The following is a 57,671-nucleotide window of genomic DNA, read 5'->3' as shown; positions in this document are numbered from 1 at the left end:
GCCTCCTGCTGGCCCTGCTCCTCGCGGGCAGCGTGGTAGCCGCCGTTCTCGCGCAGGTCACCCTCTTCACGAGCGGCCGCGATCTTCGCGGCCACCTCGGTTCGACCCGCACCGGTCAGATGATCCAGGTCGGCCGCCAGCTTGTCGTAAGCGTCCTGAGTCAGCCAGATCGTCTCGGTAGAGGTGTTCTCAGACATCCGACAAGCCTACCAACAGCGCCGTCGGCCCGGCCAAACCCTTCCCGGTCCCCGGCATGGTTCCGGACCGGGATTTGCTATCGTTGGGTTCGGAACCGGCGAACGGTTCGCGGACGAGGGAGCAGTACCCGCACCACGACAAGACTGACTCAGAAGGAGTCCTTGTCATGGCCTGGATCGTCCTGATCGTATCGGGCATGTTGGAGGCCGTCTGGGCAGCCGCCCTGTCGGCGTCGCACGGTTTCCGACGGCTGCGCCCCACCCTGTTGTTCTTCATCGCCCTTGCGCTCAGCATGCTCGGACTGGCCTGGTCGATGACCTCGCTGCCGACCGGCACCTGCTACGCCGTCTGGGTCGGGATCGGCGCCACCCTGACCGTGCTCTGGGGCATCGTCACCGGCCAGGAACGGTTCGCCCTGGCCCGCGCCCTGCTGTTGGTGCTGCTGGTCGGCTCGGTGATCGGCCTGAAGGTGGTGAGCTGAGATGGCCTGGCTCATCCTGATCGTCAGCGCCGTCTTCGAGGCGGTCTGGGCGACGGCCCTCGGGCTGTCCGACGGACTCAGCCGCCCGCTGCCGGCGATCGTCTTCTTCGTCGGGCTGGCCGTCAGCATGGTCGGCCTGGGCCGGGCGACCCGACAGATCCCGATCGGTACGGCGTACGCGGTCTGGGTCGGGATCGGCGCAGCACTGACCGTCGGCTACGCGATGGCGACCGGCGCCGAGGCGACCTCGATCCCGAAGATCATCTTCATCTCCGGGATCATCGTCGCGGTGGTCGGCCTGAAGCTGGTGCCGGGCAGACCACGCGGGTCATCCGACGCTCCCGCGGTCGAGCCCGAGGATCATCGGACGGCCGATTGATCAGGAGTCTGCGTTGCGTTGTCGCCGTTCGATCCGACCGGCGAACTGTCGAACGATGTCGGCTCGACCTGACACCGTGACCGTGACGTCGTAGCGGCCGTCGGCATGACCGACCGGGATGCCGATGCCGCCGGCATCTGCTGTCAGTTTCATCGTCCGTACCCGCCCGGTCAGTTCGTCGACGATCCGTGCCACCGCCGGACGCTCGGCGCGGCCGGTCACCGTGAGCAGGCTGCCGTGTCGGGTGGTGGCGCCGATGGTGATCCCGTCGGCGCCGCCGGCGTAGCGGCGGAAGAAGCCGTTCGGACCGTGCAGCGACAGCTCGCCGCCGGCCGGCACCGGGATCGTCGCCCGCAACTCGTCGCCGGCACCGATGGTGTACGAATACGGCAGCTCGGCTCCGACGACCCGGACCTGCAGATGGACCCCGAGCCGACCGGAGTTGCGCACCAGCAGCAGCACCCCGGTGTCGGTGTGCTCGGCCTCGACGTCGAAGGCATAGCCGAGCGGTCGGGACCGTCGGCCGCCCGGCTCCTGGCGCGGCAACTCCGGTTCGGCCGGCGGCACCGGCACGTAGTCCGGATGCCGTTGATCATCGGTCGGGCGATAGTCCTCGGTGTCCGGCAGCCGCGGGGCACGGTGCGGCTTGGCGAAGTCCAGTGCGCCGGTCAGATCGCCGCAGACCGACCTCCGCCAGGGCGTGATGTTCGGTTCGTCGACGCCGAACCGTTGCTCGAGGAATCTGATGATCGAGGTGTGATCGAGCACTTCGGAACACACCCAGCCACCGGTGCTCCACGGCGACACCACGAACATCGGCACCCGCTGACCCAGCCCGTACGGGCCGGTCGCGCCGAGCGGTCCGGCATAGATCTCGTGCTCGGTCGACACCGTGGACGCTCCGGGCAGCTGATCGGAGTTGGGATAGGGCGGCACCACATGATCGAAGAACCCGTCGTTCTCGTCGTAGGTGATCAACAGCACGGTCCTGCTCCACACCTCCGGGTCGGCGGTGAGCGCGTCGAGCACCTGCGCGGTGTACCAGGCGCCGTAGTTGACCGGCCAGTTCGGATGCTCGGTGAACGCCTCGGGTGAGCAGATCCAGGACACCTGCGGCAGGTTGCCGGTGCTGACGTCGCGGCGCAGCTCGTCGAACAGCCCGTCGCCGGCCTTGGCGTCGGTGCCGGTCCGGGCCTTGTCGTACAGCGGATCGCCGGGTCGGGCGTTGCGATAGCTGTTGAAGTAGAGCAGCGAGTTGTCGCCGTAGTTGCCGCGATAGGCGTCCTCGATCCAGCCCCAGCCGCCGTCGGCGTCCAGCCCGTCGCCGACGTCCTGGTAGATCTTCCAACTCACGCCGGCCTGTTGCAGACGTTCGGGATAGGTGGTCCAGGAGTAGCCGGCCTCGTCGTTGCCGAGCACCGGGCCGCCGCCCGTGCCGTCGTTGCCGGTCCAACCGGTCCACATGTAGTAGCGGTTCGGATCGGTGGAACCCATGAACGAGCAGTGATAGCCGTCGCAGACGGTGAAGGCATCAGCCAGGGCGAAGTGGAAGGGCATGTCGCGCCGTTCCAGATGAGCCATCGTGGTGGTGCCCTTGGCGTCGATCCAGCCGTCGTAGTTGCCTCGGGCAAAGGCGGCGTGCGCGTCCGGCCAGCCGTGCGGCAGGTCCTGGATGAACGCCATTCCAAGATCATCGTGATCCGGTCTGAACGGCAGGGTTTCCTTGCCGGCTTGGGATTGGTGCCAGACCGACTTACCCGACGGCAGTCGTGCCGGGTGCGGGTCGCCGAAGCCGCGGACGCCGCGCAGCGTGCCGAACAGGTGGTCGAAGGATCGATTCTCCTGCATCAGCACGACGACGTGCTCGACATCGGCGATCGTCCCGGACCGGCGGTCCGCTGGGATCGATTCTGCGCGGGCAATGCTGGCGCCGAGTCGTTCGGTCAAGGCCGCTCCGACGGCTGTGGCTCCGCTGAGTTGCAGGAATCGGCGACGATCGATCGATGGTGTCACGGGCGCTCCTGATCATGGACATCCACGGGGCCATGATCATCATCGATGGAGTCGATCATGGTCGAGCGCCACTGCTGTCCGCCGTGGGCTCCGTGCGGCACCCTTGACCCGGCAGGCGACGACAGCCCGACCCGCAGGTTGCTGTCGTACGAACAGTTGGTGCAATGCGCGGGGGACCGGTCGACCCAGTTCGGGGAATGGGCGGTCGATCACCCCTGGACCGTGCAACCGCTCATCGATACCGAGGTCGCCCGTCGGATGGTGCGCAGTGAGTCGTGCACGTCAGTCAGCCGATCCGTGCCGGGGCCGACCGTGATCGTCTTCTCTCCGACGGTCTCGAAGTTGGTGGCCTGGGCGATCACCCGGCAGGTCGCGGCGACCGACGGGTCGGGACGTTCGACAGTGAGGGTGAAGGTGACCGAGCTGTCGGAGGCGACCTTCCAGACGTGGATCGCTCCACTGACCGTCGGTCGCGAGTGCACCGCGGCTGCCCAGATCAACCATCCCAGTCCGATCGCGGCGACCACGGCAACGGCGACGATCACCAACGGTCGACGGCGACGCCGCTGCGGATAGCGGCCCGCCGGTCGCTGCTGGGACTGCTGCTGGTCGATCACCCCACCATTGTCCGACCGCGGCAAGCCCGAGGCCAATCGGGTGCCGACCCCAACCCTGCTGCTTCCCCGGATGGGGCGATCGGTCCCGAGATGGGAAGATGGGCGCTGTGACATCTCCGGCATTGCGACTCGACGAGTCGGGCGAGCGGCTTCGGCTGTTGCACGTCCACGCGCACCCCGACGACGAATCCAGCAAAGGCGCGGCGACCACGGCCAAATACGTGGCCGAGGGCGTCGACGTGTGGGTGGCGACCTGTACCGGAGGCGAGCGGGGCGACATCCTCAATCCGGCGATGGACCGGCCGGACGTGCTGGCCAACATCGCCGAGATCCGCAAGCAGGAGATGGATGCGGCCCGCGAGATCCTCGGCATCCATCAGGTCTGGCTCGGCTTCGTCGACTCCGGGCTACCCGAGGGGGATCCGCTGCCGCCGCTGCCCGAAGGCAGCTTCGGCACGGTCGACCTGGACGTCGCGGTGCGGGCGCTGGTGAAGGTGATCCGTGAGTTCCGGCCGCATGTGCTGACCACCTATGACGAGAACGGCGGCTATCCGCACCCCGACCACATCCGCTGTCATCAGATCAGCGTCGCGGCCTTCGAGGCGGCCGGCAAGGACGGCGCCTTCCCCGACGCCGGACCGATCTGGCAGCCGCAGAAGCTGTACTACAACATGTCGTCCCGGGCACGCTACGAGGCGCTGGACGCGGCGATGATCGCGCGCGGCCAGGAACCCCCGTACGCCGAACGGCTGAAGAACTGGAAGCGGGACAGCACCGACCGGGTCACCACCCGGGTCAATTGTGCCGACTACTTCGCCGTACGGGATCGGGCGCTGATTGCGCACGCGACCCAGATCGACCCGGAGGGGCACTGGTTCGCCGTGCCGCTGGAGGTGCACCAGCAGGCCTGGCCGACCGAGGACTACGAGCTGGTCACCTCACACGTCGAGACCAGCCTGCCCGAGGACGACCTGTTCGCCGGAATCCCGACCAAGCCCGGCCCCGGAGTAGGCTCGGACGCGTGATTTTCCTTGAGGTCGACCCGAATGTGGTGAAGCCGGGCTGGACTCCGCTGATCATCACGATCCTGCTCGCCGCCGCCATCGCACTGCTGATGCTCAGCATGCGTCGGCAGATGCGCAAGGTGCGGGTGCCGCATCGCGACGAGGTCGGCGGTGCTGAGGCGGTCGGACCAACCCCGGCCGCCGACCGGCCTTCCGAGGAGCCTCGAACCACTGAGGACCCCGGTGCCGCCGCGGACGCACCGGATCAACCCGACGGCAAGCCGGCCGATCGACCGACCGCGGACCACGCGCCACGACCTGGCTCCTGAGTCGGTTCAGCGTGCTTGGGGTGCCTGAACGCCGGGTGCCTGACCGACGACGTCCGGACCGTCGAGTGCCGGGGCAGCCTGCTCCAGGGTCGACCGTAGCCATTCCTCCACTCCGGCCACGTGCACCGTTGCCCGGATGGCAGCCAACTCGGGATCACGCCGGCGCAGCGCGTCCAGGATCTCCTGGTGCTCGGCCAACGTCCGAGTCAGCGCGCCGTACTGGGTGATGCCGCGCCAGACCCGCGCTCGATGGGTCGGACCGGCGACGCTCTCGATCATCGACGCCAGCATCGCGTTGCCCGAGCCGAGGGCGATCCGGCGATGGAACTCGGTGTCGGCGGCGACCAGCGCCTCGACGGGGGAGGAATCATCGGCCCGAGCCAGCACTTCGCTGAGCTGAGCAAAGTCGTCCTCGCTCATCCGGGCGGCCGCCTTGGCGGTGGCCGCGGGTTCGAGGATCCTCCGCACCTCGAGCAGGTCCAGCACCGAATCGTCGTGATGGAATTCGACGATGAAGTTCAGCGCCTCCAGTAGCGAGTCGGCGGCCAGACTGGCGACATAGGTGCCGTCGCCCTGCCGGACATCCAGGATCCGCATCAAGGACAGCGCTCGGACCGCCTCCCGCAGCGAATTACGACTCAGGCCGAGGGTGTGCGCGAGGTCGGCCTCGCGTGGCAGCCGGTCGCCCGGACGCAATTCCCCCGAGGTGATCATGCCCTTCAGGCGCTCGATCGCCTCATCGGTCACCGCCATCGCCGTGCCTCCTCTTCCTGAACCGACCAGCCGGGGGAGATCGCCCGGCCGGCACTTCGTGGACACCTGCTTGGCAGGCACCCCGACTCCTGGCAAGGTTAACCAGACATCGGGTGTTTGGTGCGGACGGTGGTCGGCCGTCCGTCTGCCGATCACGCGATCCGCGGCTCCCGGTGGTCGGATCGACTGTCGGGTCCAACCAGGATCGTCGCAGGATGTGGTCCGGGTACGCCACCCGAATTGCTCGGATCTATGGTTGTCGCGACCCCAGCAGACGAAGGCCCCAGCAGGTGAAGGAAGGACGAGATGCGACTAGCACGGCACGGCCGCCCCGGCGAGGAGACTCCGCTGATCGGTGACGCAGAGGGCAACTGGTGGGACCTCAGCGCGCAGACCGGAACGATCGACGCCGGATTCCTGTCCGGTGGCGTGCAGGCGGCAGTCGACGCGGCCAAGGCCGGGGAACTGCCGGCCGTCGACTCGGTCGACCGCTTCGGTCCGCCGTTGACCGGCATCGGCAAGATCATCTGCATCGGACTGAACTACCGCGATCACGCTGCCGAGACCGGCGCGGCGATCCCCGAAGAGCCGATCCTCTTCCTGAAGACCCCGGACACCGTGGTGGGTGCCACCGACACCGTGCTGATCCCGCGCACCTCGGTCAAGACCGACTGGGAGGTCGAGCTGGCGGTCGTGATCGGCAAGGAGGCCCGCTACCTGGAGTCACCGGAGCAGGCTGCCGACGCGATCTTCGGGTACGCGATCAGCAACGACGTCTCCGAACGTGCGTTCCAGATCGAGCGCGGAGGCCAATGGGACAAGGGAAAGAACTGCGAGACGTTCAATCCGCTCGGCCCCTGGATCCTCACTGCCGACGAGGTCGCCGACCCGCAGCAGCTGGGTCTGCGGCTCTGGGTGAACGGCGAACAACGCCAGAACGGGACCACCGCCGACATGATCTTCGGCGTCCAGCACGTCGTCTGGTACCTCTCCCAGTTCATGGTGTTACGGCCGGGCGACGTGATCAACACCGGTACGCCGGCCGGCGTCGCGATGGGCATCGAGGGGCAGCCGTTCCTGCGCGACGGCGACGTCGTCGAGCTGGAGATCGACGGCCTGGGTAAGCAGCGGCAGACGTTCCAGCAGGCGTGAGAGGACAACTCATGGGTGAGTTCGACGGGCGGAAGGCGCTGGTCACCGGCGGCGCCTCCGGAATCGGTGCCGCGATCGCGGCACGGTTGGCCGCAGGCGGCGCGACGGTCGCCGTCCTGGATCGGGAACTGGGGGAACTGCCGGCCGGGCAGATCGGCGTCCGCGCCGACGTCACCGATGATGCGGCGGTCCGGCAGGCGGTGTCCGAGGCGGTGGAAAAGCTCGGAGGTCTGGACATCCTGGTCAACAATGCCGGGATCGGCGCCCAGGGCGACGTGACCGCCAACGACGATCAGGAATGGCACCGGGTGTTGGACGTCAATGTGGTCGGGATGGTCCGGGTCACCCGCGCCGCGTTGCCCGCGTTGCGCAAGTCCGACGCGGGAGCGATCGTCAACACCGGCTCGATCGCCGCGACCGCCGGGCTGCCGCAGCGAGCGTTGTACTCGGCGAGCAAGGGCGCGGTGCTGTCCCTGACCCAGGCGATGGCTGCCGATCTGACCGAGGCGGGCATCCGGGTCAACGCGGTGAACCCCGGCACCGCCGACACCCCGTGGGTCGGTCGGCTGCTGGACAGCGCCCCCGATCCGGTGGCCGAGCGGGCCGCCCTCGAAGCGCGCCAGCCGCACGGGCGGTTGGTGTCGGCCGACGAGGTCGCCGGCGCCGTCTGCTACCTGGCCTCGCCGACCTCGGGCTCGACGACCGGGACCTCGATCGCCGTTGACGGCGGGATGCAAGGCCTTCGGCTGCGGAAATGACGATGCAGCGACGCAAGATCGGCCGTACCGGGCTGGAGGTGACCGAGCTCGGCTTCGGCGCCGCCCCGATCGGCAACCTCTATCGGGCGATCACCGACGAGCAGTCCGAGGCCACCGTCGACGCCGCCTGGGAGGGCGGGATCCGCTATTTCGACACCGCCCCGCACTATGGTCTCGGGCTCGCCGAGCAGCGCCTCGGCGCCGCCCTGCAGAAGCGGCCCCGGGATGGGTACGTGTTGTCCACCAAGGTCGGGCGGCTGCTGGTCAGCTCGGGGGAGTCCGATCATGATCAGGAGGGTTTCGACCTCGAATCGGACCTGACCCGGGTCCGCGACTACAGCGCTGCCGGGGTCCGCCGCAGTTTGGACGAGAGCCGACAACGGCTCGGTCTGGACCGGATCGACATCGCCCTGGTGCATGACCCCGATGATCATCTGCGGCAGGCCGCAACGGAGTCGATCCCGGCGCTCTGCGAACTCCGGGACGCGGGTGAGATCGGGGCGGTCGGCGTCGGCATGAACTACGTCCAGCCGCTGCTCGAGCTGGCCACCCACGACTACCCGGCCGGCGTCGGGATCGACGTGATCCTGGTTGCCGGCCGCTGGACGCTGCTGGACCGGACCGCCCGACCGCTGCTCGACGCCTGTGCCGATCGGGGGATCAGCGTGATCGCGGCGGCACCGTTCAACAGTGGTCTGCTGGCCGGCGCGGAGCCGCCGGCGGACGGGCGGTTCAACTACGAGCCGGCCACCCCTGAGGTGATGGCCAAGGCTCGGGAGTTCGCCGCGGTGGCACGTGCTGCCGGCACCGAGCTGCCCCACGCGGCGATGCGGTTCCCGCTCCGGCACCCGGCTGTGGCCGCAGCCCTGGCTGGGATGCAGACACCGGCCGAAGTTGCGGCGAACGTGGCTTGTGCGGACGACCTGCCCGAATCGGCGTGGCAGCGGATCGAGGCCGTCGAGCCCGCCCTGGGCTGATCCCGGCGTCGACGCCCGCCGGCCGGCTCTCCCGCAGTGTCAGAACCAGCTGCACCGAGCGACCGACTGACCGGTATCGGCGATATCGCACCGCGTGTTGCCGAATCGCCCCTGGGGCTCGACCTGAAGCGGCGAGGTCCCGCCTGGCGCTGCCAGTCGTAGCGGCGATCGAGCGGCGACGACTTGCCGCGTGTTGCCGAATCGCCCCTGGGGGCGGATTGGTGGCGGCGATATCGCACCGCGTGTTGCCGAATCATCCCGGGGACGGATTGGTGGCGGCGATATCGCGCCCCGTGTTGCCGAATCGCCCTAGGGGTTCGGCCGGCCGCGGATCGGCGCGCGGCGAACCTCGGTCCTTCGGTCCGGCACGGGTGATCTACTGCCGGCCCGTTGCGGAGGATCGGGCGGTGACGGGCCGAACATCGACGGGGTCCAGGAGCTCGGACAGTCGATCGGTCGGCGAATCCGTACTCTCGCGCAAGAAATACGGATCCACAAGGATTCAGAGTCTGGGCGGAGGGGCGGACAGTAGAGACGTGACCGCAAACCTGAACTCTTCCGTCATCGACAAACAACGACCGCTCGGCACCGGCTTCGGCGCCGCCGACACCGCGGACGACGTGCTGGCAGGCATCGACCTGACCGGGAAGAACGTGATCATCACCGGTGGCCATAACGGGATCGGCCGGGAGACCACTCGAGCGCTCGCCGCAGCGGGCGCCACCGTGACGGTCGCCGCTCGCGACCCCGAATCAGCCGCGACCAAGCTGTCCGGTATCGACCGGGTCGAGATCCGCCGGCTGGACCTGATCGACCCCGACTCGGTGGACGCGTTCGTCGCCGGGTACCTCGACTCCGGGCGACGGCTGGACGTGCTGATCAACAACGCCGGGCTGATGGGTGGACCCCTGGTCCGGGACGGACGCGGCTACGAAGCCCAGTTTGCGACCAACCATCTCGGGCATTTCCAGCTGACCCTCGGACTGCTGCCCGCACTACGCGCTGCCGGTACTGCGCGGGTCGTCAACCTCACCTCCGGTGGCCATCGGATGTCCGACATCCGCTGGGACGACCCGCACTTCGCCAACGGCTACGACGAGATGGGCCTGCTCGGCTACGGCCAGTCGAAGACCGCCAACGTCCTCTTCGCCGTCGAACTGGACCGCCGGTGGGCCGCTGACGGGATCCGCGGCTACGCGGTCCATCCCGGAATCATCATCACCACGAGCCTCGGCCCGGCGCGCGCCGCCGGCGAATCGGCTGCCGGCTGGCTCGACACCGAGTTGCTGCGCGCCCAGGGATTGATCGACGACGCCGGTCAGCCGATCAACGATCCGGACCACGAGAAGAAGTCGGTACAACAAGGTGCCAGCACGAGCGTCTTCGCCGCGACCAGTCCGCTGCTGGCCGATGTCGGCGGTGTCTACCTGAAGGACAACGACATCTCCCCGCTGGACATCGACCCGCAGCCGATCGACTTCGCGTCCGAGCAGACTCCGAGTGCCACGGTGGTGCCGCACGCCATCGACCCGGAGTCGGCACGGCGTCTGTGGGACCTCAGCCTGCAACTCATCGGGCGGTAGCCGGCCCGGCCCGTCTGCGTGGCACCCGGAGCCGGGCCTTACGGAACCGGTGGGAAGTCCTTGTCCGGCAGCGGATCGCCGGCCTTGAGATGCAGCGGATCGGTGCAGACGTGACCGCGGCCGTCGACGGTCACGTCGCGGTCGACGTAGATGTTGACGTGGGCGAACCGGAAGTCGTCGGTGTCGTTGGAGTTGGCGGTATGCGGCGTGTAGCCGTTGTGGAAGGTGACGTCGCCGGCACGCAGCGGGACCGTGACCCGGGGCAGGTAGGCGAGGTCGGGAGCGGCCTCGAAGAGGTCCCGGGCGTCGGCGATGTCGATCGGCCGGATGTCACGACGATCCTGCTGGCCCGGCAGGAAGGTCATGCAGCCCCGCTCGACCGGGACATCGACCAGGGCGATCCAGGCCGACAGTGAATGCCGGGCGTCGGCGTGCGGCCAGTACGGGGCGTCCTGATGGAATTCGGTCGGCGTCCCGTTGTGCGGCGGTTTGATCAACAGATGGTCATGCCAGATCCGCAGCGGGATGCCGGCCAGCTGGGTAGCCAGCTCGGCGAGTTTCGGGTGCATCGTCAGCTCACGCAACTCGTCGTCGCGCTGCCAGATGTTCACCACCTGCTTGAACATCTGATTGTCCGGATCGAGGCCGGCCTCCTGGTCATAGGCCCTGGCAGCTGCGGCGCGGTAACGGTCGACCTCGTCGGCGTCGAGGACGCCCGGCAGGTGGACGAAACCGTTGGTCCGGTAGCTGTTGATCGTTTCGGGTGCAAGGGTGAGCGGCTGATGCCGCGACGTCGTTGTCGTCATAGCTGAAATCATCTCGTCCCGGACAGGTCGGCAGCTAGGACAGGACTGGCCGGTGACTAGCACGATCCTGCTCCCGCGGTGATACGGCTCGCGCTACTGTCGAGTCATGATGCCCGATCGGATGCGCAGGCAGCACGTCTTCGGCGCGGGCGGCTATCCGATCAACAGCGATCGACTGATGCTGACCGAGCCGGTACCGGCGCACGCACACGACTTCTGTGAGGTGGCGATCATCTGCGGCGGCCGGGCCGACTACCGCACCCGGCACGGCGCGCGGGTCCTCGGCATCGGCGATGTGGTCGCGGTCCGGCCGGGCCGATGGCATGCCTACACCGCGGTCGCCGAGCTGGACGTGGTGAACATCTATCTGGGTGCCGAACTGCTGTCCACCGAGCTCTCCTGGGTGCTGGACGATGCGACCCTCACCAACCTGCTGATCGGCAGCGGTGACCTCTCCGTCCGACTGACCGACGCAGCGACCGAACGCGTGGCCGGCTGGTCGGCGGCGTTGGCGGAGTCCCGAGCTCGGGACTCCGCCGGGCAGGAAGCGGATCGCGGTCGGATCGGGGTCGCGGTGCCGCTGCAGTTGCGCAGTCTGCTCGGGGCGGTGCTCGCCGAATTCGTCGGCAGCCGTCCGATCGGATCGCCGGGGCCGGCCCCGGCCGCCGTCCGGCAGAGCCTGGCCGCGATGGCCGAGCAACCGGCGCATCCGTGGACGATCGACGAACTGGCCCGCCGCGCGGGCGTCTCGGCGTCCCATCTGCACCATCAGTTCGCTGCCCAGCTCGGTACCAGCCCGCTGCAGTGGCTGACCCAGTACCGGACCGAGCAGATGGCGGTCCAGCTTGCGGCCGGGTCACGAACGGTGGCCGAGATCGGCCGTTCGGTCGGCTGGCCGGACCCCAACTATGCGGCCCGCCGGTTCCGCGCTGCCCACCATCTGACCCCGACCGCCTACCGGGCCCGGTTCTCGTTCGAGGCCGGCGGCGACGCGGCTACCCAGGACGCCGAGTGACCCGAACGGCCGCTGAAACCGCGGCGGGACCTGTGCCGGCAACGGCACAGGTCCCGCAACGATGGCTGCCCAGTCGGGCGTCAGCAGATGTCAGCCGACCGCGCCGAGCTCTTCCTCCTCCTCGGCCGACTCGTTCTCCGCGTCGGTGATGTGATGCTGGACCGCGTCCAGCGGAAGCCGGCTGCGGATGGCCAACAGGTAGATGCCGGCCGAGACCACCAGGTTGATCAAGAACACCCAGTAGAACGCCTTCGGGTGGTTGGTCGGGTCGAAGAAGAAGCTGATCGCCAGCATGCACAGGAACCACGGGATCACCCAGATCGCACCCGCCTTGAAGTCCAGCGGCGGTGCCTTCTTGCCGATCAGCTGGAACGCCACCAGCAGGACGTAGCCGATCAGGATGGTGATGAAGAGCTTCTTGTTGGTCTCCCAGCCGCCCCAGAAGACGATCATGTTGGAGCTGTAGAAGGCGAGGAACGGGATCACGTCGCCACCAGGCAGCCGGAACGGCCGTTCGCGGTCCGGCATCTGGCGCCGCAGAGTCGCCACCACCAGTGGACCGGAGCCGAATGAGATCACCGTCGCGCTGGTGATGAAGCCGACCAACTGCTGCCAGGACGGGAACGGCAGGAACAAGATCATCGCGACGACGAACGTGAGTAACAGGCTCCAGGCCGGAACACCGTTCTTGTTGGTCGTGGACAGCCACCGCGGAGCATTGCCGTTACGGCCCATCGCGTACGAGACGCGGGAAGCGACGGTGGTGTAGACCAGACCGGTGTCGGCCGGGGAGATGATCGCGTCGATGTACAGGATGATCGCCAGGAAGCCCAGGCCGGACAGCGCGGCGATCGCAGCGAGCGGACCGAAGTCGTTCTCGAAGGTCAGCTTCTCCCAACCACCACTGGCATCCAGCGCGCTGCGCGGCACGCCCATCGTGAAGGCGATCTGCAACAGAGCGTAGATGACCGCGCAGATCGCAACCGAGCCGATCACCGCGAAGGGAATGTTCCGCTTCGGGTTGGAGGTCTCGCCGGCCAGCTCGATGCCCTGCCGGAAGCCGAGGAAGGAGAAGGTGATACCCGCGGTCGCGATCGCTGTGAAGATCCCCGACGGATGCGGTGCGAAACCGTGCGAGGCGAAGTTCCCCGGACCGCCCATCTTGGTGCCGGCGAAGGCCGTGATGATGAAGATCACCACGACCGCGACGATCACCAGCAACTTCCACCAGACCAGGACGTTGTTGATCTGGGCGAACAGTCGTACGCCGAGATAGTTGATCACCACGAAGACCGCCATCAACACCACCGCGACCCCCAACCCGAGAGGGGTCAGGGTGTGCGTCGTGCCGCCGGCCAGTTCGTGCTCCTTGGTGAACGGTGCGTATTTGGTGGCATACTGCAGCGCGCCCTCGACCTCGATCGCCGGCACCGCGGCCGAGGAGATCCAGGTGATGAATCCCAGGGAGTAGCTGGCGAAGGACCCCCACACCATGTGCGGATAGCGGACGACGCCGCCGGAGATCGGGAACATCGGGCCGAGCTCGGCATAGGTGAGGCCGATCAGCATGATCATCACCGCGGCGATCAGCCAGGAGAACAGGCCCGCGGGGCCGGCGACCGCCGACGTATTGAACGCACCGAACAACCATCCGGACCCGATGATCGATCCGATACCGGCGAACAGTAGCCCGATTCGCCCGACATCACGCCGGAGTTTGGTGCCGCCCGGCGACTCGGCTGTGGACTGTGCCATCTGGACATCCCCTTTGACCGCGTACAGATATCGCCGATAGCTGAGCTAACGGCATCAGTTCATCTTCGGCCGATCCGCCGAAAATACGTCGACCGGGGGAGCCTAGTTTCTCAGCCGGCCCTCAGAAAGGCCCCGGGGTGGACCGGCGCGAATGGGGGCGGTTGAGCGGTTGCTGCGGTGCTCGTCGACAATGGGCGGACGACATTCGAGGAGGACGCAGCGTGGCGGGTGCAGGAAATGACGTGGCTCGGGAGCGTGCGGCGGCGGATGGTTCGGCGATGGCCCGATCGGGCCGGCCGAACATCATCCTGATCGTCTCCGACGACCACGGGTACGGCGACCGTGGCGCGGTGAGTGAACAGGCCGGGGTTGTGACCCCGGCCCTGGATCGGATCGCCGCCGAGGGGATGACCTGTACCGACGCCTACGTGACGGCGCCGATCTGCAGCCCGTCGCGGGCCGGCATCATCTCCGGCCGCTATCAGCAGCGCTGGGGCGGGCTGTGGTTCGATTCGGCGGCGTTCCCGCCGGACGATCCCGCCGATGCTCCCTCGTTGGCCGAAGCGTTGCAGCGACAGGGTTATCGGACGGGCTACTTCGGCAAGGTGCACTACGGCAAGGAGCAGGTCGGTGATCGAGCCTGTCCGCCACATCATGGTTTCGACGTAACCACCTATGGCCTGGCCGGCCAGTCGATGGGCCGATTGAATTACCTGCGGCATTCGTCTGCGGCGCAACAGCAATACGGTGAAGCAGCCCAGCCGATGGCCGTCCAACCACTCCTGACCGGCGACGAACCGTTGGAGTACGAGGGTTTCCTGACCGAGGAGCTGGGGCGGCGGGCGCGTGATTTCATAGCCGCCGAGGAGGATCAGCCCTATTTCTGCATGATCGCCTTCAATGCTGTTCACAACTTCTGCTGGCAGTTGCCCGACGAGGAGTTGAAGCGCCGCGGCCTGCCGACCTATCGTGACTGGGATCCCGACAGCGGCACCAGCTACGGCGACTGGTACGACGACGCGATCGTGCCCAATCTGCCGCACGGCCGGGATTACTACCTCGCACAGCTGGAACTGATGGACGCCGAGATCGGCAACCTGCTCGACCAGCTGGACGAGGCCGGTCAGCGCGAGAACACACTGGTCGTCTACCTCACCGACAACGGCGGCTCGACCTGCAACTACGGCGACAACGCTCCACTGCGTGGCACCAAGTACACCTTGTGGGAGGGCGGCATCCGGGTGCCGTTCCTAATGAGCTGGCCCGAGCGGATCGCTGCCGGGTCGACCCGGTCGGCGGTCACCTCCAGTCTGGATCTGTATCCGACGCTGCTGGCCGCAGCCGGTGCGACCCCCGAGGCGTATCGGCAGTCCGACGGGATCGATCTGATCAGCGACGACGCCGGACATCGGGATCTGCATTGGGACTGTGGCTTCCAGTGGGCCGTCCGTTCCGGCGATTGGAAGCTCTGCGAGGTCGACGACGGATCGCCGAACGTGCAACACCTGGCCTCCTACGAGCACGCCCCGATGGGCGAGGGCCTGCGCCTCACCAACCTCGCCGTGGATGTCGCCGAGCAACACGACCTGTCCTCGCAACATCCCGAGATCGTCGAACAGCTGACGGCACTCCATCGGTCCTGGCGCACCGACGTCGGTCTGCCAGCCTCCTGAGGTAGTGGCCTGAGCTCGTCGAAGGTCAGGTTGCCCTCAGGACAGCTCAGGACTCCGCGTCGGTCACTGCCGCAGCAGGTGCTGGACGAGATCGTCCAGCCGTGCGGTGATCAGATCCGGACCGGTCAGCGCAGGATGTTGATCGGCCGGCACCCGTTGCCGGCGGGCAAGATCGTCGAGGTAGTCGGCATCAGCAGTCTCGGGTGCGTCGGTGCGGAGCAGCACCGTCCGGGCACCGACGGCATTCCCACCGGCGATGTCATGATCAAGACGGTCGCCGACGTGGACGTAGCGTTCGGCGGTGCCGCGGGCGGCGGCGAACATCCGCGCCGACGGCTTCGGTTCGCCGACGTCGTCACTGGTGATCAACCCGTCGATCAGCTCCAGCAGACCGGCGTGTCGCAGGATCGGTTCCTGATAGGGGCGCCAGCCGTTGGTCAACACCAGCACTCGCCAGCCGGCCGATCGCAACCTGCTCAGCAGCTGCGGCGTCCGGTCGTGCAGCAGAGTGGTTCGGCCGGCCGCTGCATACTCCTCCAACCGCTCGAACAGGTCGAACGGTGCGCTCGTGTCCGCTTCAGCGAGCTCGTCGGCGACGATCTGTTGCCAGTCGTACGATGCCATCACATCGCTGTCCAACAACGCGGTGTGGCGTCGGAGGATCGCGCCGCGGGCCTCGATGCCGCGATCGATGAGGTCGTCCTCGAGGTCCGTGATCACCCGCCCGAACGGACCGTTGATCAGGGTGCCATCGAGATCGAAGCTGATCGTCTGGGCGGTGGTCGGCAGCTGCGAGCTCACCCGACCATTGTCCCTGCCGCAGCGATGATCACTCGTAGTGGGCCCGGTAGTTCTCCTCCAGCAGTTCGGCCTTGCGACGCATCTTCTTCGCCAGCTGGCCGACGAACCGCTCCGGCGCGATGTTGGAGGAGTACAAGGTCTCGAAAGCGTCGTCCATGAAGTTGCTCGCGTCCGGGATGACCAGTCGGGCGAGATCCTGGGTCTTGGTCTTCGGCAGCTGCTTCAGAGAGGTGGAGAAGTTGGGATCCTTGGCGACCAGCTCGACCAACCGCGGATCCTGCTGTGCCTTCTTCACGATCGGCAGATAGCCCGTCGCCATCGTCCAGGTCGCCGAGTTCTCCGGCTTGCCCAAGAACTTCAGGAACTGGAAAGCGGCCTGTTTGCGGGCGGTCGGGGCGTTGGCCATGATGCCCCATCCGGAGCCGCCGGTGGGGCAACCGAACGACTCGTGCTCGGGCATGAAGCCGGTGCCCAGATCGAACTTGCTCGCCGTGGCCAGTTCGGTGGTCTGCGCCAGACTGGCGGTGCTCATCAAGGCCGCCGAGGCCGCTTGGTTGCCGAAGTCGATCGAGCTCTTCGCCGACAGGTAGCCGGCCTTCTTCTTGTGCACGAAGTCGGCCATCCAGGTCGCGGCCGCGATGCCTTCGGGGGAGTCCAGCAGGATGTCCAGGCCATCGGAATAGCGGGCGTTCCACTGCCACATGTTGCCCTGGAAGTACCAGGCCGAGTAGCCGCCGTCGAGGGCCAACGGCATCACCTGACCGGCGGCGGTCTTGACTCCTCTGATCTCCGGCGCCCACTCGGCGAACTCGTCCCAGGTCTTCGGGGCGCGGTCCGGTAGCCCGGCCTTGGCATACACCGACCGGTTGAAGTAGAACAGCGGCGTCGACCGGGCGAACGGCAACCACCAGACGTGGTCCTTCACCGTGCCCTCGGTGATGAACTGCTCGATGTAGTCCTCGGGCTTCAGCTCGTCGTCGAAGTAGCCCTCCAACGGTTCCAACGCGTCGGCCAGATGCATCGCTCGCCAGGTCACCTCCGACAGCACCGTCAGGTCGGGGATCTGCCGGGCGATGATCGCCGCCGACAGCTTCTGCTGGGTCTCCTCGTAGCTGCCCTGATACTGCGGCTCGACGAAGATCTCCGACTGCGATGAGTTGAAGGCGTCCACCATCTTGACCAGCGCCTCGCCGGTGGCGCTGCTGAACGAGTGCCAGGCCACCAGGTGCTGGCGCTTGGTGTACTTCGCCGGCACCGCGCCGTCGACCTGGCGGTAGTCGTCGGAGCAGCCGGCCGCGACACCGGCGGTTGCCGCGCCGAGCAACCCCAGCGCCGTACGCCGCCCGAAGCGGCTCGTGTTGATCTTGTGGCCCGTGTTGATCTTGCTCATCCCTTGGTCGCCCCCTGTGTCAGACCGGCCACGATCTGGCGCTGCGCGATGAAGAAGACGATCAACACCGGGACGACGACGAAACAGGTCGCCGCCATCACCGCACCCCAGTTGACGTAGCCCTCGTCGCTCTTCAACATCAGCAACCCGACCGGCAGCACCCGCATGTTGTCGGTGTTGGTGACGATCAGCGGCCAGATGAAGTCGTTCCACTTGGTCACCAGGCTGACGATCATCACCGTCACCACCATCGGCTTGGACAGTGGCAGCACGATTGTCCAGAGCACCCTCAGATGGCCGGCGCCGTCGACTCTGGCCGCCTCATTGATCTCCTTGGGCAGGGTCATCATGTGCTGGCGGAGCAGGAACATCGCGAAGACGCTGCCGAAGCCGGGCACGATCAGACCGGCGTAGGTGTTCACCCAGCCGAGTTGCGCGACAGTCATGTAGTTGGGCAACAGCACCACGGTGCCGGGCACCATCATGGCGCCGAGGAAGATGCCGAAGATCAGGTTCTTCCGGGGGAAGTTCAGGAAGACGAACGCGTACGAGCTCAGCACCGCGACGCAGATCTCACCGGCCATCCCGACCACGGTGACGATGAAGGAGTTGATGTACATCCGGCCGAACGGCGCCGACTTCCAGGCGTCGACGAAATTCTCCCAGTGGAACTCGGTGGGGAACCACTTCGGCGGGAAGATGAAGATCTCTCCGGACGGCTTCACCGAGGAGCTTAGCAACCAGTAGACGGGGATGATCGCGGCCAGCCCGACCACCACCAGGGCCAGGTAGAGGATGATCTTGCCGACGACGCCGCCGTTGCGGCGACGTCCTGCGGGACGACTGAGCTGTTCGTCGGCCGGGGCTGCGGTCTGCAGCGTTGCGGGCGCGGTCACTGGTAATGCACCCGATTCCGGGTGAAGCGGGCCTGGGCCGCGGTGATCAGCACCAGCAGCACGAACATGATCATGGCTCCCGCTCCGGCGTGTCCGGCGTCGAACGCCTGGAACGCCTGCTCGTAGACATACCAAGACAGCGTCGTCGTCGCGGTGCCCGGGCCGCCCTCGGTCATCACGGCGATCACGTCGAAGGCCTGGAAGCTCCCGATGATCGAGGTGACGACCACGAAGAAGGTCACCGGTGACAGCAGCGGCAACGTGATCCGGAAGAAGGTGGTGATCGGGCCGGCCCGGTCGATCTTGGCGGCCTCGTACAGGTCGTTCGGCAATCCTTGCAGGCCGGCGAGATAGATCACCGCGATGAAGCCGGCGGTCTTCCAGACGTAGACGATGATCAGACCCGGAAGCGCCCAGGCGGAGTCGGTCATCCAGGCCGGTGAGGTGACGCCGACGGCCTGCAACAGCACCTTCAACAGGCCGTAGCTCGGATCGAAGATGTAGAGCCAGATGGTGCCGACGGCGGCGCCGGAGACGATGTGCGGTGCGAAGGAGAAGGTACGGACCAGATTGCGGCCGCGGAGCTTCTGATCGAGCAGGATCGCCACCGCGAGGCCGAGGATGATCGAGATGATCACGATGCCACCGGAGAAGACGATGGTGTGCCAGACCACCGCGCCGAACTCCGGATCGGTGAACATGTCGACGTAGTTGGCGAACCAGATCCAGGGCTTGGTCTCCGACAGCAGATTCCAGCTGGTCATCGACAGGTAGGCGTTGTAGAGCACCGGCCAGTAGGCGAACACCGCCAGCAAGATCACGTTCGGTGCGATGAAAGCCAGAAAGAGCAGATACTCGCGTCGTCGAAGTCTTCGCCGCGACATGCTGCGATCGGCGTGCTGCGCCGGATCCAGCGACGGCGTCGTTGCGGTCACCTCATCCCCTCCCGTTCGATGCCGATGAGCCGCAGGTGATTCTATTCATGCATTGTTCACGCGGCGTTGGTTTTCAACGTACGGCGCGCCGATCGTTCTCGTCCACCTCGACAATCGTTGAAACGTTGTCGTTCCGCCGATGATCTTGGTCAGCCGTCGACGACGGCGAGTGCGGCGGCGCCGGTGACCACCCCCCAGCCGTAGCGGTCCGGGCCTCTTCGACCGGAGTCCGATATCAGGGCGACGGTGCCGCCGAAACCGATCCCCGGCCCTTCGAGGACGATGTCGGCATCCCGGTGTTGCGGCGCCGGGATCCGACGCCGGTCATCTCGTGGTGGCCACGACGATGGTGATCTCGACAACTGCGGCCGATCTGCTCCGCCGCGCAATGGAAAGCCCGCCGCCGGAGGATTCCGGCGACGGGCGATGAGGCGTTGGGGCAGAGAGATCACTCCGGGACGTAGCGATACGCACCATCGGAGGCGGCGGTCGCCATCGAGGCGTAGGCACGCAGGGCGCGGGACACGACCCGTTCCCGATCGACCGGGGTGTACGGCTTCTCCCGCTTCTCCTCGGTGATCTTCCGATCGGCCAGCACCTCGTCGGAGACGAGTAGCTCGATGCTCCGGTTAGGGATGTCGATTGCGATCTCGTCACCGTCCTCGACCAAGGCGATCAGGCCGCCGCCGGCGGCCTCGGGAGAAACGTGGCCGATGGACAGACCGCTGGTCCCACCGGAGAAGCGGCCGTCGGTGATCAGTGCGCAGGACTGGCCCAGTCCACGGCCCTTCAGGAAGGAGGTCGGGTAGAGCATCTCCTGCATCCCCGGCCCGCCCTTGGGGCCCTCGTACCTGATCACCACGACGGTGCCCTCGGTCACCTCACCGGCCAGGATGCCGTCGACGGCCGCCTCCTGGGATTCGTAGACCTTGGCGGTGCCGGTGAACTTCAGGACATTGTCGGGGACGCCCGCGGTCTTCACCACGCAACCGTCGACGGCGATGTTGCCGAACAGGATGCACAGCCCGCCGTCGGCGGAGTAGGCATGATCAACATCGCGGATGCAGCCGTCCGCGGCGTCGGTGTCCAGCGACTCCCACCGATTCTCGGTGGAGAACGGCTCGGTGGTCCGGACCCCGCCCGGCGCCGCGTGGTAGAGCTCGAGCGCGCGCTCCGAGGCCGTACCGCTGCGGATGTCCCACTCGGCCAGCCAATCCTTCATCGACGGCGCATCCACCCGGGGGATGTCGGTGTGCAGCAGGTCGGCCCGGCTCAGCTCGCCGAGGATGGCCGGGATGCCGCCTGCCCGGTGGACGTCCTCCATGTGGTACTTCTGGGTGTTCGGCGCGACCTTGGACAGGCAGGGCACCTTCCGGGAGATCGCGTCGATGTCGGAGACCGTGAACTCCAGTTCGGCCTCCCGTGCCGCGGCCAGCAGATGCAGCACAGTGTTGGTCGAACCACCCATCGCCACGTCGAGGGCGAAGGCGTTCTCGAAAGCCTCGCGGCCGGCGATCGCGCGCGGCAGCACGGAATCGTCCTCGTCCTCGTAGTAGCGACGGGCAAGATCAACGATCTTGGTGCCGGCATCGACGAACAGCTGGCGGCGGGCGGCGTGAGTGGCCAGCGTCGAGCCGTTGCCCGGCAACGCCAGCCCGATCGCCTCGGTCAGGCAGTTCATCGAGTTGGCGGTGAACATGCCGGAGCAGGAACCGCAGGTCGGACAGGCCGACTGCTCGATCTGGCTGAGCTCGGCGTCGCTGACCTTCGCGTCGGCGGAGGCGACCATGGCGTCGATCAGATCCAACTTCGGGCGTGCGACACCGTCGACCGCGACGATCTTGCCGGCCTCCATCGGTCCGCCGGAGACGAAGATCACCGGGATGTTCAGGCGCAGTGCGGCCAACAGCATGCCCGGAGTGATCTTGTCGCAGTTGGAGATGCAGACCAGGGCGTCCGCGCAGTGCGCCTGCACCATGTACTCGACCGCGTCGGCGATCAGTTCCCGGCTGGGCAGCGAGTAGAGCATGCCGCCGTGGCCCATTGCGATGCCGTCGTCGACCGCAATGGTGTTGAACTCCTTGGCAACCCCGCCGGCCTCCCGTACCGAATCGGCCACCAGTGCGCCGAGATTGCGCAGGTGCACGTGGCCGGGGACGAACTCGGTGAACGAGTTGGCGATCGCGACGATCGGCTTGCCGAAGTCGTTGTCGCCCATGCCGGTCGCGCGCCAGAGTGCGCGAGCGCCGGCCATGTTGCGTCCGGAGGTGGAGGTTGCTGAACGAAGTGGTCTGGACACGGCACCATTTTGCTCCTCGCCGTCCGGAATCTGGGAATCGGGGGCCACATGCCGGACGATGCGGCGTGTCGTCGGAACTCAGCCCCCCAGGTCGAGCGACGACACCGCGAGCCGTCGGGCGAGCAGGGCGGCGGCCAGGCTTCCGCCCCGGCCGGTGCCGCCGAACGTCGCCGGGACGATCTGCGCCTGCCGGGCGGCGGTCGGGGAATGATCATGGACCTGGGTGATGATCCGCTCCAGGAATCGGGGGGTCGACCGCAGCATGTCGCCACCGACGACGATCACCGCGGGATCGATGATGTTGGCCAGGCTGGCGATCGAGATGCCGAGCACGTCGGCCGCATCCAGGAAGGCATGGATCGCGGCCGGATTACCCTCTGCGGCCGCGCCGATGATGCCCTCCCAGTCGGAACCGATCGTGTTCCGTAGCCGATTCACGATGGCCGTTGCTGAGGCGCTCATCCACAGGCAGCCGCGGCCGCCGCAGGAACACAGTTCGCCATGGATGTCGATGGTGGTGTGACCGAGCTCGCCGCCGCCGCCGTGGGCGCCGATCATCGGAATTCCGTCGACAACAGTGTTGGCAGTCAGGCCACGTCCGAGACCGATCGACAGGACCGGACTGAGGCCCTTGCCTGCTCCCCAGGACGCCTCGGCCATCGCCTCCAGGCGGGTGTTGTTCTGTAACACGGTCGGGACAGCGAACGTCCGCCGGCTGAGCTCGCGGAGATCGACTCCCCACCACAGGCCGTTCGGCCGGGTGGACACGACGCCGGTGTCCGGATCGATCTGGCCGAAGGCGCCGACGCCGACGGCAGCGAGCGGAGGGCTACCGACCTCGGCGAGACAATCCTCGACCAGGCGACCCGCGATGGTGAAGCGCTCCTCGCCGGTTCCCGGATCCAATGGGCGATCCTGTTGTCGCTCCGCCAGCAGCTCGCCCGCGACCGTCTGGACCACGACCGACGTGTGGGTGGTGATGATCTGGACGCCGGCGACGACGCCGAGCCGGTCGGACAGCGCAACCCGCGGCCCGGCCCGACCGTCGATGGCGTCGTTGGCGGCGCCGTCCAGTTCGGTCAGGATGCCGCGCCCGACCAGTTCGGCGACGACCGAGCTGATCCGGGTCCTGGACAACCCGAGCGTTCGCGCCAGCTCGGCCCGGTGGGTCGGTCCGGAGTCGACCAGGACGTCGGCAAGACGTGCCCCGGTCCGCGGCACCGGTCCGGCAGCACCGAATCCTCGCTCTAGCAATCCCGGCTCCTCTCCAGTGGTCGCGATAAGCGTAATGCTGACCAAAGGTTGACATACATGACGTCATCCCGACAGAGTGTGTTCCTGTTAGTGACACAATGATCCGCGATCGCGCCGATTGTCTCCAAAGATGTGGATGGTCATGACTTCTTCCTTCTCCCAACGCCAGTCTCGGACGGACCGAGGACCCTTCCCGCTGAGCCGGCGGCGGATGATGCAGCTCGCAGGTCTCGGGACGGTTGGTGCCGTCGCCGGCTGCACCGACACCTCAGGTATGACCAATCAGGTACAGCACGTCGCTCGCGGCGAATTCACATTGCCCGACACGAAGCTCCCCACGGGTGCACAAACGCTCCAGGTGATCGACAGCGGTGACCAGAAGGCGGTGTTCTGGAAGCAGTTCTTCGCGGCATATGAGAAGAAGCACCCAGAGGTGGAGATCAATTACAAGGCGATGAACTGGCCGGACATCGACCAGTCGATGACGTTGGGACTGCGCAACGGCACCGTCCCCGACGTCTTCTTCCTGCCGACCACGGTGACGACCGGGCAGGCCGTGTCAGAGAAGTGGGTGGGTGCCTGGGACGACATCGTCGATGACTGGGCCGAGATCAAGAAGCGCTTCCCGGCCGGCACCTTCGTCACCGGGAAGACCGATTTCGAAGGCAAGACCTATGCCTTCCCGCTCACCTCGGCGCAACGGTTCAACAGCCTGATGTTCTACAACAAAGAGATCATCCAGCGTGCCGAGGCCGATCTCAGCGAGCCGATCACCTGGGACTCGTTCCGGGCGCTGCTGAAGAAGATCACCCAGCAGGGTGAGGGCAAGTACTACGGCACGATCATGGGGCTGCAGCAGAGCGGTGCCGGTCCGTCCAGCGTCATGGCCCAGATGGCCGGTGTGCACGGCGGCATCACCGGCACCAACTGGCTCACCGGCGAGTTCAATTACACCGACCCGATCTCGATCGAGGCGGTGGAGTTCCTGCTCGCGATCTATGCCGACGGCAGCATCGCGCCCGGTTCGGTGAGTTACAAGGACCAGGACGCGAGGGGCAGATTCCCGCAGGGACAGGCGGGCATGATCATCCACGGGCCGTGGAACCTCTCGCCGTGGCGGGATCAGAATCCTGACTTCGGGTTCGACTTCACCATTCCGCCGCAGCGCAACCCGAAGGAGATCTGGCCGGTCGGCTATGCGCCGGGCGGCAGCAACGCCTACTTCTACAACCCGAACACCAAGGTCGGTGAAGTGGTCGCCGACGTGATCTCCTATCTCGGTTCGACCGACGGGCAGGCGCAGTGGGCGAGCATTGACGGGGCCGCTGATCCGGCAGCGTTCCCTGACGCGATCGCCAAGGCCGATCTGACCGAGTTGGATTCCAAGGCGATGGAGATCAACTCCCAGTACTCGGTGCTCGCTCCGGAGCCCTCGGTCCGCAATCCCCAAGTGGAGCGGGTCTATGAGGTGCAGAAGCCGCTGCAACCCGATCTGGGCGACGTCTGCCTCGGTCTGATCACCAAGCAGATCAAGAGCAGTGTCAAAGACGCGATGGCCGACCTCCAGGATCGGGCGAACCGGTCGCTCGACGAGGCCATCGCGACGGCCAACAAACGGGGCGCCAAGGTGTCCCGTGAGGACTGGGTGTTCTCCGACTGGGATCCGAAGAAGCCTTATGACAAGCCGTTCGCGAAGTAGCGCCGGATGACGTCGACGCTGTCACAGCTCGCAGCGCGGGGCTCCGTGTCCCCGCAACGCGACGGCCTGGGGCGACGGGTCTGGTCCGCGCGCCAGACCTATCTGCTGATCCTGCCCGGTGTGGTGCTGACCGCGATGTTCTCGGTCTATCCACTCGTGATGTCCTGGTACTACTCCGCGTTGGACTGGGACGGGTTCTCCGCCGACAAGTACTTCGTCGGGTTCGCCAACTTCGCCGAACTCGCCAGGGACCCCTTCTTCTGGCGCGCCTTCGGCCGCTCGATCCTGTTCACGGTGGTGGCAACGCCGATCGAGCTGCTGCTGGGGCTGTTGATCGCGATGGTGCTGAACGACCGGTCACTGCGGCTCCGCAGCGTTTACCGAGCAGTCATCTTCATTCCCGTGGTGACGACGACCGCGATCGTCAGCATCGTGATGAGCTTCCTGTTCTCGGCGTTCAACAGCCCGCCCAATCAGGTACTGATGGGGCTGGGGATCATCGACCGCCCGATCGACTTCCTGGGTGACCCACGGATCGTGCTCTGGACGGCAATCGGGATCTTCGTCTGGAAGTGGGTCGGTCAGCCGATGATCTACTGGCTGGCCGGGCTGCAGACGGTGCCGAACGAGCTGGCCGAAGCCGCGCAGGTCGACGGTGCAGGCCCGTTCCGACGGTTCCGCTACATCACCTTGCCGATCCTGAAGCCGTTCGCGATCATCATCACGCTGATCGTGACGGCCGGAAACCTGCAGGTGTTCGCGTTCTTCCAGACACTCACCGGCGGCGGTCCCTACTTCGCCTCCGAGTTGATGGAACTGTTCATCTACCGGATGGCGTTCGGCACCTCCGACGCCGGTGCCACCTCGATCCAGCGACTGGGCTACGCCTCGGCCGCCGGCGTGCTCTTCGGCCTGGCCCTGATGGTCTTCGGCATCAGTCAAGCACTGATGCTGCGCAAGATCAGGCAGGGACAACGATGACCGCCGAACGAGTGGCGACCGTGACTCGTGCCACCGATCGGGATCGAGTAGGGCTCCGGGCGCGTCGGCGCGACGGTCGGCGCCGGATGCCGACCCGGCAACGGGTCCGGCTGACCTTCACCCACGTCATCCTGATCGTGCTCGGGCTGCTCTGGATCTACCCGTTCCTGTGGATGATGTCGTCCTCGGTCAAACCCAACGGTGCGGTGTTCTCCGGGCTCGGCCTGATCCCGACGAAGTTCTTTTTCGACAACTACAGCACCGTGTGGGGCGAGGGGAACGTCGGTCGGCTGTTCCTGAACAGCGTGATCGTCTCCGTCCTCGGCGTGATCATCACGGTGTTGGTGACATCGATGATGGGCTACGCGCTGGGCCGAAAACAGTTCCCCGGCAAGCGGATCGTGATCGGCGTACTGGCCGCACTGGTGGTGCTGCCGCACGGCTACACGATCATTCCGGTGGTCGATCTGATCTTCGCACTGCACCTTGACGGAAATCTCTTCGGGATCATCCTGGCAGAGGTCGGCGGCGCCCACATCATCCAGCTGCTGTTGTACGCGGGCTACTTCAGCCAGCTGCCCGACTCGCTGGAGGAGTCGGCGATGTTGGACGGTGCCGGCTACTTCAGGATCTTCGCCCGGATCTACTGGCCATTGGCGATGCCGGTCACCGCAACTGTGGTCATCCTGCAGTTCATCGCGAGCTGGAACAGCTTCCTGATCCCGCTGGTTCTAACGCTGAGCAAACCGGAGCTGCAGACGCTGGCCGTCGGGCTTTATTCCTTCCAGGGCGAGAATCTGACCAACTACTCGCAGATGTCGGCAGCAAGCACGATCAGCCTGATCCCGGTGATCGTGGTGTTCCTGGTCTTCCAACGACACTTCATCGAAGGAATGGCCGGCGCCGTCAAGCAGTGACTCGAGAGGAACTTGATCAACGATGACCCCTTCCTTGGATCGACGACGTCTGCTGGCTGCCGGCAGCGCCACCGCCGCGGCGACCGCAGCCGCCTCGATGACGACCCGATCGGCCGCCGCCGACCCGCTGCCCCGGACAGCGGCGGCATCCCGACCGATCGATCTCGTCGACCGATGGCTGTTCGGCGGCGCGTACATCGCAGGCAGCGACGCACGCGATTACGACGACAGCCGGTTCGAGGAAGTGACGTTGCCGCATTGCGTGACCCGGATGTCGTGGTGGCATTGGGATCCTGCCGCGTGGCAGCGGGAGTGGATCTATCGGCGGCACTTCGACTACCCGGCCGTCGGCGACGGTCGTCGGCTGTTCGTGGACTTCCAAGGCGCCATGGTGACTGCATCGGTGACCCTCAACGATCATGAACTAGGGCAGCATCGCGGCGGCTATCTGCCGTTCAGCTTCGAGATCACCGATCACGTCGAACGCCGGGACAATGTGCTCGCTGTGCGATTGGACTCGCGGTGGCAGGACGTGCCGCCACAAGGCGATCCGGGTGGAGCAGCGTCGATCGACTACCTGGAACCGGGCGGCCTGTATCGCGATGTCACCCTGCGCGCGGTGCCCCAGGTGTTCCTCCGCGATCTGTACGTCCGGCCGGACGACGTGTTGACCGATCCGCGGCTGAAGATCAAATGCGAGATCGACGCCGGTGAGGTCCCTGCCGGTTCGCTGCGTCTTCGGGTGGAATTGCGCCAGGGCTCGCGGGTCGTCACCAGCCGTCGTTCGCCGGTCGCGGTCGACACCGGGCGCAGCACCATCACCCGGGTTACGCTGTCCGATCTCGGTGATATCGACCTGTGGCATGTTGATCATCCGCACCTGTACACCGTGGTGGCGATCTTGGAGCTGGACGGTCATCCGATCCACACGCTGCGCCACCGGGTCGGTTTCCGGGAGGCACGATTCACCTCCGACGGCTTCTTCCTGAACGGTAAGAGGCTCAAGATCTTCGGCCTGAACCGGCACCAGCTCTACCCGTACGTCGGGATGGCCATGCCGGCACGGGTACAGCGACGCGACGCCGAGATCCTGCGTAACGAGCTCAACTGCAACATGGTCCGGTGCGCGCACTACCCGCAGTCACCGGACTTCCTGGATGCCTGCGACGAACTCGGCATCATGGTCTGGGAAGAACCGCCGGGTTGGCAGTATCTGGGTGACGACGCCTGGCGTCAGTTGGTGGTCGACGACGTCGGTGCGATGGTTCTGCGTGATCGCAGCCGCCCATCGGTGGTGATCTGGGGCGTCCGGGTGAACGAGTCGGCCAACGATCCGGTGACGTATCGGCAGACCCGCAAGGTCGCCGACGACCTGGACGGCACGCGGCCGACGGCAGGCTCGATGATCATCTATGCCACCGCGGACTGGGAGCAGGACATCTTCTCCTACGACGACTACTCCGACTGGGACAAGAACGCCTTCTTCCGGCCGGTGTTGCCCGGGACGGTTGATCAGGGCAATCTGCCGTACTTGTTGTCAGAAGCAGTTGGTGCCTCGGACGGGATCGGTGACTTCAGTCGGATCGCATCGCCGGCGAACCAGCAGGGACAGGCCTTGCAGCACTCCCAGGCTCTGAACATGAGTGCGGCCGATGATCGCTACAGCGGAATGATCGGCTGGTGCGGTTTCGACTACCAGTCGCTGCACGGCACCCCGAACGGCACCCACACCAGCGGCGTCTCCGATCATTTCAGGCTGCCCAAGCACGGCGCGCGGGTCTACCTGTCCCAGGTCGATCCACGGCGGCGGCCGGTCCTCGAGCCCGCCTTCTACTGGGGCTTCGCCGATCCCTTGCCGCTCGGCGGGCCGGGGGAGAATGCGCTGATCTGTTCCAACTGCGATCGGCTGGAGATCTATCTGGACCACGAGCATCACAGCACCGTCCGGCCTGCATCGGACCGGTTCCCCTATCTGCACTATCCGCCGTTCCTGGCTGATCTGACGGTGCGACCGGGGCAGCAGCCGGAGCTACGGATCGACGGGTTCCTGGGCGATGACCGGGTGATCAGCCGCCGGTTCAGCCCGGACCCGGCACGGGACCGGCTGGCAGCCGATGCGGATGACATCGAGTTGGTCGCCGACGGCCGGGACGCGACCAGGGTCACGTTCGCGGTCGTCGACCGGTTCGGCGCACCGCGGGGCTTCCCGACGGGGCGGATCAACCTGAGCCTGACCGGCCCCGGAGAGCTGATCGGCGACGATCCGTTCGTCCTGGACGACACCGGGGGTGTTGGCGCGGTCTGGATCAGGACGGCGGCTCGCCGCCCCGGTGTGATCAAGCTGACTCTCAAACATCCGACGCTGGGACAACGCCGAGTTGTGATCCGCAGTGTCGCCGCACCTGATCATGTGGCTCGGTTCGACGTCGCCGAAGGGAAGCGATCATGAAGTTGGCGATCCGAGGTGTGCCGAAGACGGTGCGGTCGCCGCTGTGGATCTACGAGGTTGCCTTGGCCGCTATCCCGTCCCGACCGAAGCAGCCGGCACCGATTGTCGAGGTGACGGTGCGTTGCGAGGTCGGCCGTGACGAGCCACTGGCCAGGACGGTCACGATCACCCTGGAGGCGCCGGGCGTGATCACGCCGATGACCTCGACGACCCGGGCGAGGATCCGTCCCGGTCATCACGCGGAGGCGACCTTCCGCTGGGCCGTTCCGATCAGAGCCGTGCCGCCACCGTACGTGTTGACGTTGGCCGCCGGCGCGACCTACCGGTCGGCCGGGTCACCGGGAAGGACCACGACGTCGGTGACGACCCGGGTGGATCCGCCACCGGCACCCTCCGGTGAGGTGTATGTCAGCGACCTGCCGTTCGACTACGTCACCAACGGGTACGGCACAGTCCAGCGAGATCACGCCGCCAATGGTTACGGTCCCGACGACGGGCTACCGATGATCCTGGGCGGAATCGCTTACGACAAAGGCATCGGTGTCAACAGTGTCGCCGATGTCGGGGTCTTCCTCGACGGGCGTTATCGAGAGTTCCGGGCGACGATCGGCGTCGACGACGGAGCAGGGCCGAACGCCAGCGTCACGTTCCGGGTCATCGGCGACGGATCACAGCTCTACGCCAGCGGCGCCTTCCGGCGATCGATGCCACCGGAGTCGATCGTGGTCGACATCCGGGGAGTCCGACAGTTGGATCTGATCGTCGACGACGCCGGCAACGGTCACGGTGATGATCACGGGGACTGGGCCGATGCCCGGCTCAGGTGAGTGGCCGGACCTGACCGGCCGGCCGATCCGCGGAGTAGGCCCTACCGGATCGACGGAACCGACCCGGCAGGCGTGAACGAAGCCTCGTGCAGCACCGAGCCGTCCAGCCGGCGCGCGATCAGGGTGAACCGTTCGGCATCGGCATCGCCCTCGATCCAGGTCGCTGCCCAACCCTCCGGCCCGCCGCCGGTGAGCTGGGCGTAGGGGAAGTCGTCGTCGGCGGGGATCCAGGTCGACCGATGGGTGTGTCCCGAGATCACCACCTGAGCACCCCAGGCACGCAGGTGTGGATCCCACAGGTCGCGGCTGACCCGGCTGTAGTGATCCCAGTCGCCGCCGGCGTAGTCGGCCTCGGTCAACACCGGCTCGTCGACCCAGCGCAGCGGCAGGTGGCAGAACACGACCCGATACGGCGCGTCGACGAAGCCGGGCCGGGTGATCTGTTCGGCCAGCCAGTCGGCCTGGACCCGGCGGAGCTGTTCGAACGCGGGTCGGCCGCCGAAGGTCGGATGGTCATCGGGCTTGTCCTCGCCGGTGTTCAGGAAGATCGCCGCGACCGGTCCGCTGCGCAGCGCATAGTACGGTCGGTCGTCCGGGGTCGCGATCACCTCGGACAGCCGATAGGCCCACGGGCCGCGGACATCATGATTGCCCCAGACGAAACTGAGCGGCCGGCCGGCGGTGACATCGCGCCCGGCCGGCGCCAGCACCGTCGGCGCGATCTCCTCCGGGTCGTTCCAGTTGTTGCAGATGTCGCCGTTCCACACCCAGAAGTCGGCCTGCGGCGAGGCGTCGTCCAGCCGCTGCAGTGTCTCCGACCGTTGATGGGTGTCGTTCCAGACCACGAACGAGGTGCTGTCCGCCGACGGATCCAGGGTGCGGACCTGCTTCCAGTCCGACGCCTGCCGGTGACCGTCCGCGGCCGCCTCGGTGACTGTGCGGATCGTGTAGTCGGCGCCAGGATCCCAGCCGTCGATCCGGACCCGGATCACCCGGGATCCCTGTGGCACGAAGCCGTAGCGGTCCAGGTCGACCACTCGCCGTTCGACTGCTCGGGCCGTGTCGGGATCGATGCTGCCCGGAAGCCATTCCACCCAGCCGCGGGAAGGGGCCGTGACGGACCAGACGACCTCGATCCCGTCAGAACGGGGTGCCATCAGCACCGGGGGCGAGTCGACCAGTTCGGTCGGGGCGAGGCTTTCGGCCGTACGGTGATCTTGGGCATCCACGCTGCACCAGCCTATTCAGCAGATGATCAAGAACGGAACCCCGAATGTCGGCCGGTGGACCTATTGTCGGGGCATGAGTACGTACTGGGTCAACACCGTCAGCCGGGACCACGTCCGCCGTGGGGTCGAGGGCGGGTTCACCCAGGCCAACCACGGCAAACCCTGGATGCTGCGCAAGATGGAACGCGGCGACTGGATCGTCTTCTACTCACCGAAGACCGACTATCCCGACGGCAAACCGCTGCAGGCGTTCACCGCACTCGGGCAGATCAGCGACGACGGGCCCTATCAGGCCGAGATGACGCCGGAATTCCATCCCTGGCGACGCAACGTCGCCTTCGAGACGTGTGTCGAGGTGCCGATCCGACCCCTGATCGATCGGCTGGACTTCATCGAGGACAAGTCCCGGTGGGGCTACCGCTTCCGGTTCGGTGTGTTCACCATCGGTGAGTCCGACTTCTCGCTGCTACGGCACGAGCTCACCGGCCGATGACCACGAGCTCGCAGCTGGAGGGGTGACATGACGAGCTGGCAGGACGGCGAGGAGCTCGCACCCTCCTTGGACGGAGCACGGGCCGGCGTTGCGCACGAGGGGTCGCCGACCTTCGGTGTGGGCTTGGCTGGATCGCCTCGATCGGGTCGAACTGACCGAGATCCTGACCGACTCGTGGCTGGCTCGGCGGGGTGTCCGACGCTGATCAGGTGATCAACGGTTGCCGGCCTTGTACGCCGCGCGGCGCTGATGCAGGATCGGCTCGGTGTAGCCGTTGGGCTGGGCGCCGCCCAACAGCACCAGGTCGACGGCAGCCTGGAAGGCGATGTTGTTCTCCGGGTCCGCCGCCATCGGGCGGTACGCCGGGTCGTCGGCGTTCTGCCGATCGACCACAACGGCCATCCGGGCGAAGGTGCTGCGGACCTGGTCCTCGCTGATCAACCCGTGATGCAGCCAGTTCGCCAGCAGTTGGCTGGAGATCCGAAGCGTCGCGCGGTCCTCCATCAGGGCGACGTCGTCGATGTCGGGAACCTTGGAACATCCGACGCCCTGATCGATCCAGCGGACGACATAGCCGAGGATCGACTGCGCGTTGTTGGCCAGTTCCCGATCACGGTCCTGCTGCGACAGGTTCTGCACGTCGTCCAGGACCGGAATGGTGAGCAGCTCACTCAGGGTCGTCCGCTGGTGGCCGGCCAACTCCTTCTGGCGTTGCCGGACATCCACGGCGTGATAGTGCAGGGCGTGCAGCACGGCCGCGGTCGGCGACGGCACCCACGCCGTACTGGCGCCGGCCCGGGGATGCTCGATCTTCTGCCGAGTCATGTCGGCCATCAGGTCGGGCATCGCCCACATGCCCTTGCCGATCTGCCCGCGTTCGTTCAGGCCGGTGGCGAGCCCGATGTCCACGTTGGAGTCCTCGTATGCTCCGATCCACGGTTGCTTCTTCATGTCCGCCTTGCGGACCATCGGACCGGCATGCAGCGAGGTGTGGATCTCGTCACCGGTCCGGTCGAGGAAACCGGTGTTGATGAAGACGATCCGGTCGGCGGCGCTGTTCAGGCAGGCCGCCAGATTGACCGACGTCCGCCGTTCCTCGTCCATCACGCCCATCTTGATCGTGTTGCGATCGAGGCCGATCAGATCCTCCACCCGGGCGAACAGTCGGTCGGCGAAGGCGACCTCGTCCGGGCCGTGCATCTTCGGCTTGACGATGTAGATCGATCCGGTCCGACTGTTCCGGTATCGATGATCTTCGGCGAGCCCCGGCAGTGCGGCCAGGCTCGTCATCACCGCGTCCAGGATCCCCTCCGGGATCGCGCCGAGGTCGTCATGCACGACCGCCTCGGTCGTCATCAGGTGACCCACGTTGCGGACCAGCAGCAGCGATCGCCCGGGCAGCACCAGGTCGTGCCCGTCGGGGGCGGTGAAATGCAGGTCGTCGTGCAATCGGCGCTCGAACGTGACACCGGCCTTGGTCACCGGCGCGGACAGGTCTCCGCGGTTCAGGCCGAGCCAGTTGCGATAGGCGGCGACCTTGTCCTCGGCGTCGACAGCCGCCACCGAGTCCTCGAAATCGATGATCGTGGAAACGGCAGCTTCGACGCGGACGTCGGAGATGTGTGCCGGGTCGGACGAACCGACCTGGGTGTCGGCATCGAACGTGATGATCACGTGCAGGCCGTGCCGACTGAACACGAGCTCGCGCGGACTCGCCGGCGTTCCGGACCAGCCACGGAACTGCGCGGGATCAGCGAGACCGTCGACCGTGCCGTCGGCGAACGCGATCTCGAGGCCCGCCGCGCCGAGCCGGTAGCTCCGAGCGTCGGCATGGGATCGGTTCGCCAGCGGGATGCTGCGATCCAGCACCTCGCGTACGTAGTCGATCACCCGAGCTCCGCGAACGGGGTTGTAGTCGGCGGTGCGCTCGGCGCCGTGGGCCTCGTCGATGACGTCGCTGCCGTACAAGGCGTCGTACAACGATCCCCAGCGGGCATTCGCGGCGTTCAGTGCGAAGCGGGCGTTCGAGATCGGGACGACCAGTTGCGGCCCGGCGAGTTCGGCCAACTCCGCGTCGACATTGCTGGTGGTGATGATCGGGGCGTCCGGTGTCTCCACCAGGTAACCGATCTCGCGGAGGAAGGATTCGTACGCCGCAGCGTCGCCGAGGCCGTGTCGATCGTCATGCCACCGGTCGAGCTGCTGCTGCAGCCGATCGCGAACGGCGAGCAGCGAACGATTGTCGGGAGTCAGGTCATCGATCAGGCGTTCGAAGTCGGCCCAGAACTGCGCCGCATCGAGCCCGGCAGCGGGCAGCAGCTCGGTCACCACGAACTCGTGGAGCTCTCGGTCCACCGTCAACCGGCCGGTGCGAATCGACTCGGTGGTGGCGCTGGCCGACAACGGCTTCGTCATGTCCCATTCTCCCTTGCAACGACGTGGATCGGTCGTGGCGATCTTGGCGCCACTCTAGTAGAACTTCTACGATTTGAGAAGTAGATTCCGTACTACGAAAATATTCGAAGGCTCATACAGGGCTCGGCATTAGTCATGACGACAGTAATTCCGTTATCTGGATGTGCAATGTCGTAGTGCAGAATCAATCGATAGGGTCGAACTCGACAGCAGGTGGCACTCTTCAGAGGAGTTCTTGTGGCCGAAGACAAGCTGATCGCGATCCAGGTGGGTGCGGTCTCGTTCGTCGACGAGGGAATCGATCGGGTCCTCACCGAGGTGCAGGCCAGGGCCGGGGTGAATGCCCTGTTCCTGGCGACACCGACCTGGACCCGAGGAACGGGCGGCCGAGCGGTGCCGGGGCACCCGATCCCCGATCACGGTGTGCAGGCCTACGATCATGACTACATCGGTGGGAACTACGCGGTGACCCATCCGGAGTTCTACGGCGGTACCGACATCCCGCCGGTCCCGAAGAATCCCGAGCATCCCGACTTCGATCTGTTGGGCGACGTCATCGGCGAGGCCAAGAAGCGCGGGATGGCGTCGTATGCGTGGATGGAGGAGAGCAGCTACATCCAGGCGGTCCGCGACATCCCCAACATGCCGAAGTCGATGGAGGTCGACGTCCACCAGATCCCGTCGTCGCGTCCCTGCTTCAACAATCCGGACTACCGCAACTGGCACCTGGGCATCGTCGAGGACTACGTCAAGAGCTACGACCTCGATGGGCTGGCCTGGTGCTCCGAACGACCCGGACCGTTGAACGCGTGTCTTGCCGGACCGATCTCGTCGGCGGGCCTGACCTGCTTCTGCCGGCACTGCCGCGCCATTGCCCGCGATCGCGGAATCGACGCGGACCGGGCCATCCGCGGATACACCGAGTTGCTGGAGTGGAACACCAAACTGCAGTCCGGCGTCCGGCACGCCGACGGCGCGTTCAGCTCCTTCTGGCGGATCCTGTTGCGTTTCCCCGAGGTGCTGGCCTGGCAGAATCTGTGGACCGAGAGCCAGCGCCGGCTCTACCGTGACATCTACGGTGTGGCCAAGGCGTCGAATCGCAATCTGGAGGTCGGCTGGCACGTCTTCCACGACATCTCGTTCAGCCCGTTCTATCGGGCCGACCAGGACTACGCCGAGCTCGGCAAGCTCAGCGACTTCATCAAGGTGGTGGCCTACAACAACTGCGCCGGGCCGCGATTCCATCACTGGGTGCACTCGATCGGCACGACGCTGTTCGCCGACGTCGCGATCGACCAGGTGTACGGGTTCCTGCAGGGTCTGCTGAACTACGACGAGGCTCCGCTGGAGGAATTGCCGCAGGTGGGCTTCAGCAGCGACTACGTGCGGCGGGAGACCGAGCGGGCCCAGGCATCGGTGCCGGCCGGGACCAAGATCTACCCGGGCATCGACATCGACATCCCGGTCGGCTTCACGCCGGCCGCCGCGGCCGATCGTGCCAAGCGTTTCGAGAGTGTGCCGGGGATGCGCACCGGCACTGCACTGAACACCGACACCTCGACCGGTGACGATCTGACCAGGAGCACACCCGAGGCGGTCAAACAGGCCGTACTGGCCGCGTTCGGTGGCGGCGCCGACGGCGTCGTGCTGAGCCGCAAGTACTCCGAGATGTTCCTGGACAACCTCAGCGGGGCCGGTGCCGCGCTGGACGAGCTGGGCCTGCGCTAGTGTCATGTCAGGTTGATCCGCCACGAATATTCGGCGCTTGAAGCGGCGATCTGCTGCGTTGTCGTCGGCTTACATACACCCGGCATGCGCACCTCCTCCGCCTTGCAGCTCACCACTTCAACCACCGACTATCCGCACCGGATCAACCTGACAGGACACGAGGGTGTGTCTCTTTATTCGTGCGGGGCTGCGCGGCACGCGGTCGGCACCTCGCCGCGGCCGGACTCGGTCGACATATCCCGATATGCCTCCCTCGCCGGCCACGCCGAGGCACTCGACCGCGCACCTGCTCGCTCCCACCCGAATAAAGCGACACGCCCTCAGTGACCGGCGGCCCGACCCGGCCGATGCCGGGTCGGGCTGCTGATGATCATGACATCGGTGGTCAGACGTGCTCGATGATCACGACTTCGTGATCATGAACCCGGTCCACCGTGAAGGACAGGTAGCCGTCGTCGACCGATCCGGCGATCTCTCCGCCGCCGACCCGCAAGCTGATTCGCGGGGCGACCTCGTCGTCGTTGCGGATCCGGACCCCGACCGGACCCACCGGTACCACGTAGGGCTCCCGACCCGGGACCTTCGAGGTCATCACCCGGTTCGTCAGGTGCAGAATGGTGCGTCCCTGCTGACGGAACAGCGACCCGTTCACCAACCCGTGGCCGTCGATCTGGCAGCTCGGCCGGCCGCCGATCGCCCACCGGACGGCATTGGCGATCACCGTGGCGTGGTCGGGCTGTTCATCGTGGGCGAAGCCACGATCAAGATCGGCCAGCAGCCAGACCAGGCGGCCCCCTGCCCGGTGCCGGCCGGCGAGCACCGCCGGCACGTCGGTCCGAGGGGTGCGCATCCAGGAGGTCTCCGGGGGAAAGATCGGGAAGTCCGGCACGAAGGTGGCGAGCACCTCCAGATCGCTACCGCTGACCTCGGCGACCGGCAGATAGCCCCCGAACGGCAGCAGATCGGTCTCGTCCAGACGGGCGAGCACCGGATGGCGACTGCCGTCGGGTGCCGGCGCCGACTGATCGGCCGGCCCGTCGACGCCGGCCCGCAGCTCCGGTGCCAGCCGCAGGTAACTGTGCCGTTCGTGCACCTCGATGTTGATGTCGGCCATTCCCCGCGCACCGTGGGCGTCCTCGGTGAACTCGATGCCGAACAGGTCACCGAGTCCGAGCGACGTCCGCCGCGCACCGTCGCCGTCGAGTCGGCTCGTCTCCCCGGTTGCGATCACCGAACCACCTGCCTCGGCGAAGGCCGTGATCGCCGCAAGTTGAGCGTCGGACAGCACCATCAGATTCGGCAGCACCAGGACGCTGAAGCGATCCCGGGCCGTCTCAAGATCATCGACGTGGACCGGCAGGTAGCCGACGCCGGCGGTGTTCAACGCGCGGACGACGCCGCGATACGGATCGTGGGTGATCGTCCGGGCCTGGTCGCGACCGCCGAAGTCGTTGTTCTGCTGCGACCAGACGACGCCGACGTCGGCGACCGGTGTCCGGTCGACCAAGACGTCGAGGTTGTCCCGATGCCAGCCGAACAACGCCCTGGCGTAGCGGTACTGACGACGGTCGTCGTGCTGGGAACCGATGTGGTGCCACCATGGCTGGATACCACCGGCGAAGCCCGCCGTCGCCCAGAGTCGTACCTCGGCCTCGGGCATCGAGCCGACGCGGAAGGACGGTTCGGCATTCTGATACTGCGGTGTGCTCTCCGGGATCAACTTGTCCCAGCCGAGCAGCTCGTGCAGTCGGCGGCCGGCCTCGGTGTTGTGCTCGAAGCCGTCGGCGGCGTTACGCCGTTGATGGTCGAGCATGATCAACTCTGACCGCTGCAGAATCGCCCGCAGGTCGATGAAGCGTTGCGAGTTGTTGAGCACCTCGCCGCTGAGCATGCCGAACCACAGGCAGTCCGGGCCACCGGCGGAGGTGGTGACCTTGTTGTTCAGATCCCAGATGTCGGTGCGGCGTTGATAGTTCCAGCGCACCCAGGCCCGGTAGTTCTCGGAGGTCCAGTCGTGCTCGGTCGGCAGCGTCAGTCCCGAGGTCTGCTGGAACAGGTCGGCACAGTGCTGGCAGTAGCAGATCGATGAGCGCGGCAGGCCGGCCCAACTGTTGTCGGCGAAGCCGTCCGGCTGACTGCGCTCGATGATCTCGGTCAGCACCTGCGGCAGGTAGTCGCTGTAGTACGGAGAATTGACGCAGGTGATGTACTTGTCCGCCGCCTTGATCGGATTCTGGTCCTTGTCCCGGCAGATCCAGTCCGGGTGGGCGGCGAAGAAGTCCTCGGCGACCCGATTGGAGTCCATCCTGGCCACCACCGTCAGCCCCTCGTCGCGGGCACTGGTGACGATCTCACCGTAGAGGTCGCGATCGCCGAGGGCCTCGGCGCGATGGTGCAACGGCAGCTTCGACGGGTAGTACGCAACGATACCGCCGGCGTTGATGATCACACCCTGAACCGCAGTGTCACGCCAGTGCTTGCGCCACCAGTTGTCGTCGTAGCGCTCGGGGTCGTTCTCGGTGAGATTGGTCTGTCCCCAGCGGTAGGTCCGTCGATACCACGGCTCGTCGGCAGCAAGCGACGGATTCGTCGTCGTCACAGGTTTTCCTTTCGTTCGGTGCGGTCGTCGTTCAGGTCAGGCCGTAGAGCGAGCGCGCGTTCTCGGTGTAGATCGCTGCCGCATCCGCCGCGGGCAGCGGCACGCCGAACGCACGGGTGGGGGAGTCGAAGTCCCAGTGCGGGTAGTCGGTGGAGAACATCACCCGGTCCACCCCGCCGAGGTGTTCGAACACCGTCAGCAGGTCCCGGGGGCGGTGCGGTTCCTCGATCGGCTGGGTGGTCACCCACAGATGATCATGAATGTAGTCCGACGGCCTCCGGGTGAGCTGCGGGACCTCGTCGGCGTAGCGCTGCCACTGCGCGTCAAGCCGCCACGCGAGTGGCGGCAGCCAGGCGAACCCACCCTCGATCAGGGCGATCCGCAAGCCGGGGAAACGCTCGAAGACGCCGTCCAGCACCAGACTGATCACGTGCGCCTGGAAGGCCTGTGACATGTCGGTGTGATCCTCGAGGTAGTACGACGGCCAGCCGGTCGCGGTGATCGGCACGCCGCGAGCGCCGCCTCCGAAATGGACGCCGACCGGCAGCTTGTGTCGCTCTGCCGCCTGAAAGATCGGCCAGTACTTGCGGCGGCCCAAGGGTTCAGCCGTCCGCGCGATCAACAGCACCTGGATGAAGCCCGGATGATCAGCGACCCGGTCGATCTCCTCGGCGGCGAGGTCCGGATGTTCGTACGGGACGACGATGCCGGCCCGCAGTCGCGGCTCCTTGTCCAACCATTCGGCGATCTGCCAGTCGTTGGTGGCTCGGCAGAGCGCGGCCGAATAGTCGGCGTTGAGTTGCGTACCGGCGGGGCTGAGGCAGTTCAGGACGCCGTACTCGACGTTCAGCGGGTCGAGATGCTGCTCGCGCATGAAGTCCAGGTCGGCACCGGGAGCCAGCCCGGACGGTGGCCATGCGTCGGCTCGGGCGGCGTGCGGGGCACCCTTGGGATAGGCCGAACCGGTGTGGGTGCGGGAGCCGAAGCGCCGTCGATGATCTAGCCATCGCTGCGGCAGGAACCGGTCCAATGAGTCGGGGGACAGTTCGTTGTGGATGTCGCAGTCGATGATCATTTGGCCCGTCCGTGACCGGTGCGGGCGGTGTGGGCGAGTGGCCAGATTCGTCACGGCGTTCTCCTGTCGAGCCGATAGAAACGAGCGGCGTTGCCGCCGAGCAGTCCGGTCAGCGATTCCTCCGACAGCCCGCGCGGGACGGACGCCGCCGGGTCGGTGAACGGGGCGTACGGATACTCGCTGGCAAACAGCAACAGGTGTTCGGCGGGAAGCTGGTCGATCACCTCGAGCAGCTGCTGGTGTTGCTGCGGTGCGTCGACCGGTTGGACACTGAGCGCGAAGTGCTCTGCGACGATCTCCGACGGGTAGCTGCGAACCCAGGGAACCTCGCGGCGCAGCCCCTTCCAGTTCTTGTCCAACCGCCACAACAGTGACGGCAGCCAACTGAAACCGCTGTCCAGGAAGGCGACCCGAAGATCCGGGAACTCCTCGAACACCCCCTCGCAGACCAGACTCACCAGCTGTGCTTGGAAGGCTTCGATCAGCCCGACGTAGTCCTCCAGGAAGGTGGACGGCCAGCCGACGGGTGTCGGCGGCAGCCCCGGCAGTCCGCCGGACTGGACCGCGACGACCAACCCGTGCTCGTGCGCGGCGCGGTAGATCGGCCACCAGCCCCGCCGACCCAGCGGCTCCCGGGCACGGGCCGGCAACACGACCTGGATGAACGCTTCGTGCTCGGCGATTCGTTCGATCTCGGCCGCGGCCAGGTCGGGACTCTGCACCGGCAACACCGCCGAACCGCGCAGCCGCTGGTCCCGCTGGAGCCATTCCGTCAGCTGCCATTGGTTCAACGCCGTGGCCAGCGCGGCCGCCAGATCCGGGTTGTGCAGTACGTCGACGGCGTAGCTGCAGTTGATGATCGCTCGCGTGGTCCGCCACGGGTCGAGCAGTTGATCTTGCAGCGTCGTCAGGTCGGACCCCGGTGGACCGCCGGTCGGCGTCGATCCCGGTACGAAGGTCGACGGGTGCGGTGGGAACAGGTTGGAGGTCGGCGCAGCCATCCCGGATTCGGTGATGTAGGCCCGCCAATGCTCACTGAGATAGGGAAACAGCGCCGTGAACGTCGCTGGTTGAATCCGGACGTCGCAGTCGATCAGATCGGTGGACGGCCACTGTTCGGGACGTCGATACGTGCCGGCCGGGGCAGTCTGCGTGATGGCCACGCTCTCGTCTCCGATCGTTCGGTGGTGGATGGGTGGGCGATGAATGAGGCTGGTTCGGTCTTGACGGACTTCACAGGTGAACGACGACGAAGTCGTGATCGACTTCGACCTGGTACATCTCGGTGCGGTAGGGGCCCGGGGCAAGTCCGGCGTCCGCAGGCATGCCCGTCGGCCGGACGGCTTCGGCGGAGGCGACGTCGTCCCGGCCCGACAGGCACCGTCCGGACTGCACGTCGGCGGGGTAGGTGGCCACCCGGGTCCTGGTCGGGTCGAACCAGGACTGGCCGGTCGCGATCTCGAACTCCCAACCGTGCCAGGGGCAGCGGAGCACCTCGCCTTGCATGATGTATTCGTACTGGCCGGGACCGTTCGAGCTGACGAAACCGGAGATCGGTCCCTTGCAGAGCTCGCCGCCGGCGTGCGGGCACTGATTCCGAATCGCGTAGAATCTTCCCCTGACATTGAAGATCCCGATCGACCGTCGGGCGATCGTGACGATCTTGCGACCGCCCGGGGGGATCTCGTCGACGGACCCGATCACGTAGCGGGTCACGCCGCCTCGCTGATGATCTTGCCGCCGGTCATCAGGGTGGCCTGCTTCTCGAAGGCGGGGTCGAGTTCGACGCCCCACCCGGGACGATCATCGATCCGCACCGCGCCGTTGCGCACTTGCGGTAGCGGGGCGTAGATGCCCTCCATCTGCGGATCCGGTTCGATCGACCATTCCTGCAGCTGGAAGACCGACGGCATCGCCGCCGCCAGGTGCAGGGTGAAGATCTGGATCATCGACCGCGAGGAACAGTGCGGTGTGCAGGGGATACCCGCGGTCTCGGCCAGCGCGGCGACCCGGCGAGCTCGCGAAACGCCGCCGAGATACCCGATGTCGGGTTGGATGATGTCGACGGCACGGCCGGCCACCATTCGGTAGATCTGTTCCATCGAGGTGTCGTGTTCACCCCCGGCGACAGGGATGTCCAGTGCGGCGTTGACCCGGCGGATGTTGTCGGTCTCGGCGTACGGGCAGGGTTCCTCGAAATGGCCGTAGCCTTGGTCCTCCAACATCCGACCGACCCTGATCGCCCGTCCGGGAGTGAAGGCGCCGTTGGCGTCGGCGTGGATGATCACGTCGTCCCCGAGCGCGCTGCGTAGTTGCGGGATGATCGCCTCGGTCCGGCCTGGTGAGGCGTCGTGATCGCGTCCCATCTCCTGGCCGATCCTGATCTTCACGCCGGCGAATCCCTGCTCGGCCACGATCGCGGCCAACCGGTCCGCCTCGTCCGACGGGGTGATCGTCCGACTCATGCTGGACGCGTACATGCCGATTTCGCTGCGGTAGCAGCCGCCGAGCAGTTTGTGGACGGGCTGGCCCGTCGCCTTTCCGAGAACGTCCCACACGGCGGTGTCCAATCCGGTGAGGGCTCGGGTCAGGAACGAGCCGGCGAACTTGTAGTGACGGCGGACGACGTCGGCGACGATCGCCTCCAGGTCCCAGGGGTCACTGCCGAGGAAGGCGGGTGCGACCATCTCGTGCAGGACCTGTGCTGTCAGTCCGGCGCGAAACACCGACGTCTGCCCGAGGCCCTCGATGCCGTCGTCGGTGTAGACCTTGACAAGCGTGACCCGGTCATCGCGGCGGTAGGTCTCGATGCGTTCGATCTTCATCGGTGGACGCCTGTCTCCCCTTGTTGTTGTCTCGCAGGTCCCATCAAGAAACGCACTTCCGAATGGTGAAAGATACACTCCTGATTGCGGAGCTCAGGATTCAACCTAGCGGGTTCGGACCCGGCTCGACAAGGTGTCGGCGCCGAAACGACTCGCCGGTGCCGCGGTGACCGGCGCGTGATTGCCACCCTCGGGCGGTGCTGGGCGAGTGCTCAGCTCAACCTGCGGGGGAGTTTGGTCGAACGGGTATCCAACCGCCGGGACCGGCTGCTAGGGTTTCCGCATTGAGGGCAAGGAATTCCTACATGTGGAAGGGTTGGCGCAGTGTGGCGCCGCGTACCGTGCGATCGCGGAAGCCACGGACGAGCCGTTTGTGCTCCTTGGCTGCCCAATGCATGAAGGAGAGCCATGGAGAAGGGGTCTGCATGACAAGCCGTAGTCTGCCGATGAACCGACGCGCATTTCTCGCCGCCACGGCGGCTGCCGCCTCGGTGACGGTCGCCGGATGCGCCAAGGGGGACAACAAAGCTCAAGGTGGTGCCGGCACCCTGAGCAGCGCCGGCTGGGACGACCCGATCAACGACCTGATGAACGGGCCCATCGCCGAAGGCTTCGCGAAGCAGTCCGAGACAACATTGCGACCGCAGGCGGCCGTCCCGTTCGGTGACTTCCAGACCAGATTCCGCACGCTCCTCGCGGGCGGCCAGCCACCGGACGTGATGCGGCTCAACGATGACTTTCTTGTCGAGGTGTCCGACAAGAAGCTGAGCACAGATCTCGAGCCCTACTTCAAGGAATCCGGCCTTGATCGGTCCGCATTCTTCCCGATCTTCGACTGGGCCAAGCTGCCGAGCGGCCATCGAGGGCTGGTGACCGGGACACAGGTGCGCTGCCTGTTCTACAACAAGACGCTGTTCGAGAAGGAAGGCGTTCCGCTGCCGCCGAAGGACTGGACCGGTGATCACTGGTCCTGGGACGACTTCCTGGCGGCTGCCAAGGCACTGACCAAAGGCACCGATCAGTACGGGGCGATCATCAGCTCCGACACCGCGTGCGAAGAGATCTGGCCCAGCAACAACGGCGGACCCGGGACCTTCTCCGAGGACGGCACGAAGTTCACCCTGGCCGACGATCCTGGTGTCGAGGCGATGCAGTGGGTCGCCGACCTCACGCTCAAACATCATGTCCAGCCGGCCTGGGGCGAACTGCTTCCTGACCAGGCTGTCGAACGGTTGTTCACCTCCGGCCGAGCAGCGATGATCTTGTCTGCGTCGTCCAGCATCGCCTACTACGCGGACAACGTGAAGGACTTCGAATGGGACCTCGCGCCGGTCCCGGCCAAAGAGCAGCAGTATCAGACCGGCGGGGTGGTGCTCTACATCATCCCGAGCAAGGCCAAGAACCCCGACGACGCGTGGAAGTACCTGGACTACGCGATCAGTGAAGAGGGCGGGGCGCTGCTGGCCGAGGCCGGGCTGGCCGTGCCGGTGAACAAGAAGGCGGCGGAGTCGCTGAAGAGTCCCGGCGAGTATCCGAAGAACATCAAGCTGCTGGTGCCCGGCGCCGAGCACAACAAGAACATCAACTCGACCAAGGCGACCGCCGCTGCCGTCGCGCTCTACCGACCGCAGCTGGAGCGCGTCTACGCCGGCGATCTGACCGCCGGGAAGGCACTGTCCGACATTCGCGGCCAGGTCGAGTCCGCACTCAACGTCTAGGAAGTTCGGATGACGACAGACACCGCTGCCGACACGCTGGACCCCGCGGCGACAGGGGGCGTCCCGGCAGACTCCAGCACGGATCGTCGGCCCGCGATGCAGCGTGCCCGACGCCGGGCCGCCCTGCACGGCTGGTTGTTCATCGGGCCGCTGGTGTTGGGCATCCTCGCCTTCCAGGCGGCACCGGTCTTCGTCTCGCTGTTCACTTCCTTCACCAACTGGGATGGCGTCACGACACCGAAGATCCTCGGACTGGCGAACTACCGTCGGATGTTCGCGGCTGATCCGCAGTTCTGGGTGACACTGCGCAACACCGCCGTCTTCGTGGTCGGGGTGATCCCGCTGACCGTCGTCGTCGCGCTGTTGCTCGCGGTGCTCTGCAACGGACGTGGTCGGATCTGGAACGGCATCTTCCGGACTGCCTACTTCACGCCGTACGTGACCAGCATCGTCGCCATCGGCCTGGTATGGACACAGTTCTTCACCCCGAGCGGGGTGCTCAATCAGGGCTTGAAGATCTTCGGGATCTCCGGACCGTCCTGGCTGACTGATGTGCACTGGGCGATGCCGGCCGTCATCCTGGTGTCGGCCTGGCAGGCGATCGGCTACCCGATGGTGATCCTGATCGCCGGTCTGCAAGCGATCCCGGAGAGTCTGCTGGAGGCGGCGCGGGTCGACGGAGCGAACGCTGCCCAACGGTTCTTCCGAGTCACGTTGCCGCTGCTGACGCCCCAGCTGTTCTTCGTCCTGATCACGCAGATCATCTCGTCATTCCAGGTGTTCGCGTTGATCTTCGTGATGACCAAGGGTGGTCCGGGAACCGCAACCAATGTCTACATCTACCAGCTGTACCAGAACGCCTTCACCTTCGGTGATCTCGGCTACGCGTCGGCGATGGCCTGGTTCCTGTTCCTGATCATCGGACTGATCACCTTCGTCCAGTGGCGGCTGCAACGCCGGTGGGTGTTCTACAACGACTGATCGGTGATCGGACCATCGATACGCCATCAGAGAGGATGACCGTGATTGAACAGGCGGCTACCAGCCGAACCGTTGTACGCAAGGCGAATGTCGCCGCCGGGCTGACCATCTCACGCTTCGGCCGGCTGATCCTGATGGCGATTCTCGCCATCGCATTCATCACACCGTTGGTGTGGATGATCTCCGCATCGCTGAAGACCGAAGCCGACATCAGTGCGCACACGCTCGCGCTGATCCCCGAGAAGTTCGTCTGGAGCAACTACGCCGAGGCGTTCGTCGCCATCCGGCCGTTCCTGCTGAACTCGGTCCAGTTGGCCGTGGTGAACGTCGTCGGTGTGCTGATCATCGGATCGCTGGCCGGCTACGGCTTCGCCCGGCTGCGGTTCCCCGGTCGAGATCTGGCCTTCCTGCTGGTGCTGGCCACCGCGATCATCCCCGGCATCGTGCTGCTCATCCCGCAATACATCATCTTCCAACGGATCGGGTGGGTGGACACTCAGCTGCCGTTGTGGGTGCCGCGGGTGATGACGCCTGTCTTCGGGACCTTCCTGCTCCGGCAGGCTTTCATGAGCCTGCCCAGCGAGTTGGAGGACGCCGCCAAGATCGACGGCGTCGGCGTCTTCGGGATCTTCGCCCGGATCATGCTGCCGCAGGTCAAGCCGGCGCTGGCCGCGGTGGCCGTCTTCACCTTCATCGAATCGTGGAACGACCTGTTCGGGCCGCTGATCTTCATCAACTCCACCAATCTGCAGACCTTGCCGATCGCGCTTGCGCAGTTCTCCGGCGAGTACTTCTCGACGACCAATCTGCTGATGGCTGCCTCGACCATCACGGTCATTCCGGTGCTCGTGGTGTTCGTACTCGCTCAGAAGTACTTCGTACAAGGGGTCGCCTCGAGCGGCCTGAAGTGAGTAGGGGAAAGGAATCTCATGACAATCGGTGACTCGACGATGACTCGCCGAACGCTGTTGGCGACATCGGGTCTGGCAGCCTCGGCCGTCGCGCTCGGCGGCTGTGCCAAGGGCGACGACAAGGTGAACGCCGACGCGGCAGCGGCGTCCGGCTCGATCAGTACGGCGGCGTGGGACGACAGCGTCGGTGATCTGCTGAAGGGCCCGATCGCGGAAGCGTTCAGCAAGAAGTCGGGCATCAAGGTCAAGCCGCAGGCCAGCGTCGGCTTCGACGACTATCAGACCCGGTTCCGGACGCTGTTGGCCGGTGGTCATCCGCCGGACGTGATGCGGCTCAACGACGACTTCCTGCCCGAGGTCTCCGACAAATCGCTCGGCGCCGACCTGGCGCCCTACTTCAGCAAATCCGGACTGAAGGAGGACGACTTCTTCCCGATCTTCACCTGGTCGAAGCTGCCCAGCGGACAGCGCGGACTCGTCGTCGCCAGTCAGGTACGCCTGCTGTTCTACAACAAGACGATGTTCCAGGAAGCCGGCGTCGATCTGCCGCCCAGCGACTGGGTCGCCGACGGCTGGACCTGGGACGACTTCCTGGCTGCGGCCAAGGCCCTGACGAAAGGCTCGGACCAGTTCGGTGCCTCGATCATTCAGGACACCGGCTATGAGGAGATCTGGTCCCGCAACAACGGTGGACCGGGTACCTACTCCGAGGACGGACTGAAGTTCACCCTGGCCGGTGCACAGGGGGTCGAGGCGGTCCAATGGGTCGCCGACCTGTCACTCAAACACAAGGTGCAGCCGAGTTGGGGAGACCTGAAGCCTGACCAGGCAGCGGAGCGGATGTTCATCGCCGGGAAGCTGGGAATGATCTTGAACACCTCGTCCAGCGTGTCGTACTACAACGACAACGTGAAGGACTTCGAGTGGGAGATCGCGCCGATCCCGGCCAACGTGCACCAGTATCAGCAGGGCAGCATCGTGTTGTACATCATCCCGGAAGCTGCCAAGAAGCAGGACGACGCCTGGGAGTACCTGAACTACGCCATCGGTGAGGACGGCGGTCGGATGGTGGCCGAGGCGGGAGTCGCGGTGCCGGTCAACAAGAAGGCCGCGGAGTCGCTGAAGAGCCCGGGGAAGTACCCGAAGAACATGGACCTGCTGGTCTCCGGCTCCGAGCAGAGCAAGATCGTCAACTACACCAAGGCCTCATCGGAGGCGGTGTCGCTGTACCGCCCCCAGCTGGAGCGGGCCTACACCGGCGAGATCACCGCACAGCAGGCGCTGTCCGGGATCCGCGGGCAGGTCGAGGCCGCCCTGAAGGGCTGATCCGCACCGAACGAGTGCCAACATCGAGGAGCAACTGTCGTGCCCGAGATCGATCCATCAGCGCCGCGACTCGTCATCCGACGCGATCCGGAGTCCCCGATCCAGTCCGACCCCGCCGTCGACTGGGCGGTGCAGCAGGTCGCCGACGCCCTGACGGCGAACGGCATCACCGTCGCCGAGATGAGCGCCGACAAGGTGAGTTCGGGCGAACCGGACGTGGAGTTGGCGGCGTCGGTCGGCGCCGACCGGCTGCCGGAGTCCTACCTGTTCGAGGAGGCCGGCCCCAGTGGTCGATTGGTGCTGCGGGCCGATGATCCGCGCGGCTTCAGCTACGGCCTGCTGGATCTCCTCGATGCGGCCGAACCGGGCGGCACCGTCGCCGATCTGCTCGACGGGATCGGCCGCGGCCGCCACGACGCCGCGGTACCGGTGCGTGGCATCCAACGCAACTTCTGCAATGTCGATCAGGACAGCGAGTGGTTCCACGACCGCGGGTTCTGGACCGAATACCTGGACTGGTTGGCCACCAGCCGCTTCAACCGCTTCCACCTGGCGTTCGCCATGCAGTACAACTACTCCCACGACACCGTCACCGACAACTACCTCTGTCTGGTCTATCCGTTCCTGTTCGAGGTCGACGGCTATCAGGTGGCCGCCGAGGGGGTCGATGCGGAGGAGCAGCGCCGCAACCTGGACTCGTTGCGCTTCGTGGCTGCGGAGACGAAACGTCGCGGACTCCACTTTCAGCTCGGACTGTGGAACCACGCCTACGACTACGGCGCGGAATCTCGGGAACGGTTCCCGATCACCGGGCTGGACGAAGGCAATCACGCCGACTACTCGGCAGCGGGTCTGGCCAAACTGCTCGACGAATGTCCCGGCATCGACGGCTTCACCTTCCGGGTGCACTATGAGGGTGGCATCGCCGAAGCAGGCCACGAGATCTTCTGGGACAAGGTGTTCAGCGCGGCGTCCCGATCCGGGCGGGACCTGGAGATCGACATGCATGCCAAGGGTGTTGATCAACTGCTGCTGGACTCACTCGCCGGCAAACCCGGTCTGCGGCCGGTCATCTCGGCGAAATACTGGGCCGAGCATTGCGGATTGCCCTATCACCAGGTGTCCATCCGTGATCGGGAAGCCGCCCGCCCGGTCGATCCGGGAGCGGATCTGCGGGGCGTCACGAACTTCAGCCGACGGTTCACCCGCTACGGCTACGGCGACTTCCTGTCCGAGGAACGACAGGCAGATCTGATGTTCCGGATCTGGCCCGGCACCCAGCGTCTGTTGCTTGCAGGTTCCCCTGATCTTGCTGCCGGGTTCGGCCGGAGCAGCACGTTCGGCGGCGCGCGGGGGATGGATGTGTGCGAGCCGTTGTCGTTCAAGGGGCGCGACGACACCGCCGCGTTCGGTGATCGCGATCCCTATGTCGATCCCGAGCTGAGAATGGGCACCGCGGTCTGGAAGAAGTACAAGTACGGCTACCTGCTGCTGGGCCGGTTGATGCATGATCCGGACGCCGACCCTCGGGTCTGGCGTCGGCACCTCACCGACACCTACGGCGAAGCGGCCGCAGCGGTCGAAGCCGCGCTGAACTCGTTGAGCAAGGTGCTGCCACTGGTGACCGTCGTACACGGAGCGAGCGGGTCGAACAATCTCTACTGGCCCGAGATGTACAACAACCTGCCGATCTCGGCACGGATCCATTCCGGTACGCCGATCAGCGAACGCAAACCCGATCCACGGGCGGAGAAGTACGGCATCTCCTACGCCTACTCCGCCCAGCTGGACGATGAGGCCCGCGGTGAGGCGCTGATCGACTACACCGAACAGGAGAAGGCCGAACTGCTCACCGAACTGCTGCTGCACGACACCGACGATGCGGTCAATTGGGGCGGGATCAGCCCGTTCGACCCGGGCTTGTTCTCGTCGGTCGACGAGTTCGTCGACGATCTGGTGGCCGGTCGGCAGTCCGCCAAGTACACGCCGCTCGAGGTCGCGGAGCTGCTGGACGGGCTGGTGCGGTCGGCACAAGATCATCTCGCCTTGCTCGACGTCGCGTCGACGGAACCGGATCCGTCGAGCGGCAGCAGGACCGGCGACCACAGCCAGCTCCGCAGGACACTCGTCGATCTGCAGATCCTCTCCCGGCTGGGAACGTTCTTCGCCGGCAAGTTCCGGGCGGCCGTGCACTACGCGGTGTTCCGGGCGACCGGCGACCGGTCACAGTTGGCAGCGTCGATCACCGTCTACCGACCGGCTCGCGACGCCTTCGCCGAGATCGGCGGGATCAGCGCGGACGTGTACCAGTCCCGGATCGCGTTCGGCAAGGAGCCCTACGAAGGTGGCAGCTGGGCCGATCGGGTGCCGGCCATCGATCGTGATCTTGCCGCGCTGGAGGCAGAACTCGCCGGCGTGGCCGACCGCGGCCGTTCGGCGCTGCTGGACACGGTGCGGCCACGGATGGCCCCGGTGGAGTTGGGTCATCAACCGCCGGACAGCTTCGCGCGTGGCCAGGAGCTGGAGATTCGCGTGAGCTCTGCGCCGGATGTCGAGCAGATGATCTTGCACTACCGGCATGTCGATCAATCCCAGCGGCTGCAGCAGATCGCGATGACGCGCAGCGAGGACGGGTTCTTCGCCGTGATCGGCAAGGACTACACCGACACCGACTATCCGCTGATGTACTTCTTCTCGCTGCAGGACCGGTCGGGGCGCCGCACGTTCGCGCCGGGGCTCGACGCATCGCTGGCCAACCAGCCGTACCATCTCCTGCACAGCAACGAATATCGTGCGATCAGGTCGACGACTGAACAGCCTGCGAAGGGTAACTGATGAAGATCACCAAGGTCGATGTCTCCGTCACCTCCGAGCCCAAGAGACACCCGGTCCGGGACGCGATCCAATGGCTGGATCGGGACGGCCAGGTGCGGGTGCAGATCCACACCGACGCCGGCGTCACCGGCGCCAGCAGTACCTATTTCGGGCGCGAGCAGAGCTCACCGATGATCTTGGCGACCTTGATCGAGCAGCAGCTGACGCCGGCGCTGATCGGTGACGATCCGGTGTTGATCCGAGGCATCCGGGCGAAGTTGCGTCGACTGACCGACTACCAGGGCACTGCCGGCCTCTCGACGATCGGCATCTCGGCCATCGACCAGGCACTCTGGGACCTGCAGGGCAAGGCACTCGGGGTGCCGGTCTGGCAGCTACTCGGCGCCCAACGGATGACGATCCCGACCTACGCCATGGTCGGCTGGCTCGAGCTCGACGTCGCCGGCCTGGAACGGGTGAGTGCTCGGGCGATGGAGCAGGGCTTCCGCGGTGTCAAGGTCAAGGTCGGCGGTGGTCCGTTGAGCGAGGACCTGCAGCGGGTCGCGGCCGTCCGCCGGGTGATCGGCGATGACGCCGACCTGATGGTCGACGCCAACCAGGCCTTCGACTACGCCGAGGCATTGCGCCGCGGCCGGGCCTACGACGATCTCGGCTGCCGATGGCTCGAAGAACCGCTTCCCGCCGATGACACGCTCGGTCACATCCGGCTGGCCGAGAAGCTCGATCTGCAGATCGCCACCGGGGAGAACCGGTACGGCCAACAGGCCTTCCGCGATCTGATCGCCGGCGGTGGTGTCGGTGTCGTCCAGCCGGATCTGCGTCGGGCCGGCGGCGTCACCGACTGTCACGAGATCGGGCTGCTCGCCGCAGGCTTCAACGTGTCCTACGCCTCGCACGGCGGTGGCGCCCACATCCATGTGCTGGCGGCGCTGCCGAACACGATCTACGTGGAAAGCGGCCTGCTGCCGGACAACAGCCCGATCACCCTGACCGACGGCTGTTACCCGCTGCCCGATCAGCCGGGCCTCAGCGGTTGGAACGACTGAAGATCAACAACGAACGAGAGGCGGACCCGATGACGGGCGATGATGCGGTTGTAGGGAAGTCGACTTCCGACGAAAGGGCCGGTGCCGAGACGACAGAACGACTGGACCTCACAGCCGCGAACAAGATCATCGGCGGTGCGTTCGCTTCGGCGGAACGAGACGGTGTGCCTCCGCTGGCCGTCGTGGTTCTCGACGACGCCGGGCACCTGATCTCGGGGCAGCGTGCGGACGGGGCGAGCATGTTCCGGATGGACGTCGCGACCGGAAAGGCGTGGGCAGCGGTAGGGATGGGAAGTTCGAGTGCGGTGCTGGCCCAGCGCGCTGCCGAGAACCCGGTCTTCTTCACCTCACTGGCCGCGACCGCGCAGGGCCGATTCCTGGCCCAGCCCGGAGCGGTCCTGATCCGCGACCAACACGGCACCCTCCTGGGAGCCGCCGGCGCCAGCGGCGGCACCGGCGAGCAGGACGCGGCGTGCTGTGCCGCCGGAATCCGGGCCGCGGGCCTCGTTGCGGAGGAGTGACCCTGATCGGAGCCGGACCCTCCCGGGTGACTACGCCGACTCGGTCTCGTCCCCGTCGTCCAGGGCAGCGACATCGTTCAGCAGGGTGTCTCGGCAGGAATGCAGATCAGCCAGCAGCGCTTGGACGGCGAGAGCGGCGTCTCCGACCCGAATCGCCTCAAGAATCGCTGCATGGCGCTCGGTGAGGGCAGGGAGGTCGACGCCCGCTTGAGCACGGACCTGCGCAATGCAGAGTTGGGTTTCACCCATCACCGTCTCGTGCATCCGAGCCAGTCGGGCACTGCCGGTGGCCGCCACCAACGCGCGATGCAACGAGATGTCGGCCTCGGTGTGATCGGCGTGGTTCTCCTGCGCGGCAGCGAGTCGCATCAACGTCAACGCACGTTCGGCCTTCGGTGGCACCGCGCTCTTCTCAGCCAGCGACGTGACCGCATTGGCCTCGATCGGTTCTCGGCTGTAATACAGGTCGGCGATGTCCGATGCCGAGAGCTTGGGCACCACGGCACTGCGGCGCTGCCCGCGCCGCAGGATGCCCTCGTTGGTCAGACGGTCCAGACCAGCCTTGGCTGTGGGACGCGCAACTGCGAACCGGGTCGACACCCAGGCCTCGGAGAGCTTCTCGCCGGGGGCGATCTCTCCGGAGATGATCTGATGCCGAAGAGCGTCGCTCAGACTGTCGGTCAGCGACGTGCTTTCAAGTTCGATCGTCATGGTTCCTTCCTCGGCTCAGATCGGGTCGGCAAACGCCGTGACCCCAGCCATCGGCAAGCGCAATCCCGAGCTACTTCTGCTTACTCATGCTACCTGTCGGGCAGGTTGACCAGTCCCGCGCTCCGGGCGGCCGGAACGTCCCAGCCGCCCGGAGACCAGGTGCTTGATCAGGCGAGCCTGACGACCGTCGCATCCCGAGCGGGTACGGTCACCGCGAGCACGCGGTCGCCTCGGACGCTCGCTTCGCCGCCCCACAGCGTGTCGGTTGTGCAAACCGGAGCCTGGTGATCGCCGAGCAGAACCGTCGTACGGACAGCCTCTCGGGTGGGGTTGAGCGCCCACAGACTGCGGCCGCCGTCACCCTCGTGCAGTCGGACGATCACCCGGTCGTCGGAGGTCGTCGCATGCTGCTGCCGACCGGTCCAGCTGAGCAGGTCGCCGAACACCCGCCCCGCTCCGGCTGCATCGCCGCCGTGGTCGGCTGCGTGGCCGTAGCCGGCGCCCAGGAAGGTGCCGATCAGTCGCGTCCGCCCCGCTCCCAGGTGGTGATCGATCGCCGCGATCCGGCCGTCGCCGTAATACCCGACAGGCTCACCTCCCGCTGCACGGTAGGCCTGCAGGAAGATGCCGCCGCGAGCCGACGTGCCGTCGACGGTGAGCGGGTGGCCGTCCAGCAGATCGGGGGTGAATTCGACGTACTCCTCCTCGGCGCCGAACAGCTCACCCAGCCACCCCGGGCGCTCGGTCTGTACCCGGCCGTGATCGCCGAAGTAGCCGGGCAGGCCCTCGCTGATGAGTTGGCCGCCGCGGCGGACCCAGTCGGTGATGCGTGACTGCTGGTCCGACCGGAGCATGACCGGATAGGGCAGATACAGCGTCTGGTAGGAATCGATATCGTCGATGTGCACCCAGTCCGGCTGGATGTTGCGCGCGGCGAAGCCGCGGTAGGCGCCGGTCACAGCCGCGGTGTAGTGGGCCGCCGACCCGTTCTGTTGGGCGTAGGCGAAGATCTGGGTCTCCGGAACGACGACGATGCCGATGTCGCCGGTCACCGGCTTGGACTGCCACAGTCCGCGCTGGGCGTCGGCATTGGCCCAGGTGGCAACGCGACTCATCATGTCCGAGCGGTCGGTGCGGTCGCCGGCCATGGTGTAGCCGCCGAATGCGCCGAACAGTGGCCCGTCGACCAGGGGACGCCAGCGGAGGTAGTAGATGCCGGTGGCTCCGCCGGCCATGGACGCGAGATTCCAATACCGAACATCCTCGGGGCTGGCGATCCGGCCCTCGTCTCTGGGCTTGCCGATCACCTGTGGTTGCATCCACAACGGCCCGGCATACGACTCCGCGTGCCAGAACGGTTTGCCGCGGGAGGCGGACCGTACGAGGTCGACGGCGTGCAACTGTTTCCACGGTTCGTCGCCGTGCCGAGAGGAACCCCAGGTCATGCCGTAGGTCTGCACCTGATCGGCGGCTCGCCAATCGTCTGCGGCGCCGCCCGCCAGGCGGGTGAGACCGGCGGCGATGCCGTGAGCGATGATCTTGCAGTCAGGATCTTGGGCCCGGATCGTTCGGATCCGCCACGCCATCAGCTGATAGGCGTTGTCGTTGCGGAACTGCTGCCAATCGAGCTGGTCCGGGTAGGCACCGATCACGGCCCGTGGGGGATCGATGTCCTCCCAGTCGGCGATCCCGTAGCGGCGCCATGCCCGGCCGACCTCAGCCGGCGAGGCGTAGCGCTGTTTCAGCCATTCGCGGAAGCGGCCGATCGTTGCAGGACAGAAGCACACCTCCGGGTTGATGTTGCATTCGTTCCAGACGTCGTACCCGCCGAGTCCCGGATGTGCGTGGTAACGCGCGGACATCGTCGTGAGGAAGTTCTCCGCGGCGGCTCTGGCGTCCTCGTTGTCGAGGCAGAGTCCGGGGAACCCGCCGGTCGCCGATGCAGCACCCATCTGCGGATGGACCACGGTGCCGTCGGCGCGCTGGTAGCGAGCATGGGCGAACCGGCGGATCGCCCAGTCCGGCGCCGAGGCGGCATGTTCGGCGATCACGGTGGTCATGCCGTGCGTCGCGGCGAGATCGAGTTGGCGGTCGTACTCGTCCCAGTCGAACGTCCCGGGGGCGACCTCGATGGATCCCCACATGAACCAGTGTCGGAAGCTGTTCAGGCCGTCCTCCGCCGCAACGGCATAGTCACGGTCGAATTCATCGGCCATCGGATGGGACTTGCGGAAGTACACCGCACCGTAAGGGAAAACCGGGTCGGGTTTGTTGCGATCGCCGTCGACCGTCGAGGTCCTGGCGGCCGGGGGTGAGGAGGTCACGCTGGTTGGTCCTTCCGAGAGTGGATGATCTTGCGTTGCCGCGGGTCCGGAACAGGCGCCGCCGCGAGCAGTTCTTTGGTGTAGTCGTGTTGCGGGTCGTCGAAGATCTGCTCCGCGCTGCCGAGCTCCACGATGTCGCCCTTGCTCATCACCGCGACCCGGTCGCAGATCGAACGGATGACCGACAGATCGTGGGAGATGAACAGATAGGTGAGGTCAAGGCGGCTCTTCAGCTCGTCGAGCAGTTCCAGCACCTGCGCTCGGACCGACATGTCGAGGGCGGAGACGGCCTCGTCGGCGACGACGCAGACAGGATCGACGACCAGCGCACGGGCGATGCTGATGCGTTGCCGCTCACCTCCGGAGAAGGCATGGGGATATCGCCGCAGGTAACGTCGGGGGAGTCCTACCAGGGTGAGCATCTCGGCCACCCGGTCTTCCAGCTCCGAGCCGTTCGCCAGTCCGTGCACGGTCAGCGGATCGCCGATGATCTGCTGGATCGTCTTGCGTGGGTTGAGCGAGCTGTACGGATCTTGGAACACCATCCGCATCTCCAGCTGAAACTGTCGACGCTGCATCTTGTCCAGTTCGGTGACCTCGATCGGTGTTCCCTGGCGTCCGTAGTAGCGGATCGATCCGTCGTCCGGTGGATAGGCACCCACCAGACAGCGGCCGAGCGTCGTCTTGCCGCTGCCGGACTCACCGACCAGCCCGAGCACCTCACCGCGCTGGAGCTCGAGTGCGACATCGCTCAGCACCTGGTTGTGTTCGGTTGCCTTGCGGGAGAACAGCCGCGTGCTGTGCACGGTGTACCGCTTGGACAGCCCGCTGATCTTGACCAGGGGTTCGGACGAGGCGCGCTCAGTGGTTGCCGTCGTCCGCAGCGGCACGGGGGACCGCTGGGGAAGTGCATCGAGGAGTTGCCTGGTGTAGGGATGCTGCGGATCGTGGAAGATCTGGTCGACCGTGCCGGACTCGACGACGTGGCCGCGGCGCATCACCGCCACGTCGTCGGCAAGCTCGGCCACCACCCCCAGGTCGTGGGTGATGAACATCATCCCCAGACCCCGTTCGCGCTGCAGGCCGGCCAGCAGTCGGAGGATCCGGGCCTGGGTGGTGACATCGAGCGCGGTGGTCGGTTCGTCGGCGATCAGCAGTGCAGGATCGGCCGAGAGGGCGATCGCGATCATGACCCGCTGGCAGAGTCCACCCGACAGTTGGAAGGGATAGCTGGACATCCGCGTTTCGGGTCGCGAGATCCCGACCCGATCGAGCAGTTCCAGGCCGCGGGCGCGTGCGTCGGCCTTGCTGACCGGGCGATCGTGCGTCCGGATCGCCTCGATCAGGTGCTGTTCGACGGTGTACATCGGTGACAAGGACGCCATCGGTTCCTGGAACACCATCCCGATGTCGTTGCCACGGACGGTCCGCATCGTCGCACTGCGCGGATCGAGGGCGGTCAGGTCGACGGGGTGGTCGCCTCCGTTCCAGACGATCGATCCACCGACGATGCGACCGGGGCGCTCGACCAGCCTCAGGATGGACCGGGCCGTGATCGACTTGCCGGATCCGGACTCACCGACGATGCAGAGGCACCGGCCGCGATGAATATCGAAGCTGACGCCATCGACGGCCTTGACCGTCCGTCCGTCCAGGTCGAAGTGGGTCTGCAGGTCTCGGACCTGCAGCAGTGGTTCAGTGTCCGTACGGATCTGCGGCATCGCGGAGTCCATCTCCTAGGAAGTTGAGGGCGAGCACGGTGATCACCACGGCGAGGCCCGGGATCAACAGCCAGGGCGCTGAAGAGATGACCTGGATGCTGCTTGCCGCTTGAAGCAGGACGCCCCAACTCACCGCCGGTGGTGTCAGGCCGAGCCCGAGGAAACTCAATGAGGTCTCGGCGATGATCATCGCCGGAACGGACAACGTCAGTTGAGCGATCAGGTGGGAGTTGAAGGCAGGCAACATGTGTCGCATCGTCGTGCGCCAGACACTGTTGCCGTCGAGTTGCGCGGCCATCACGTATTCCTCGCCGCGCAACGCAAGGAAGCGGCCACGGACGACCCGTGCCAGGCCGGTCCAGGCGACAATGGCCAGGATGACGGTGATCGCGAAATACCGACTGACGGCTCCCCAGCTGAGCGGCATCGCGGCTGCCAGCGCGAGCCAGAGCGGCAGGGTCGGAATCGACATCAGCAGCTCGATGAGTCGCTGGATGACGGTGTCGATACGCCCGCCGAAGTAGCCCGACAATCCTCCGAGAACGATTCCCAGGACGAAGGCGATTGCTACCCCCACCAAACCGATCGACATCGAGATCCGTGCCCCGAAGATCACCCGACTGAGAAGGTCCCGACCGTTGACGTCCGAACCGAGGAGGAAGAACGGTTGGTTGGCGTCGACCGGGCCGATCAGGTGATGGTTCATCGGGAACAGGCCGAACAAGCGGTACTGATCACCGTCGGCGAAGAATCTGACGGGAATCAGCTGACTGTGATCGGCTGTGTAGTTGATGGCGTTGGTCTGTGGATCGACGGTCGAGCTGTACCCGTAGACGTACATCAGCACCTGGTGGCCGTTGGCGTCCTGACCGAAGAAGTGCACGACCTGTGGTGGGGCTAGGGCGTAGGCGGACCTGACATGTTCGGCCGTGCTGGGCGCCAGGAACTCGGCGAAGATCACCACCAGGTAGACCAGCACGATCAGGATCAGGCTGAGCAGCGCCAGCTTGTGTTTGGTGAACGCTCGCCAGAAGAGTTGCCGTGGCGTCGCCTCCGGCAGTGCAGCAAGGTCAGCGGCACCAAGATCGGTTGTCAGATCGTCCGGTTCGATCGTGTCGACGTCGGCGCCGACGTGATCCGGACGACGATTGTCGGTCGACTCTGCTGCAGTCATGCGGTTCGCAACCTAACGCGCGGGTCGACGGCGGCCAGGATGATGTCGGAGACCAAGGTGCCGATGACGGTGAGCACGGAGACGAGAAGAATGATCCC

General features: G+C 66.1%; 49 protein-coding genes and 1 riboswitch (2 of these 50 only partly in view). Of the genes, 24 read left to right on the top strand and 25 right to left on the bottom strand.

Going from position 1 to position 57,671, the window contains the following annotated elements:
• A protein-coding gene (gene greA / locus BLU38_RS06660; protein WP_091521783.1) for a transcription elongation factor GreA crosses the window boundary here: on the bottom strand, positions 1-197 show its 5' portion. It extends 313 nt beyond the left edge of the window; only the first 197 of its 510 coding nucleotides appear in the window; it begins with the start codon at positions 195-197; its stop codon lies off the left edge, out of view.
• A gap of 88 nt (positions 198-285) precedes the next feature.
• Positions 286-351: riboswitch (guanidine-III (ykkC-III) riboswitch) on the top strand.
• Positions 352-364: 13 nt separating this feature from the next.
• Between greA and BLU38_RS06655 the strand changes: the two genes are divergently transcribed.
• Together BLU38_RS06655 and BLU38_RS06650 are read left to right on the top strand one after the other, a co-directional pair.
• Positions 365-679: a DMT family transporter gene (locus BLU38_RS06655; protein ID WP_091521780.1), complete on the top strand. Its 315-nt coding sequence runs from the start codon at positions 365-367 to the stop codon at positions 677-679.
• 1 nt (position 680) lies between these two features.
• Positions 681-1,058, top strand: coding sequence for a DMT family transporter (locus tag BLU38_RS06650; protein ID WP_091521776.1), 378 nt, complete (start codon positions 681-683; stop codon positions 1,056-1,058).
• Here the strand turns inward: BLU38_RS06650 and BLU38_RS06645 are convergent, their stop codons facing one another.
• Positions 1,059-3,071, bottom strand: coding sequence for a phosphocholine-specific phospholipase C (locus BLU38_RS06645; RefSeq protein WP_091521773.1), 2,013 nt, complete (start codon positions 3,069-3,071; stop codon positions 1,059-1,061). It lies immediately after the preceding gene.
• Positions 3,072-3,280: 209 nt separating this feature from the next.
• The gene (locus BLU38_RS06640) at positions 3,281-3,688 is read right to left on the bottom strand and encodes a DUF4307 domain-containing protein (protein ID WP_157683254.1); all 408 of its coding nucleotides are present in this window, start codon (positions 3,686-3,688) and stop codon (positions 3,281-3,283) included.
• A gap of 107 nt (positions 3,689-3,795) precedes the next feature.
• Here BLU38_RS06640 and mca point away from each other — a divergent pair, with 107 nt between their 5' ends.
• Complete coding sequence (mca, locus tag BLU38_RS06635; RefSeq protein ID WP_231920212.1) at positions 3,796-4,713, top strand: mycothiol conjugate amidase Mca; 918 nt, start codon at positions 3,796-3,798, stop codon at positions 4,711-4,713.
• Positions 4,710-5,021, top strand: a complete 312-nt coding sequence (locus BLU38_RS06630; RefSeq protein WP_091521760.1) for a hypothetical protein — start codon at positions 4,710-4,712, stop codon at positions 5,019-5,021. Before mca ends, BLU38_RS06630 begins: the two co-directional genes overlap by 4 nt.
• A gap of 6 nt (positions 5,022-5,027) precedes the next feature.
• Here BLU38_RS06630 and BLU38_RS06625 read toward each other — a convergent pair whose 3' ends face one another.
• Positions 5,028-5,774, bottom strand: coding sequence for a FadR/GntR family transcriptional regulator (locus tag BLU38_RS06625; protein WP_091521756.1), 747 nt, complete (start codon positions 5,772-5,774; stop codon positions 5,028-5,030).
• A gap of 306 nt (positions 5,775-6,080) precedes the next feature.
• Between BLU38_RS06625 and BLU38_RS06620 the strand changes: the two genes are divergently transcribed.
• The 4 genes from BLU38_RS06620 (at position 6,081) to BLU38_RS06605 (ending at position 10,244) form a co-directional block, all read left to right on the top strand.
• On the top strand, positions 6,081-6,926 hold the full coding sequence (locus BLU38_RS06620; protein ID WP_091521754.1) for a fumarylacetoacetate hydrolase family protein: 846 nt from the start codon (positions 6,081-6,083) through the stop codon (positions 6,924-6,926).
• Between the two features lie 11 nt (positions 6,927-6,937).
• Positions 6,938-7,684 (top strand): SDR family NAD(P)-dependent oxidoreductase, encoded by a 747-nt coding sequence (locus tag BLU38_RS06615; RefSeq protein WP_091521750.1) that lies wholly within the window; start codon positions 6,938-6,940, stop codon positions 7,682-7,684.
• Positions 7,681-8,661, top strand: coding sequence for an aldo/keto reductase (locus BLU38_RS06610; protein WP_197680023.1), 981 nt, complete (start codon positions 7,681-7,683; stop codon positions 8,659-8,661). Before BLU38_RS06615 ends, BLU38_RS06610 begins: the two co-directional genes overlap by 4 nt.
• A 536-nt stretch (positions 8,662-9,197) precedes the next feature.
• A complete protein-coding gene (locus BLU38_RS06605; RefSeq protein WP_231920211.1) occupies positions 9,198-10,244 on the top strand; it encodes an SDR family NAD(P)-dependent oxidoreductase in 1,047 nt (348 codons plus the stop codon).
• Between the two features lie 38 nt (positions 10,245-10,282).
• On the opposite strand, the gene BLU38_RS06600 is transcribed toward BLU38_RS06605, so the two are convergent.
• On the bottom strand, positions 10,283-11,050 hold the full coding sequence (locus BLU38_RS06600) for a phytanoyl-CoA dioxygenase family protein (RefSeq protein WP_231920210.1): 768 nt from the start codon (positions 11,048-11,050) through the stop codon (positions 10,283-10,285).
• 106 nt (positions 11,051-11,156) lie between these two features.
• Between BLU38_RS06600 and BLU38_RS06595 the strand changes: the two genes are divergently transcribed.
• Complete coding sequence (locus tag BLU38_RS06595) at positions 11,157-12,065, top strand: helix-turn-helix transcriptional regulator (RefSeq protein WP_091521744.1); 909 nt, start codon at positions 11,157-11,159, stop codon at positions 12,063-12,065.
• A gap of 90 nt (positions 12,066-12,155) precedes the next feature.
• On the opposite strand, the gene BLU38_RS06590 is transcribed toward BLU38_RS06595, so the two are convergent.
• Positions 12,156-13,820: an APC family permease gene (locus BLU38_RS06590; protein ID WP_091521741.1), complete on the bottom strand. Its 1,665-nt coding sequence runs from the start codon at positions 13,818-13,820 to the stop codon at positions 12,156-12,158.
• Positions 13,821-14,041: 221 nt separating this feature from the next.
• Here BLU38_RS06590 and BLU38_RS06585 point away from each other — a divergent pair, with 221 nt between their 5' ends.
• Positions 14,042-15,493, top strand: coding sequence for a sulfatase family protein (locus BLU38_RS06585; RefSeq protein ID WP_231920209.1), 1,452 nt, complete (start codon positions 14,042-14,044; stop codon positions 15,491-15,493).
• A gap of 63 nt (positions 15,494-15,556) precedes the next feature.
• Here BLU38_RS06585 and BLU38_RS06580 read toward each other — a convergent pair whose 3' ends face one another.
• The 7 genes from BLU38_RS06580 to BLU38_RS06555 all read right to left on the bottom strand — a co-directional run bounded on the left by BLU38_RS06580 (position 15,557) and on the right by BLU38_RS06555 (position 23,068).
• Positions 15,557-16,294, bottom strand: coding sequence for an HAD family hydrolase (locus BLU38_RS06580; RefSeq protein ID WP_157683253.1), 738 nt, complete (start codon positions 16,292-16,294; stop codon positions 15,557-15,559).
• Positions 16,295-16,322: 28 nt separating this feature from the next.
• On the bottom strand, positions 16,323-17,684 hold the full coding sequence (locus BLU38_RS06575) for an ABC transporter substrate-binding protein (RefSeq protein ID WP_091521730.1): 1,362 nt from the start codon (positions 17,682-17,684) through the stop codon (positions 16,323-16,325).
• Positions 17,681-18,580, bottom strand: a complete 900-nt coding sequence (locus tag BLU38_RS06570; RefSeq protein WP_231920208.1) for a carbohydrate ABC transporter permease — start codon at positions 18,578-18,580, stop codon at positions 17,681-17,683. The genes BLU38_RS06575 and BLU38_RS06570 overlap by 4 nt, the downstream gene beginning before the upstream one ends.
• Positions 18,577-19,515 (bottom strand): carbohydrate ABC transporter permease, encoded by a 939-nt coding sequence (locus BLU38_RS06565; RefSeq protein ID WP_231920207.1) that lies wholly within the window; start codon positions 19,513-19,515, stop codon positions 18,577-18,579. Before BLU38_RS06565 ends, BLU38_RS06570 begins: the two co-directional genes overlap by 4 nt.
• 149 nt (positions 19,516-19,664) lie before the next feature.
• Complete coding sequence (locus BLU38_RS30770; RefSeq protein WP_157683252.1) at positions 19,665-19,877, bottom strand: hypothetical protein; 213 nt, start codon at positions 19,875-19,877, stop codon at positions 19,665-19,667.
• A gap of 86 nt (positions 19,878-19,963) precedes the next feature.
• Positions 19,964-21,814, bottom strand: coding sequence for a dihydroxy-acid dehydratase (ilvD, locus tag BLU38_RS06560; protein WP_269458160.1), 1,851 nt, complete (start codon positions 21,812-21,814; stop codon positions 19,964-19,966).
• Between the two features lie 78 nt (positions 21,815-21,892).
• A complete protein-coding gene (locus BLU38_RS06555) occupies positions 21,893-23,068 on the bottom strand; it encodes an ROK family transcriptional regulator (protein WP_157683251.1) in 1,176 nt (391 codons plus the stop codon).
• A gap of 274 nt (positions 23,069-23,342) precedes the next feature.
• On the opposite strand from BLU38_RS06555, the gene BLU38_RS06550 reads away from it, so the two are divergent.
• From BLU38_RS06550 to BLU38_RS06530, 5 genes are read left to right on the top strand one after another with little or no spacing between them, the layout of a single operon-like run.
• Positions 23,343-24,767, top strand: a complete 1,425-nt coding sequence (locus tag BLU38_RS06550; protein ID WP_157683250.1) for an ABC transporter substrate-binding protein — start codon at positions 23,343-23,345, stop codon at positions 24,765-24,767.
• Between the two features lie 6 nt (positions 24,768-24,773).
• Positions 24,774-25,748, top strand: a complete 975-nt coding sequence (locus BLU38_RS06545; protein WP_091521716.1) for a carbohydrate ABC transporter permease — start codon at positions 24,774-24,776, stop codon at positions 25,746-25,748.
• On the top strand, positions 25,745-26,665 hold the full coding sequence (locus BLU38_RS06540) for a carbohydrate ABC transporter permease (protein WP_231920206.1): 921 nt from the start codon (positions 25,745-25,747) through the stop codon (positions 26,663-26,665). The genes BLU38_RS06545 and BLU38_RS06540 overlap by 4 nt, the downstream gene beginning before the upstream one ends.
• 22 nt (positions 26,666-26,687) lie before the next feature.
• On the top strand, positions 26,688-29,114 hold the full coding sequence (locus BLU38_RS06535; protein ID WP_091521712.1) for a glycoside hydrolase family 2 protein: 2,427 nt from the start codon (positions 26,688-26,690) through the stop codon (positions 29,112-29,114).
• A complete protein-coding gene (locus BLU38_RS06530) occupies positions 29,111-29,941 on the top strand; it encodes an NPCBM/NEW2 domain-containing protein (RefSeq protein ID WP_091521709.1) in 831 nt (276 codons plus the stop codon). The genes BLU38_RS06535 and BLU38_RS06530 overlap by 4 nt, the downstream gene beginning before the upstream one ends.
• A 41-nt stretch (positions 29,942-29,982) precedes the next feature.
• On the opposite strand, the gene BLU38_RS06525 is transcribed toward BLU38_RS06530, so the two are convergent.
• Positions 29,983-31,170 carry a metallophosphoesterase family protein gene (locus tag BLU38_RS06525; protein ID WP_091521706.1) on the bottom strand — a complete coding sequence of 396 codons (1,188 nt, stop codon included), beginning with the start codon at positions 31,168-31,170 and terminating at the stop codon, positions 29,983-29,985.
• A gap of 73 nt (positions 31,171-31,243) precedes the next feature.
• Between BLU38_RS06525 and BLU38_RS06520 the strand changes: the two genes are divergently transcribed.
• On the top strand, positions 31,244-31,663 hold the full coding sequence (locus tag BLU38_RS06520) for an EVE domain-containing protein (protein WP_091521703.1): 420 nt from the start codon (positions 31,244-31,246) through the stop codon (positions 31,661-31,663).
• Positions 31,664-31,876: 213 nt separating this feature from the next.
• On the opposite strand, the gene BLU38_RS06515 is transcribed toward BLU38_RS06520, so the two are convergent.
• Positions 31,877-34,078, bottom strand: a complete 2,202-nt coding sequence (locus BLU38_RS06515) for a malate synthase G (RefSeq protein WP_091521697.1) — start codon at positions 34,076-34,078, stop codon at positions 31,877-31,879.
• A 237-nt stretch (positions 34,079-34,315) separates the two neighbouring features.
• Between BLU38_RS06515 and BLU38_RS06510 the strand changes: the two genes are divergently transcribed.
• The gene (locus tag BLU38_RS06510; protein ID WP_091521695.1) at positions 34,316-35,806 is read left to right on the top strand and encodes a hypothetical protein; all 1,491 of its coding nucleotides are present in this window, start codon (positions 34,316-34,318) and stop codon (positions 35,804-35,806) included.
• A 385-nt stretch (positions 35,807-36,191) separates the two neighbouring features.
• Here BLU38_RS06510 and BLU38_RS06505 read toward each other — a convergent pair whose 3' ends face one another.
• The 5 genes from BLU38_RS06505 to BLU38_RS06485 form a co-directional block, all read right to left on the bottom strand.
• The gene (locus BLU38_RS06505) at positions 36,192-38,405 is read right to left on the bottom strand and encodes an alpha-amylase family protein (protein ID WP_091521692.1); all 2,214 of its coding nucleotides are present in this window, start codon (positions 38,403-38,405) and stop codon (positions 36,192-36,194) included.
• Between the two features lie 31 nt (positions 38,406-38,436).
• Positions 38,437-39,480, bottom strand: a complete 1,044-nt coding sequence (locus BLU38_RS06500; RefSeq protein WP_091521687.1) for an amidohydrolase family protein — start codon at positions 39,478-39,480, stop codon at positions 38,437-38,439.
• A 50-nt stretch (positions 39,481-39,530) separates the two neighbouring features.
• Positions 39,531-40,643, bottom strand: coding sequence for an amidohydrolase family protein (locus tag BLU38_RS06495; RefSeq protein ID WP_091521684.1), 1,113 nt, complete (start codon positions 40,641-40,643; stop codon positions 39,531-39,533).
• A gap of 70 nt (positions 40,644-40,713) precedes the next feature.
• Complete coding sequence (locus BLU38_RS06490) at positions 40,714-41,196, bottom strand: Rieske (2Fe-2S) protein (RefSeq protein ID WP_091521680.1); 483 nt, start codon at positions 41,194-41,196, stop codon at positions 40,714-40,716.
• Positions 41,193-42,383, bottom strand: coding sequence for a mandelate racemase/muconate lactonizing enzyme family protein (locus tag BLU38_RS06485; RefSeq protein ID WP_269458159.1), 1,191 nt, complete (start codon positions 42,381-42,383; stop codon positions 41,193-41,195). The genes BLU38_RS06490 and BLU38_RS06485 overlap by 4 nt, the downstream gene beginning before the upstream one ends.
• Before the next feature lie 347 nt (positions 42,384-42,730).
• Between BLU38_RS06485 and BLU38_RS06480 the strand changes: the two genes are divergently transcribed.
• The 7 genes from BLU38_RS06480 to BLU38_RS06450 are packed head-to-tail and all read left to right on the top strand — an operon-like array spanning position 42,731 to position 51,643.
• Positions 42,731-44,023, top strand: a complete 1,293-nt coding sequence (locus BLU38_RS06480; protein WP_157683249.1) for an ABC transporter substrate-binding protein — start codon at positions 42,731-42,733, stop codon at positions 44,021-44,023.
• 9 nt (positions 44,024-44,032) lie between these two features.
• Positions 44,033-45,004, top strand: coding sequence for a carbohydrate ABC transporter permease (locus tag BLU38_RS06475; RefSeq protein WP_231920205.1), 972 nt, complete (start codon positions 44,033-44,035; stop codon positions 45,002-45,004).
• Positions 45,005-45,045: 41 nt separating this feature from the next.
• Positions 45,046-45,915 carry a carbohydrate ABC transporter permease gene (locus BLU38_RS06470; protein WP_231920204.1) on the top strand — a complete coding sequence of 290 codons (870 nt, stop codon included), beginning with the start codon at positions 45,046-45,048 and terminating at the stop codon, positions 45,913-45,915.
• An 18-nt stretch (positions 45,916-45,933) separates the two neighbouring features.
• A complete protein-coding gene (locus BLU38_RS06465) occupies positions 45,934-47,241 on the top strand; it encodes an ABC transporter substrate-binding protein (protein ID WP_091521661.1) in 1,308 nt (435 codons plus the stop codon).
• A 39-nt stretch (positions 47,242-47,280) separates the two neighbouring features.
• A complete protein-coding gene (locus tag BLU38_RS06460; RefSeq protein WP_091521658.1) occupies positions 47,281-50,076 on the top strand; it encodes a hypothetical protein in 2,796 nt (931 codons plus the stop codon).
• The gene (locus tag BLU38_RS06455) at positions 50,076-51,122 is read left to right on the top strand and encodes a mandelate racemase/muconate lactonizing enzyme family protein (RefSeq protein ID WP_091521654.1); all 1,047 of its coding nucleotides are present in this window, start codon (positions 50,076-50,078) and stop codon (positions 51,120-51,122) included. The genes BLU38_RS06460 and BLU38_RS06455 overlap by 1 nt, the downstream gene beginning before the upstream one ends.
• Positions 51,123-51,151: 29 nt before the next feature.
• On the top strand, positions 51,152-51,643 hold the full coding sequence (locus BLU38_RS06450; RefSeq protein WP_091532041.1) for a GlcG/HbpS family heme-binding protein: 492 nt from the start codon (positions 51,152-51,154) through the stop codon (positions 51,641-51,643).
• Between the two features lie 30 nt (positions 51,644-51,673).
• On the opposite strand, the gene BLU38_RS06445 is transcribed toward BLU38_RS06450, so the two are convergent.
• From BLU38_RS06445 to BLU38_RS06425, 5 genes are all read right to left on the bottom strand, one after another.
• Positions 51,674-52,354 (bottom strand): GntR family transcriptional regulator, encoded by a 681-nt coding sequence (locus BLU38_RS06445; RefSeq protein ID WP_091521651.1) that lies wholly within the window; start codon positions 52,352-52,354, stop codon positions 51,674-51,676.
• A 167-nt stretch (positions 52,355-52,521) separates the two neighbouring features.
• Positions 52,522-54,678, bottom strand: coding sequence for a beta-galactosidase (locus BLU38_RS06440; RefSeq protein ID WP_197680022.1), 2,157 nt, complete (start codon positions 54,676-54,678; stop codon positions 52,522-52,524).
• The gene (locus BLU38_RS06435; protein ID WP_091521649.1) at positions 54,675-56,411 is read right to left on the bottom strand and encodes an ABC transporter ATP-binding protein; all 1,737 of its coding nucleotides are present in this window, start codon (positions 56,409-56,411) and stop codon (positions 54,675-54,677) included. Before BLU38_RS06435 ends, BLU38_RS06440 begins: the two co-directional genes overlap by 4 nt.
• Positions 56,374-57,573, bottom strand: a complete 1,200-nt coding sequence (locus BLU38_RS06430) for an ABC transporter permease (RefSeq protein WP_091521645.1) — start codon at positions 57,571-57,573, stop codon at positions 56,374-56,376. Before BLU38_RS06430 ends, BLU38_RS06435 begins: the two co-directional genes overlap by 38 nt.
• A protein-coding gene (locus tag BLU38_RS06425) for an ABC transporter permease (protein WP_091521642.1) crosses the window boundary here: on the bottom strand, positions 57,570-57,671 show its 3' portion. 888 nt of this gene lie beyond the right edge of the window; 102 of the gene's 990 nt are visible here — the last part of the coding sequence; its start codon lies off the right edge, out of view; its stop codon occupies positions 57,570-57,572. Before BLU38_RS06425 ends, BLU38_RS06430 begins: the two co-directional genes overlap by 4 nt.

The organism is Microlunatus soli, assembly GCF_900105385.1.
GTDB lineage: Bacteria > Actinomycetota > Actinomycetes > Propionibacteriales > Propionibacteriaceae > Microlunatus > Microlunatus soli.
Note: the sequence above shows the minus strand (reverse complement) of the source record. Positions and strands in the feature narration are given on the sequence as shown.

Excerpts from the sequence above, each read along its gene's own strand:
- BLU38_RS06655 (WP_091521780.1), top strand. The coding sequence starts at position 365 with ATGGCCTGGATCGTCCTGATCGTATCGGGCATGTTGGAGGCCGTCTGG.
- BLU38_RS06650 (WP_091521776.1), top strand. The coding sequence starts at position 681 with ATGGCCTGGCTCATCCTGATCGTCAGCGCCGTCTTCGAGGCGGTCTGG.
- BLU38_RS06625 (WP_091521756.1), bottom strand. The coding sequence starts at position 5,774 with ATGGCGGTGACCGATGAGGCGATCGAGCGCCTGAAGGGCATGATCACC.
- BLU38_RS06620 (WP_091521754.1), top strand. The coding sequence starts at position 6,081 with ATGCGACTAGCACGGCACGGCCGCCCCGGCGAGGAGACTCCGCTGATC.
- BLU38_RS06615 (WP_091521750.1), top strand. The coding sequence starts at position 6,938 with ATGGGTGAGTTCGACGGGCGGAAGGCGCTGGTCACCGGCGGCGCCTCC.
- BLU38_RS06610 (WP_197680023.1), top strand. The coding sequence starts at position 7,681 with ATGACGATGCAGCGACGCAAGATCGGCCGTACCGGGCTGGAGGTGACC.
- BLU38_RS06600 (WP_231920210.1), bottom strand. The coding sequence starts at position 11,050 with ATGACGACAACGACGTCGCGGCATCAGCCGCTCACCCTTGCACCCGAA.
- BLU38_RS06595 (WP_091521744.1), top strand. The coding sequence starts at position 11,157 with ATGATGCCCGATCGGATGCGCAGGCAGCACGTCTTCGGCGCGGGCGGC.
- BLU38_RS06590 (WP_091521741.1), bottom strand. The coding sequence starts at position 13,820 with ATGGCACAGTCCACAGCCGAGTCGCCGGGCGGCACCAAACTCCGGCGT.
- BLU38_RS06575 (WP_091521730.1), bottom strand. The coding sequence starts at position 17,684 with ATGAGCAAGATCAACACGGGCCACAAGATCAACACGAGCCGCTTCGGG.
- BLU38_RS06550 (WP_157683250.1), top strand. The coding sequence starts at position 23,343 with ATGACCAATCAGGTACAGCACGTCGCTCGCGGCGAATTCACATTGCCC.
- BLU38_RS06545 (WP_091521716.1), top strand. The coding sequence starts at position 24,774 with ATGACGTCGACGCTGTCACAGCTCGCAGCGCGGGGCTCCGTGTCCCCG.
- BLU38_RS06540 (WP_231920206.1), top strand. The coding sequence starts at position 25,745 with ATGACCGCCGAACGAGTGGCGACCGTGACTCGTGCCACCGATCGGGAT.
- BLU38_RS06535 (WP_091521712.1), top strand. The coding sequence starts at position 26,688 with ATGACCCCTTCCTTGGATCGACGACGTCTGCTGGCTGCCGGCAGCGCC.
- BLU38_RS06530 (WP_091521709.1), top strand. The coding sequence starts at position 29,111 with ATGAAGTTGGCGATCCGAGGTGTGCCGAAGACGGTGCGGTCGCCGCTG.
- BLU38_RS06520 (WP_091521703.1), top strand. The coding sequence starts at position 31,244 with ATGAGTACGTACTGGGTCAACACCGTCAGCCGGGACCACGTCCGCCGT.
- BLU38_RS06515 (WP_091521697.1), bottom strand. The coding sequence starts at position 34,078 with ATGACGAAGCCGTTGTCGGCCAGCGCCACCACCGAGTCGATTCGCACC.
- BLU38_RS06500 (WP_091521687.1), bottom strand. The coding sequence starts at position 39,480 with ATGATCATCGACTGCGACATCCACAACGAACTGTCCCCCGACTCATTG.
- BLU38_RS06480 (WP_157683249.1), top strand. The coding sequence starts at position 42,731 with ATGACAAGCCGTAGTCTGCCGATGAACCGACGCGCATTTCTCGCCGCC.
- BLU38_RS06475 (WP_231920205.1), top strand. The coding sequence starts at position 44,033 with ATGACGACAGACACCGCTGCCGACACGCTGGACCCCGCGGCGACAGGG.
- BLU38_RS06465 (WP_091521661.1), top strand. The coding sequence starts at position 45,934 with ATGACAATCGGTGACTCGACGATGACTCGCCGAACGCTGTTGGCGACA.
- BLU38_RS06455 (WP_091521654.1), top strand. The coding sequence starts at position 50,076 with ATGAAGATCACCAAGGTCGATGTCTCCGTCACCTCCGAGCCCAAGAGA.
- BLU38_RS06450 (WP_091532041.1), top strand. The coding sequence starts at position 51,152 with ATGACGGGCGATGATGCGGTTGTAGGGAAGTCGACTTCCGACGAAAGG.
- BLU38_RS06445 (WP_091521651.1), bottom strand. The coding sequence starts at position 52,354 with ATGACGATCGAACTTGAAAGCACGTCGCTGACCGACAGTCTGAGCGAC.
- BLU38_RS06435 (WP_091521649.1), bottom strand. The coding sequence starts at position 56,411 with ATGGACTCCGCGATGCCGCAGATCCGTACGGACACTGAACCACTGCTG.
- BLU38_RS06430 (WP_091521645.1), bottom strand. The coding sequence starts at position 57,573 with ATGACTGCAGCAGAGTCGACCGACAATCGTCGTCCGGATCACGTCGGC.